Here is a 57,671-nt window from a genome sequence, read left to right as displayed (position 1 = left end):
GGCGCAAAAGAAGCTCCCACTACCCACGCCACCGGAAACATCATCACAATTATCACTGCCCATATGATGAGGCGGCTTATCCACAGAGAAACTTTCTCATGGGGTTTTAATCTTTCTCTATACTGAATTTTCCTTGCCGGCTTTTGAGCTTGGGTCCTCACACTTGCATATTCCACTTTAATCCACCTCCTTAAAAGCACCTGTAAGCCTCATGTTGAGAAGGCTTAAAGTACCTATGATAAGGAATATGATTATAGAAAGAGCCGCTGCCAAATCATAGCGGTTTGCCTGCATTGTCAATTTATAAGCAGCACTCACTAGTATATCCGTATGTCCTGCAAAAGAAGTGTCAGTTCTAGGTGGTCCTCCTCCTGTGATGAGGAAAGCTGTTCCAAAGTTATTGAAATTATACGCAAAGGAAGATATTATCAAGGGCAATGTAGAAGAAGTGAGCATCGGAAGAGTTATCTTAGTAAGCTTCTGAAACCACGAAGCCCCGTCAATATCCGCCACTTCATAAAGTTCTGGCGGAATAGCCTGTAATGCCCCAAGGGAGGCATTCATCATAAAAGGATAACCCATCCATACGCTCACCATTATAATAGCAACTTTTGCCCAAAAAGGCTCTAAAAGCCAAGGTATCATGGGTAAGTGCAGTTTTTGAAGTATTAAATTTATACCGCCGTACTGCTGGTTTAAAAGTCCTGTCCAGGTAAGAACTGCAATAGTACCAGGCAGCCCCCACGGTATAATCAAAATAGCTCTGTAAAAATTCGTCTCCCACATATGTTTGTTATTTAAAATTACTGCTAATAAAAGTCCAACAATATAGCTTAGCAATGTCGCTGATAAGGCGTAAATTACAGTCCACACAAAAACAGGTGCAAAAACATTTTTAAAAGGTCCTGTCAGTATGTCGACAAAATTTTTAAAACCTACAAATTGATAATTCTTAAAGTGATACAGATTAAAATTAGTAAAAGCGATGTAGATAGTGTATGCCATTGGAGCAAAGCTTAAAACAGTCATAGAAAGTATTGCTGGAGACAAATAGGCATAAGGTCTTAGCTTATCTTTCAACGATTTATGCTGGTTCATCCTGTACCTCCTTTCCCTTAAAAAAAGGGGCATAAAGCCCCTTTTTACTGCATTGTAGCAATTCCCTGTTTAATTTGTTTTACCATATCGTCAGCTGCTTTGTCAACAGGCACTTTTCCTGAGGTTATAAGCTGCAGCGCATTACCAGCAGGTGTCCATACCTGGCTCATCTGAGGAATATTTGGCATTGGAATAGCATGCTGTGCCTGTTCAGCAAATGCACTTAGTATCTCGTTGCCCTTAACTTCTGGATTGTCCAGCAAGGACTTAATCACAGGAATTCTGTTTCCTGTCTCAAACAATGGAAGCCCTGTATTTTCAACCAAGTACTTCATCAAATCCCAAGCTTCTTTCTGATGCTTTGAATTTGCGCTCACAAATGCAGCCTGCACACCTGCAAAAGAAGGAGTTGGCTTGCCATCAATTTCTGGAAGTGGAGCAACTTTAAATGGAACATTGGCTTTCTTGAATCCGTCCACATCCCATGGACCGCTTATATAAAGTCCAATTTTACCACTCTGGAAGTTACCTTTTGCCATGTCATAGTTTATGTCTGGGGGCATGAATTTATATTTCTGAACAAAATCTTTTATAAGCTCTAACCCTTTCTTTGCGCCTTCGTTGTTGAGCCCTATGTCGTTTGGATCAAGTCCGCCTCCTGTGTCTTTAAAAACATATCCGCCATACGCTGCGATAAAAGCAAAGCTGAAATAGAAGTTATTGACATCATACTGGAACCCTACTTCTTTCCCCAATTTAATCAAGTCATCTAATGTAGCTGGAGGAGTTTTGACTTTATCCGTATTGTAGAAAAGGGCATAAGTTTCCATAGCAATTGGCACTGCATACATCTTTCCATCATAGGAAACAGCGCTTATGCTCATTGGCACATAGTCATCTTTGTTTATAACTCCCTCTGGAACCTCAGCTAAAAGTCCTGCCTTTTGGAAAGTTCCCAAGTTGTCATGGGGCAATCCAAACATTATGTCTGGCCCTTTACCGCTTTGAGCAGCTGTAGCAAAAGCTTGGAAATCGCTCTGGTCTGCTAGAACTTTGACCTTGTTTCCTGTCTGTTCAGCCCATTTGTTAGCAATTTCTTGAACTTTTGCTATTTCAGGGTCTGTCAAGTGGGACCATACTATCAATTCTACAGGTTCCTTTTTCTGCTCTGCTGTCTGAGTCTGTGATGACTGACTTTCACTTGTCTTGCTGCCGCCGCCACAGCCAGTCAGAGCAATTGACAGCACAAACACCATTGCTGTCAACAACGCAAGTATTTTTGAATACTTCTTCATACAAATCCTCCTCTTAAATTGGTTTTATAATAATTTGGGGTGCACCCCAAAATTTTACTTCGCTTTCACATTTGTCCAAACACTTACGCTGTCCCCAGGTAAAGTCAAACCTTGCACTAGGTTTTCTCCATTACCTTTTGTGACTTTTAACTCAACACCCTCCAACAGACCTTTAAGGTAGTCTTTATAAATTCCCTTCCTCAAAGATGTTTTTACTGCCTTAACAGTAGTTTTCTCTCCTTTATTTATCGCAACCAGCACCACATCTTTTCCATACTGCCTTTCATAAATATACACATCGTCAGAAATATACCTTGCCGTAGTAGTTCCATACTGTAGGGCTGGAGTGAGCTGCCTTAACCTTGACAGCTCTTTTATCAATGTATAAGCCTTTGTGCTCTCATCGAACTTTTCCATCATTGGTCTATTATACGGGTCATTCCCGCCATTTGTGTCGTTATGAAGGTACTGCTCAGTGCCATAGTATATTACAGGTATCCCTCGAGTCGTCATTATAAAAGCAATAGCTTCGTGTAATTTATCCTTGTCATTGTTCAAGGACAGAAATCTAGGCATGTCATGGTTGTCTATAAAAGTAACCAGCTTATAAGGATTTTCGTAATCTTTATTGGTATCCTCTAACGTGTCATTTAACCTCTCAAATCCGTACCCCTTGCCAAATACATCTCTTATAGCACCGTTTAACATAAAATCCAGGACAGAAAAGCCGGTAGTATTAGCAAACTGTATATTATACCCATACAACGGGTCAGTAGGACCGCTTAACATCCATTCACCAAAAAGAAGCACATCCTTTTTAATACTGTAAATAGTGTTAGCAAAGCTTTTCACCCACTCCATAGGCATATGCTTTGCAGCATCCAGCCTTACTCCATCAATTTCATGATTAAACCATAACTTAATAGAGTCTTTTAAGTATTTATCAACAATAGGGTTGCTCTGGTCCAAATCTGCCAAATCAAACAAATTTTTATCCTGAAGTTCCTTTAAATTATTCCAGTTGCTTATGCTGCCATTGTGGTGAAAAAGCTTAAGTGAATCATTACTGTAAGTACCTAATAGCTTCCCATCGTCATATAATGCGCCATTTTCTGCAAAATCAGGATTTTCTTCATCGGCAGGGCTCGTGTGATTTGTCGCAAAATCTAAAATCACTTTTATTCCATTCTCATGCGCAACCTTTACAAAATTGTCAAAGTCCTCCCATGTACCAAAGTGTTCTTCTACTCTTTTGAAATCTCTTGCCCAGTATCCGTGATAGGGGGTATTAATCTCGCCATTATATACGGCTGGTTTATTTATATTATCCACTACTGGAGAAATCCAGATAGCAGTGACCCCCATCCCCTTTATATAAGGGATTTTTTCTGTCAGTCCTTTCAAATCCCCTCCCCAGTACATCCTCCAGTTGGTATGGGTGGGGTCAAACATTCCTTTGCTCACTTCTGGGTCGTCATTTGAAGGGTCTCCGTTGTAAAACCTATCCACCATAACCTGATATATGACTTCTGACTTTGGGGCTTTTGCCTCTTGCTTGCTACTGCACCCACTAAAGAACAGCAAAATTGCTGCAAAAAGCGCCACAAATGCTTTTAAATTTTTTCTCATCTCTTTCCCCCTTACACTTTTAATACCATAATATTACAGCAATCGCTTTCCTGAAATGCAATTAAAAAAGAGCAAAGTAGAAAATTTCATTGCAATCGCTTGCGCTATCGTTTCAATAATATTGTATATCTTATTTAGACGAATGTCAATAGATTTTTTTGTACAAGATGGACTAAAAATTAAACTTAACTTATCAAATCTACAATAATCTCTGCAAGCTTTTGCTCATCATGCCTTATATATTCCTGCTTTACAGTTACCAAGTCTTCTTCAACAACTTTTATACCCATTTTTTCTATCTCCTCTTTGTCATATTTCACGGGCTCAGATAAATCTCTTATATAGCGCTGCCTGTACTCCTCAGGGATTTCACCTTTGTTCACAATCACATAGTCCAAAGACTTAAGCCCATGGTCAAAAAGAGCCTTTATATGGTCAGTAGCAGTATACCCCAAAGTCTCACCCGGCTGTGTCATTATATTACATACATATATTTTTATGGCTTTAGATGTTTCAATAGCATCACAAATTCCATCTACCAAAAGGTTCGGAATAACACTTGTATACAAACTCCCCGGCCCTAACACTATCGCCTCGGCATTCAATATATCCACTAAAACTTCTTCAAAAGGAGCAGCAGGAGAAGGTTCCAAATATATTCTCTTTATTCTGCTGTTTTCTTTTTGCTGTATCTCAGGTATTTTGGACTCTCCTCTTATGATAGTGCCATTTTCCAGTTCTGCTATAAGCCTTACATCTTCTACTGTAACAGGAAGGACTTTCCCTGACACAGCCAATACTTCACTCATCCTCTTGACAGCCTCTTCAAAACTGTTAGAAATTCCTATCATTGCAGCCAAAAACAAATTTCCAAAACTCTGCCCCTTTAACATCCCCTCTGTAAATCTGTACTGGAGAAGCTGTTCCATTGTAGGCTCTGTGTTTGCCAAAGCCAATATGCAATTTCGTATATCTCCAGGAGGAAGTATACCTAAGTCTTCTCTCAAAATTCCCGACCCTCCTCCATCATCTGCCACTGTCACCACCGCAGTTATATTTGTTGTGAAAAGCTTGAGCCCTCTTAACATAGTAGAGAGCCCTGTACCTCCACCAATCGCCACAATGCGAGGCTGTTTTCGCATAAATATCTACTCCTCTCCAATGTCTCTGTGATTCACCACAACAGAATAATCCTCTTTTTTTAAAAGGTCATAAAGGGCATTGGCAATCGCAACAGACCTGTGCTTTCCTCCTGTACAGCCAATTGCTATTACAAGCTGTGATTTCCCTTCTCTAATATAATATGGAATCAAAAATTTGATCATGTCCCCCAATTTTTTCAAAAATTCCTTCGCTTCTTCCCACTTCATCACATATTCTTTTACTTTCTCGTCATTTCCAGTTAAAGGTCTCAGCTCGTCAATATAAAAAGGATTAGGTAAGAACCTCACATCAAACACAAGGTCAGCCTCAAGAGGTATTCCGTACTTATAGCCAAAAGACATAACATCAATTATAATTCCCTTAAATTTTTTCCCTTTTAGGAAGATATTAGATAACTCCTCTTTTAATTGAGAAGAAGTCAAATTAGAAGTGTCTATAATATAATTAGCAATTTTCCTTATATCTGAAAGCCTTTTTCTTTCTTCGTTTATACCGTCAACTATTCTCCCCTCTTCAGATAAAGGATGTCTCCTTCTGGTCTCTTTAAACCTTTTTATCAAGACCTCATCAGAAGCCTCTAAAAACACTATCTCGTAATCGTAGTTATTTTTTTTCAAAAAGTCCAAACTGAAATAAATATCTTCAAAAAACTGCCCTCCTCTCAAATCCATCCCCAAAGCTACCTTGTCAATATTTTTTGATTGATAAAACAAATCAGCAAGTTTTGGTATTAAGGCGGGAGGAAAATTATCTATGCAAAAAAATCCCATATCCTCCATCGCCTTTAAAGCCTGCGTCTTTCCTGCACCGGAAAGCCCTGTTATTATCACAAACCTCATAATTTATCACCTCTCGGCGTTTATCACGTCTTCCTCAGTGAGTCCAGCCTCTTTCGCAATTTGTATTCCCTTTTTAAAATCCCCCACCCTAGAAGGAGTATGGGCATCGCTGTTTATGACGAATTTACATCCTTCTTCCTTTGCTATCTTTACATACTCCACTGTCAGGTATCCGTGACTCGAGTTAATCTCCAGTGCTGTTCTACTTTCTTTTGCTGCTCTGGCCAATTTTCGCGTATCAATATCCACCTTTGCTCCAGGATGAGTTATTATATCAATTCTATATTTTTTTATTGCTTTTACCATCGCTTCTGTATTTTTCTCTCTCACCTCTTCTTTAAGATAACCTGTATACTTTGACACCATATTTTTACCAAAAAGGTCAATGGCGTCTTTAAAACTTTTCGGCACTATTCCAGTGTGGTACCCCACAAGCAAAATATCTAGATACTTCAGAAGTTCATCGGGAACATCAATATCCCCTTCTATACTTATCAAATTCGCTTCCACTCCCATCAGTATTTTTATCTGAGAGTATTTTTCCCTAAGCCTGTCTATTTCATCTCTCATTTTCTTAAAGTCTTTTTTTCTCATGCCATAAAACACATGAGCAGGGCCATGGTCAGTAATAGCAATAGCCTTAAGCCCAAGCTCTACCGCTTTTTTCACATTTTCTTCTATTGTCCCTTTGCCGTGGCTGTATATCGTATGGGTGTGATAATCTGCAAAAATCCTCATTTGTTCTCTCTCCTATTTTTCCCCCACAATTTTTATCTCAGGCATAAGCTCAACTCCAAATTTCTCTTTTACTACTTTCTGGATATACTCAATCAAGTTGAGCACATCGTAAAAAGTCGCATTCCCAGTGTTTATAATAAATCCCGAATGTTTTTCTGAAACTTTAGCACCCCCGATCGAGTACCCTTTGAGCCCCGCATCTTCAATAAGCTTTCCTGCATAGCACCCTGGAGGCCTTTTAAAAGTGCTCCCTGCACTGGGATAATCTAAAGGCTGTTTTTCTTTTCTCCTCTGATTTAGTTCCTCCATCTTCTTTTTTATCTCTTCATAATTCCCTCTTTCAAGAGAAATCCAGGCTCTCAAAACTATCCATTCTTTTTCTTGCAAAATGCTATATCTATAAGAGAACTTCATTTCCTGATTGGAAAGAATCAATATATTGTTATTTTCATCTAAGACTTCTACCTTTTCTACCACGTCCTTCATCTCAGGCCCATAGGCACCGGCATTCATCACTATGGCCCCACCCAAAGTGCCAGGTATGCCACTTGCAAATTCAAAACCGGTAAGCTCATGTACCAATGCTACATTTGCAATATAGGACAGGGAAGCTCCTGCTTCTGCTATTATCTTAGTTCCTTCTACAATGACATTCCTCAAAGAACTAAGTTTTACAACCACGCCTCTTATACCTTTTTCACTTACCAGCAAATTAGTGCCATTCCCTAGAATAAAAAAAGGTATTTTTTCCTGTCTTAAATATGCGATGAGATTAATAAGTTCGTCTCTGCTTCCCGGAACAGCTAGTACATCAGCTGGCCCTCCTATTTTAAAAGAGGTATGCCTTTTCATTGGCTCATTTAAATATAATTTCCCCTCTTTTAAAATTTCTTTCAATTTATCAACAAGTATCTCAGCCACTGTACCACTCCTCAAAATTAAAAATCAAAAAATTATTCCATCTATAGTCTATCAATTACATGTTAATTTCATTCCATGTGCAATTTTATAATACCACTTTTTATTTACAAAATAAATAGGAGGGATAGCCCCTCCTTTCATGCGTTGTAACATACCTTAAACCTTTTTGTAACACACCCTTCTGCATCGTACATGCTGACAACCGCCGTGCATTTTTTTATTTTTATCTCGCAATTGCAGTCCCTGCAAAAATAGAGGTTATTTCCTATCTTGCCCACATTAGTACTCTTGCAATTTGGGCATTCCATAAAGTAATCACCTCTTCATTACCAACAATCTTCTCAAAATTTTGAATATTTTATGTACACACCCTACTTTTGTCCATTAAATATTATACCACATAATGCAAATAGGAAATAGTCTAATATTTTGGACTTTTTCCTGCATTTTCTTAATATTTCTCCTCTTTTTATGCTTTTTCTCCTAGAATAAATAAACACAAGTCGTTTGCCCTACATTTCTAATTCCCTCTTTATTCTCGCAACAATAGAATCGGCAGCTTCAAATCCCATATTTATACATTTTTCTGCCTGGTCAAATCTATACCAGCGTATATTATCGACATTAGGTTTTATTGTATAAACCCGTTTATTTCCCTCCATTTTTTCAAGATTCTTATTAGAATTGTCTTTTAACAATTTAATAGCGGTTGTTGTAATAGATATGATTTCAGGTAAAGGCCTTTTTATATTAAAATACTTTTTTATTGGCAGCACTTTCTCACTATTAGCTAAAGAATAAAAAAAACCTTTCGAAAAAGCCCATATCAATGCTTGAGCTTACATCGCAATTTATAATTATGTCTGCTCCCAAGCTAGCTGCTAATTCTATTGCCTCAGAATCAACAATTGATCCATCAACTAACTTGGTTCCATTGTACTCCACAGGTTCAAAAAAGGCAGGGATAGAAATGCTTGCCCTTATAGCTTTTATCAAGTCTCCCTCTTTAAATACTACTCCCTTTCCTGTTTGAATATCAGTAGCCACAATATATAGAGGAATATTAAGTTCCTCAAAACTTTCTTTCACATAACCCCGCAAATATTTCTCTATTTTTTCACCCTTTACTAAGCCGGTTCGTGAGGCTTTAAAATCCAATAAACTTATAAATTTTAACATATTAATCTTTTTTGCATCACTTATAAGTTTGTCTACATTATGTCCTGAAGCATAGATTGCTCCTATTATCGCTCCCATACTTATGCCTATTATAAAATCAATAGGAATATTTTCTTCTTCAAATCTTTTTAGTATACCTAAGTGCGCATATCCTCTTGCTGCTCCACCGCCCAGTATAAGTCCTACTCTTGGTCTCATTTCCCATCACCATTTTTACTCAAAGATAATTTGTATGGCATTTAACGCATCCAAAATTTCATTTTCATTAGAATCTAAAATCACTTGAATTCCCGTACCAAACATTGCACCAAGTATCATCCTCGCCACTGCTCGTGGAGAATAATTTCTAAAATTCTCTCCTAAAGCACTGTTACTTAGAATTTTTTCCTCAATCATTTTAGATAAGTCATTAAATAAATCTTTTAATAAACTGTTAAAAGAAGAGGACCACATAGCTAAACCTGTAAAATCGTACAACAGTTTAAAAAGTCCTGGATTATTTTTTAAAAGGTCTTTAAAAAAATTCACTAAGGATAGCATCTTATCTTTTGCAGTTTCTCCCATACTCAAAGCTTCATTTATTTCTTTTAAATATTTATTTATCATCATCTTTATTACCTCTGTAAAAAGCCCTTCCTTACTGCCAAAATAATAATGCAATTGGCTTAATACAACACCAGCTTCCTCTGCAATGTCTCTTAAGGAAACATTAGCATATCCTTTAGTTGAAATACACTTATATGCAGCATTTAATATTCTTTGCGATTGGTTTCTTCCATCTTGGATTTCCCCTTTTGAAGTTTATTTATTAAAGCCGCCCAGATCGGAAAATAGAAATTGCTAAACCTAAAACTATGACAAAAGCTATCGCTAAACCAATCTTTAAAATTATCCCATTAAGCTTATACATTTCTGCACCAGCATTAGCACTCATTCCTGACCCTATTAAAATCCCTGCAATGACAATACTTAAAGCCAAAAGTATAATACTGGTGGAAAGCCGATTAAATACCTTATCAACCCGTTTCTCTAAATTTTCAAGGTCTCTTATTTTCAATTCTATAGCATAATTTTCTTCTTCTGTTTTCCTTAAAAAATTCAATAAAAATGATGGCAACTCCTTTATCAATCTGCTATAATCCATTGTGGCATTTATTATCTCTTCTTTCATATGTTGAGTAGAAAACATTTTAGGTATCAACTGCTTTGCAATTGGTTTTGCCACTTCTAAAACGCTAATTTTGGGATCTAACTTTTCTACTATTCCCTCTAACGTTATAAGGCTTTTAGCCAGCATATTAAATTCATTGGGAATTACAATATTATACGAAAATACAAGGTCAAATATCCCATTGAGGACTTCCCCAACTTTGAGCTTTTCTAACGGTATTTCAACATATCTATCTCGCAAATTATTTATGTCTTTTTCTAGCTTTTTCATATTGACATTTAGAGTCACAGCATTTAAATCTATAATGCTTTCAATAATCATCCTGCTATTTTTGTAAACAATCCCCAACAACATTTTAGAAAACTGTCTTTTCCTTTCTGGACTTAAGCTACCTACCATTCCAAAATCTAAAAATGCTATTGTCCCATCCTCTAGCACCATAATATTTCCCGGATGAGGGTCTCCATGAAAAAAACCATCCCTTAAAATCTGATTCAATACAGATTTTGCAAGGTTTCTTGCAATTGCACCGCAGTCTAATCCAGCCTCATCAATTGCATTAAAATCATTTAACGGAATGCCACCAATGTATTCCATCGTCAATACACGTCTTGTCGTATGGGTCCAGATTATAGAAGGAATTTTGACTTTTTTGTCTTTTAAAAAATTCTTTTTGAACTTTTCTGCGTTTTCCCCCTCTATTCTAAAATCTAATTCCTCTTCCAATCTCTTTTTGAAGTCTTCTACCATTTTTGTAAAATTGTATATTTTTCCATATTTTGTATGATTATCAACAAATTTGGCAATATCTTCTAATATCCTCATATCTTGGGCTATGATTTTTTCTATCCCTGGCCTTTGAACCTTGACAACAACAGTTTTGCCTGACCACAACAAAGCCTTGTGAACTTGTGCTATAGAAGCCGCCGCTAGAGGAGTAGGTTCAAATTCAGCATAGGCTTCCTCCAAACTTTCGCCAAATTCATTTTGTATAACTGATTTCACCTCATCAAAAGAAAAAGCAGGAGCTTTGTCCTGTAATTTTTCCAATTCTTTTATGACATCTTTTGGCAAAATGTCAGACCTTGTGCTTAAAATCTGCCCCATTTTTATAAAAGTAGGTCCTAATTCTTCAAGAGCAAGTCTTAATCTTTCTCCACGGGAAAGTTTCGCAATATTTTCATCATTTGTTTGCTTCAAGATTTTTCTTCTTACATTTATATGTTTTAAAATTCCAATATTGTCAATTATAGCACCAAACCCGTATTTGATGAATACAAAAATTATTTCTCTATATCTTCTTAAATGTTGCATTATTTCACACCTGTCATCAAAATTTTATAGTTACTTATTTTTCTGTGTTTTGCATTTCCTCCAGCACTTTTCTGACTTCCTCACGAACAATACTTTTTATCTCTTCCCTAGTAACAATATCTTCCTTTTTGGCAACATTCATGTAGCCTAACGTTTCAGCAACTGCGTCTTTAATCATTTTTCTCAATTCTTCCTTCTGTTCTTCACCTTTTTTTACCAAGTCTTTTACCATTTTTTGTGCATCTTCTCTTGCAACTTCTCCTCTATCTACAAGTTCTTCTACTATTTTTTCTATTTTCTCTCGTGATAATGCAAATAATCCCAAACCAAAATTGATAGATTTTTCAAGCAAACTTGTCATATATATAACCCCTTTCAAAATTAATTCGGACATCCGTCCTAATATCTCTATTAATATTATATACTAAAATTTCCTAAAGTCAATATGGAATTTTATTACTCCTCAAGAAGCTCTTTTACAACTTCTATACCGTTTAATTTCATGTGATACAAAAACATGGTATGTATCAAATTGCCATCATGAGGCATTATTTTGAGGGATTGAGCAGTTTTTACAGATGTATCATAGGTTTCAACGCAATTTTCCGGTACAATTACATTTACTTTAAGATTATTGGCATTTGCAATCATTTTTATAGACATAGCTGTCTGGTAAACGCATAAATCAGTACAATCTCCTACAACAATAAAAGTAGATTTTCCTTCCTTTATCATTTCAACAACTTTCTTTAAAAACTCATTCCCGCCTTCTAATTCCCCTCCAAAAAATACATTCAACGAATTTTTCTCTACAATCACAGGTTCTCCTTCAATTATTTCTTTTAATTCGTCCACAATTTCACTTTCAAAAGTACCTTTTACACAATGAGGTGGAAATTCTCCAAATTCAACTGCATCTGAAGGATGGGCGTCATTTAAAAAGAACACATTTTTTATCCCCATTCTGTAGCAGGCTTTCAATAAATTCTTTATAGGTTCTATTATGCCTGCCACTCTTGGACTAGCTAATGGACCGCTTTTACAAAAACCGTTTAGCATATCCACAACCAAAACTGAAACCTTATCCTCTCCACCAGCATTGTATATTACACTACTCAAGCTTTTTTCTTCAAGGTTACTGTAAAAGTCAAAAAGGTAATTTAAAAAGGGCCTAGTGTTATACAAAAAGCTATCAAAATTCATAAAAAACACCCCTTTATATGTTTATTCTTACCAAAATTATACCATAAAAACAATTCTTAAACATAATGTATTACATATTGAAAAAAGTTTCTCTAGCTACAGCCAAAAGTCTCCCATCTTCAGCATAGGCTTCACAAACTGCCACAGTAGTTTTACTCCCCGCATGAACTATTTTGCCTTTGGCTTTCACTTTTTCCCCTACTCTTATTGGGGAAAGGTAATTTATATTCATCTCAATAGTTATCACCTGTTTACCTACTGTCCTTGCCGCCATACCCATAGTGATATCCATCACTGAAAAAAGCACGCCTCCATGAGCAATATTAAGAGGATTAAGGTGCTTTTCTTCAATTTCTATTTCTGTCACAGCATAGCCTTGTCCCAGTTCTACCACATGAACTCCTATTAACTGATGAAAATTTGTATTTCTGTTCACCTCTAAAAGCTCTTCAAAAAGTTTCTCATCTATTCCTGCATTTTTTGCCTCCACCTCTTTCCCCTCCTTATAAATTTGTTGCTATTATTATAGCATAAAAAATAGCAGGACATTTTATCCTGCCTCAGAGTGCTGACAAAGTCCTTATCTTTTAAGTGGCATTTTGTGTTAATGCTCCGGAGTTACAAAGCGCCAAAACTAAGGCTCACTTTTCGAGCTCCAGCGGGGTTCCGGCCAATTCGCTTTACGGCTCAACGTGGCCGCTCGCTTTCGCTCGCCCTGCCTCCGCTCTCAAGCTCGCCAAGTTTTGTTACCGCTTTGTAACAAGTCGCATTTACACACAAAATGCCATTTCTCTGAGTTTGTCATCAGTCTGAGATGAGCTAGTGCAAAACCCCAGCTCATTTTCTTTTAAGAAAAGTGGTAATTGCAGGTATCACTGAAATCACAATTATAGCAATAGTAACCAACCCAAAATGGTCCTTGACTATTTTCAAATTTCCAAAAAAGTATCCTCCCAAAGTAAAAAGAGAACCCCAGAGAATTCCGCCAAACGCGTTGTAAAACAAAAACCTAAAATATCTCATCTGGCCAATTCCTGCAACAAAAGGGACAAAGGTTCTGATGATAGGGATAAACCTTCCTACCACAATAGTAATAGCGCCGTACTTCTCATAAAAATCACGAGCTTCCAGTAAATGCTCTTTTTTTATCCATCTCAAATTTTCACTCTCATAAATTTTTTCACCTATAAACTTACCTATATGGTAATTAACCGTATCTCCCAATATTGCAGCAGAAGCTAAAAGCACAATCACATAGTACACGTTCAGACTCCCTATCGCAGCAAAGGTCCCTGCAGCAAATAAAAGCGAATCACCTGGGAGAAAAGGGGTCACTACAAAACCCGTCTCAAGAAAAATGATAAAAAACAAAAGGCTATAGGTCCATGTGCCATAAGTTTGAATTATCGTTCCAAGATATTTATCCAAGTGAAGTACAATATCTACAAAATTTTTTACGATGTCCATTAACTTCATCCTTCCATATATATAGTCCTTTTCAATTATACTATATATACGAAAGGTTGTGTGAAAATACGAGAAATTTTAATCAAAATTTAATCTTCTTCGTTATACCAGCCATGCCTGTGCCTCATTCCACCGTGCCCCCTCATATCCTCCCCGTATACTTTGTAATTTCCTCCTTCTACCCTTATAGCCTTGCCATTTACCAATGCATCAGCTATCTTCTGCCTAGCAGAAGTTATTATTCTAAAAAAAGTTGGCCGAGATACCTTCATCATATCGGCACATTCTTCCTGTTCCAACCCTTCTAAATCCTTCAGCCTGATAGCCTCCAGTTCTTCTACTGTGAGTATCACTTCTTCCAGCATAGAAAGCGGAATCCCTACTGGTTTAAAATAAGTAACATTTGGTTCGCTTCTAACCCATCTCCACTTCGGCGGTCTTGGCATTTTATCACACCCTACTATTTTTATAAATTGCAATTACTTTAATATTTTATACTTTCTGCGAAAAAATATCAATCCCTCATGAAATCCAAAAAACTTTTCAACCAAAATTGGGTCAAATTGTCATCCGCCATCTTTTTAATCTCTTCTAAGGCCTCATATTTATAACAAATCTTCCTAATTCCATTATAAATCCTTTTTAGACGCATGTCCATTACAAATTAAATTGTCACTCTTATTCTCTAATTAACACTTCTTTTATTTTTTGAGATACAATCTCTTTTACTTTTAACAAAAAATCAATATCACAATTACCTGTTCCGCTTAAATTTTTATCAAGTACTCCTTCAGCATATTTATACCTCTGTAAAACATATCTTTTTACAGGAGAAATCCAATCTGCAATAAAAGTGAAGTCCTCAAGAGTAAGCAATTTATCATTTACAGTTGTCCTAAACTCATAATTTATATCCGAGTCTTTTATTAACTCTACACTTTTTTTAATATTTTCTATGTCCTTTTCATTTTTTAAAAACATATCATACTTTTCTATTGGCGCTTTTATATCCATCGCTATATAATCCAGTAATCCTTCTTCAAGCAAACTTTCCAACACTTGAGGTCTTGAACCATTGGTGTCAAGTTTAACTTCAAAATTTAAGTCCTTTATATTTTTTATAAAATCTTTAAGCCCTTTCCAAAGTGTAGGCTCTCCTCCTGTTATGCATACCCCCTCTATCAAATTTGCCCTCTTTTTAAGGTAATCAAAAAACTCTTTTTCACTTTTTATTCCTTCTCTCATTTGTATCAAATAAGAGTTATGGCAGTATGGACATTTAAAATTGCAGCCACTCACAAACACAGTGGCTGCAATTTTCCCAGGAAAATCTACAAAAGAAACCGGCAAAAAATCGTACATCATACCACAAATTCCTTCCTTTGCTCAAATTCTTTTCTCTTCCCTTCATTCCAGTTTTTAATAGGCCTATAGTATCCCACTACGCGGCTGTAAACCTCACATTCTCTACCGCAGTAGGGACATTCAAAATGCTCGCCTGAAATGTACCCGTGGTCTTCGCATATGGAAAAAGTAGGAGTTATTGTGTAGTAGGGAATCCTGTAATTATAGGCGATTTTCCTTACCAATGACTTGCAAGTTTCCACATCGCTAATGGCTTCCCCTATAAAACCGTGAAATACAGTCCCTCCAGTGTACTTAGTCTGCAATTCCTCTTGCAAATCAAGCGCAGTAAATATATCCTCTGTAAAATCCACTGGCAGTTGAGTAGAATTGGTATAGTACGGAACATCATCTCCTGCAGTAATTATATCTGGAAAAAGCTCTTTATCTTTTTTGGCCAATCTGTAAGAGGCTCCTTCTGCAGGAGTTGCCTCCAGGTTGTACATAAAACTGGATTCCAGTTGATACTGTTCTAACTTATGCCTCATAAAGTCTAAGACCTCAAGTGCAAATTTTCTCCCCTCTTCTGTGGCAATGCTCACTCCCATGAAATTGAGCAAGGCTTCATTCATACCAATAAGCCCTATGGTGTTGAAATGGTTCTGCCAGTAATACCCAAACCTCTTTTTCACATCTCTAAGGTAAAACTTGGAATAAGGATAAAGCCCCATTTCTGTCATCTTCTCAAGTACTTCCCTCTTTATCTCAAGGCTGGTCTTTGCAATGTCCATAAGTCTTTCTAACCTCTGGAAAAACTCCTCTTTCGTCCTGGACAGATATCCAATCCTGGGCATATTTATCGTCACAACACCTATTGACCCTGTCAAGGGATTTGCTCCAAAAAGCCCTCCTCCCCTTCTCCTCAACTCCCTGTTGTCCAATCTAAGTCTACAGCACATTGACCTGACATCATTTGGGTCTAGGTCGCTATTTACAAAATTGCTGAAATAAGGAAGGCCGTATTTTGCTGTCATCTCCATCACTTTGTTTACAACAGGGCTGTCCCAGTCAAAATTTTTAGTTATGTTATAAGTGGGTATGGGGAATGTGAATATCCTCCCTTTCGCGTCCCCCTCCATCATCACCTCTGCAAAAGCCATATTTATCATGTCCATCTCTTTTTGAAATTCCTTGTAGGTCCTGTCCATAATCTTTCCACCTATTATTACAGGCTCATCTGCCATAATCTCGGGCACAACCAAATCCATGGTTATATTCGTAAAAGGTGTCTGAAAGCCCACCCTTGTTGGGACATTCAGGTTGAATATAAATTCCTGCATGGCCTGTTTGACTTCCCTGTAAGACAAATTGTCATAGTAAACAAAGGGAGCAAGGTATGTATCAAAATTGGAAAAAGCCTGGGCCCCTGCTGCTTCTCCTTGAAGCGTATAGAAAAAGTTGACAATCTGCCCAAGGGCTGACCTGAAGTGCTTTGGCGGTTTGCTCTGAACCTTTCCTTCCACTCCTGTAAACCCGTTCAAAAGCAAATCCCTTAAATCCCAGCCGCAGCAGTAAACAGATAAAAGTCCCAAATCGTGAATATGTAAATCCCCGCTTATATGCGCATCTCTCACCTCTGGAGGGTATATTTTATTCAGCCAGTAGTGAGCAGTAATGCTGCTCGATATATGGTTATTGAGCCCTTGCAGTGAATAGCTCATATTGCTATTCTCATTTACTCTCCAATCCTGCTTTCCCAGGTACTCATCTACCATTTTCTCAATATCCATGACCATCTTTTTAAACTCTCTTATATCTTGGTGTTGTTTTCTGTAAAGAATATAAGCTTTTGCAGCTTTAGCATATCCCCTTTTTATTAAAAATACTTCCACCACATCCTGAATTTGCTCAACACTGGCTATCCCCTCAAAAACCTGTTCTACGTGCTTTGTCACTTCATCAGCGATTTCTAATGCCTCTTCGTATTCCCCTTCTCCCACAGCTTTAAAAGCCTTATAAATCGCATTTGAGATTTTTGTCTTATCAAATTTCACCTCTCGCCCGTCTCTTTTAATCACCTTCATCTCAATTTCCATACGTAACCCTCCATTTTTTTGTTTAAAAAACTCTCAATATGACACAAAATATAGTAGTATCTTAATTTAATGCCTCAATATTTAGTATATCATGGTCACCTATCCAAGTCAATAAAAAAATAAAGCGCGGAAACCCGCCGCACTTTAAGACTTTTCCTCTGAATTTGCTAAAAGCCTGGCTTTGCAATTGCTGCATATTCCATAAAAATTTAGTTCTCCATAGTAAATATCAAAGTCATACTTTTTTTCTATCTCTTTTACAGTTTTTATAAGCTCTGGGCTATAATACTCGTCAATATTACCGCAGTATTTGCAGATTAAATGCGCGTGTATCCTTTTTTTGCTAAACATCTTGAGCTCATAGTATTTCTTGTTTCCGATAAGATTTTCAGAGATAATATCGCTTTCTACTAAAATTTTTAAGTTCCTGTATAGAGTAGCAATTCCATAGTGAGGCCACCTTTTCCTTACTTCTTCATAAAGTGAATCAATATCAAAATGCTTATCCGGATTTTTTAAAAATACATCCAAAAGGATCTGCCGCTTTTCCGTAACCTTCAAGCCCCTACCTTTTAGAACCTTAACTAAAAGAGGCATAAGGTTTTTTTGATTTTTCACCATACAACTCACCAAATTTCAGACATATGTTCAATTTAAATATACAATTTTTATTGACATATGTCAATAACTTTCGTACATTTTTCTCCATTTCTCCCACAGAAAATCATCTATCTCATCCACCAAGACAGGGTCAAACTGCAAGCCTTTTTATAAAAATAGCTAAATTAAGAAAAACAAAAAAGAAGAGGCTGGGTTTTAAAAAACTTTGCAGCCTTTTTGCTGAATTCTATTTTATAATTCTTCCCCATTAATTCCAGCCTCCTTAAGCACCTCCTCAAAAGGTACATATTCATTTTCGCTGGCAAGAACTTGTTTAGCTTCTTCTATAAGTTGAATATCAAATTCGTCCAATTCCTCTTCTATTAATTCTTTTAAGTTTTCAAGAATGGCTATAACTTTTGCCATTTTGTCTTCCGGGATTTTGTCTATTATCTTGTAAGCTCGTTCCTTTAAAGTCATTATATTCACCACCATATTTATTGGTTTCCTTTTTATATTTTACTATAGAAAGGTTAGAATTAAAAGAAATAACTAAGTTTATGTCCCTCTCTTTTTGCCCATATCATTTTTGAGGTCCTTTCTGCTACCTCTTTTTTTGTAGTTGTAAAAAGCTCTTTGGCAAATTTAAACTCCTTCTCTTCATTATCGTACTCTCCTTTAAATTTCCTTACCTTTATCCAAATGCCTTCGCCTTTTTTGAAAAACTCCAGTATATTGTCAGAAACCTCTTTTAGCCTTTCATTAAATTCCTGAAACATATCAGAATTTACTGCCACAAAAGAGGTTAGATTTTTCTACAACTTTCTAATAGCAGGTATCAGGTTTGTCCTCCCGCCTTCAGCCTCTTTTTTAATTTCCATGATTATATCCGGTGTCAAAGGCAGTATAATCTCTTCATCCTTGTATTTAACCTCGTGCATCTTAATCACTTTTAATGTAAGCTTCATATTCTCACTCATACCGCTTACCATAAGGTTATATGAAGAATCCTCCAGTGCTTTTGCCCAATCCTTGTAAGCATCGCTATTTAAAGTAAGAACGTAAAAGTAATTTTTATCTTCACCTTTAACTAAAAACTTTAACTTCTCATACATCTTTTCTCCATAGGTCTTTGAAAAAAACAGTAAATTAAGAGAGGCACTTGTAACAAGTGTGCCTAAATCGCTTCCCTTTTTGACCTTATCTCCTGCAAAATCCAACGCTTTGTCCCAAACTTCTGGTTTGACATAATTTGCTCTTATTGAATTTTCAGAAACTTCCTCTATATCCTCTATCTGTGGTGCAAGTTCAATGTAGAATACCCTCTCTTCCTCCTCATATTTTTCTAACTCACATCCCAAATGCTTCATCATTCTCTTGTGTGTTTCAATTGATGTGCTAGCAGTCATAAATATCACATTCCCGCCTTTTTTAAGCCACTCATCAGCAAAGAAATTTCCTATTAAAGGCTTCCCTGAGCCTCCAGGTCCGCTTACCAACAGAGGTTTTTCGTACACCCACCCTTCAAAAAGAAGCTCTTTCATCCAATCCCTTTCAAAATATATTCTCATAAATAGTAGCCCTCCTTTTATTTTTATATCAATGCAATTAATCTATAAATAAGACCAGCGATTAACATGCCGTATATAAAAGCAGAAAACGTAACAATCAAAGCCCTTTTAAAGCCAAATTCTTTTATAAACATGCCAAAGGCTATTATACAAGGAATCTGTGCTGAAGATGCAAGCCCAAAAGTAAATATTTGAAATTTTGACAAGACCGTCCCAAAGTCATAAGTCCCCATGGCATTTGCCAGCATTGCAATCACAAGGTCTTTTTGTAAAAAGCCATAAAGAAGCGGTATTACGGTATTTGCAGGAAGTCCAAGCCAGCTTACTGTCAAAAACCTAAAGGGTTTAACTATAAAAGCAGTAAGGTCATAATAGTCTAACATGCCGTACAAAATTCCTCCAGCTACCAAAAGAGGAATAACCACTTTTACAAAGTCTTCCATCCTAACCCATGCTTTAACCAGTAAATTTCTAACAACAGGCATGCGATATGGAGGCATTTCTTCTACAAGAGGCAGTCTTTCCTTTGAAACGACTATTCCTAAAATCTTTGAAGTGATTATAAAAACAACGAGTAACGTAAAATAAGTTAATATAAGATACCCTATTCCTGCGTAATGCCCGACCACTCCAAAGAGTATGGCATTTCGTGAAGAACACGGGACAACTGAATAGAGTATTGCCACCTTAAACCTGTCCTTGAAATTACTGAGAATCCTTGTAGATTTTATGGCAGGCACACTGCAACCAAAACCCAGCATCAAAGGAATGATAGCCTTCGCAGGGAGGTTAAGCCTTGACATCAAGCCATTTAATGCGATTATAAAGCGGGATAAAAGACCAGTATCTTCCATGAATGTAAGAAAAATATAGAATATCCCCACATAAGGTACAGCTATACTTATACCTGCAGCAAGGCCTATGAAAGCATTTGTCACCAAAACGTCAAGAAGAGGATGGTAAGCCGAAAGATATGCGCTTAAGCTTTCAATATATCCTTCAAATAAATTTCCTAAAGCGTCCTGAAACCATCCGCCAATGTAGAAAAGCCCTAAAAATATAAGGGAAAGGACACTTAAGCTAAAAACTGCACTACCTATTGGATTGTTAAGTATAAAGTTATCAAGTAAATTTAATTTATTTGCCCTTTCTTCTTTATAGGTTAAAATCTTTTGAGAAATATAAAAGGCATATCCTGCCCTTGTTATAACTATGTCTTTTGTCACATTTGGATGAACTCCCCTATATCTTTCCTTTAAATTTTCAAACTTATTCAAGTTTAACAGTCTACATACCATGTCCCCTTCTTCTAATATTTTTACAGCAATGCCTCTTTTAGAAAACTTTCCCTCATAATCAATTTCTCTTTCTATTATTTCTATCATCTCTTCTATGTGGTCATCGTACTGAATAGAGTAGTTAGACTTTTTTACTGATTTAAAAGCATTTTTTAATTTTTCAATCTCCTTTTTAAAAGGATTTATCACCACAACAGGAACGCCCAATAATTCCTCCAAAGCCCTTAAGTCAATTTTCATCCCCTTTTTCAGCGCTTCCTCATAAAAATTAACCGCTATCATGAAAGGAACTCCTAATTCTGCCAATTGGAGGGAAATTATGAGATTTCTCTCTAAAGCAAGTGCATCTAAAATGTGTATCACAAAATCATAATTTCCTTCTAATACTATCCTATATGTAACTTTTTCTTCTTCACTGGAAGGGGTAAGGCTGTAAATGCCGGGGGTATCTACAAATTCCCATGATTCATCTCCAACTTTTGTTCTACCTTCTGTAACATCTACAGTTGTACCAGGGTAATTAGACACTATAACCTTTGCTCCTGTTAGAGTGTTCAAAAAGAGCGATTTCCCTACATTAGGCTGTCCTACCAGAAGCATCCTCAAAAGCTTCTACCCCCTCTATATCATCTCCAATTTCTCTTCCTAAAACCACAAGCCTACCATGGGATTCTATCACTAAAAAGTCATCTCTTTTCTTGACAATCTTAAAATAGCTTCCAGGTGCAAAGCCTAACCCTATAATCCTTGACAATACCATGGGGTTATCTATAGAAAGGCGCACAACAAACCCTATTTGTTGCTCTTTAAAATCTTTTAATTTTTTAGGGGAAGAGGCAGACTCAAAAGCTTTTTTCATATCCTTCATGGCGTAATGCTCCAAAGCATGAGCAATTTGATGCCCGTACACACTTTCTACGAGATTGTGTTTTTCATATATACCTTCAGCCTCTTTTTTCCCGTCTTCTGTGAGAGAGACCTCTTGCTTTTCAAAGTTGACAAAATTATCTTTTTCTAAACTTCTCACTGCTTCAATTACGTCTTCTTTAGCTACTTTACTCTCTATTGCTATTTCTTCCAATGAAGACTTATTGCCTTCTTTTTCCTTTAAAAATCTCAAAATATCCTCTTTCAACACTTTAAGCCATTCCATTGCCTCTCCCCCCTGAACTTAATTTTTACAAGTCATTTTACACTCCCTTTTAAAAGGACAACGATGACACTTACCGCCTTTCTCAAACTGTCTCCTCATCCCAATCCAAATCATAGCGGCCGAAAAACTCCTGCTCCCACTAATATAATATATTCCACGGTAAACACCTTTTTCCTTTTATTTTACAAAATTTTTACCCAAGCCCTAGAATTCGCCCTCCCTGATATACCAAAACCGCCATTAGCCATCCGAGAACCAGAGTGTATCCTATTGCAAAGAAAGTCCATTTCCATGAATTTGTCTCTCTTCTTATAGCGGCAATTGTAGCCACACAGGGGATGTATATAAGAGTCATAACCATAAAGGCATAGGCAGACAGAGGCGTAAAATGCTGCCTTATAGCCTCAAACAAAGCATCTCCCTCTGCACCGTACACCACTCCAAGAGTACCAACTACCGTTTCCTTCGCTAAAATGCCGAATATCAAGGCTGAAGCCGCTTCCCAAGTACCAAATCCAGCCGGCTTTAAAATGGGCGCTACAGCGCTTCCCAATCTACCAATATAGCTCTCAGCGCTGGCATATTCCACTCCCGCGGGAAGGCTAGATAAAATCCATACCAGCACAACTACTCCCAAAATTATGGTGCCAGCTTTTCTCACAAATAAACTTCCTCTCTCCCACATGTGAATAAGCAAGCCCTTTAGAGTAGGCACTCTGTAAGGAGGAAGCTCCATCACAAAAGGAGCTGTCTTGCCTTTGAAAAGAAATTTTTTAAATATTTTAGCCATTATAACTGCCAGCACTATCCCCAAAAGGTATATAGAAAACACCACAAGCCCTTGATTCTCTGCAAAGAAAGCTCCTGCGAAAAGCACATAAACTGGAAGCCTGGCAGCACAAGACATTAAAGGATTTACCAGAATAGTAACCAATCTATCCTCCTTGTTTTCCAAAGTTCTAGTAGCCATTATGCCGGGCACATTGCAGCCAAAACCAATCAGCATAGGTATAAAAGATTTGCCATGAAGTCCCAAAGCAGTCATAAATCTATCCATAACATAAGCGGCTCTCGCCATGTAGCCGCTATCTTCTAACACAGAAATTGCAAAGAATAAGAGGAAAATCGGTGGTATAAATACCAGTACAGAACCAACTCCTGCAATTATTCCATCTCTTATAAAGGAAATTAAAATGTCCGGTGCAGCGATTGACAAAAGCCAGGAGGCTGTAACTTCACCCAGCCAGTCAAAAAACATTTCTATCCAGTCTGATAGGGGATTGCCCAAAGCAAAAGTGAATTCAAAAACCGCCCACATAGCTACAAGAAATATTGGAATGCCGAGGTATTTATTCGTCACAATCCTATCTATTCTGTCAGATAAGGTGTACCTCTCTTCAGGAGTACTCCTCTTTTTTACACATTCCTTTACTATACCAGAAATGACCCCATATCTTTTATCAGCGACGACAACCTCTGCATCTTCTCCAAAAATCCCTTCTAACTTCTTTTGGATCAACTTGACTTTCTCCATCAATGCCGTTTTGGATGAAAACTCTTTCATTATGTTCTCATCGTTTTCTATGAATTTAATAGCCAGCCACCTAGGAAAAAACTTCTTTGAAAGCTCTTCATCTTCCTTAATCAAACTTTCAAGCTCAGAAATGCCCTCTTCCAATTCCTTCCCATAATCTATGCGATATCTTTCTCCTTTAAATTCTACCGCTTTTAGTACGTTCTCCAGTAACTCTTTTACACCTTCCCCTTTAGTGGCCACTGTCATTACAACTGGCACTTTCAAAATCTGCGACAGCTTATCTTTATCAATCTCAATGCCCTTAGCCTTTGCCTCATCCGACATGTTTAAAGCTATAACCAGGTTTGCATTCATCTCCAAAAGCTGCATTGTAAGGTACAAGTTTCTCTCCAGATTAGTGGCATCTACCACATTAATCACAACATCTGGCTTATCGTATATTATAAAATTCCTGGCAATCACTTCATCTTCCGTGTAAGCCCCCAAACTGTAAGTGCCAGGAAGGTCTACTACCTTAAAATCTATACCTTCAAATTTAAGCCTTCCTTCTTTTTTCTCAACAGTAACTCCTGGCCAGTTCCCCACGTGCTGTCTTGATCCTGTAAGCTCATTAAACAAGCTTGTTTTACCTGAATTTGGGTTCCCTGCCAATGCAACCACTAATTCCTTTCTACCTTCTAAAACGCCCATCTTTTCCATCTTTGCCCTCCCCTATAATTCCTCCACTAATATTTTTTGAGCCATGCCAAAGCCCAAAGCAAACCTCATCTCCCCAACTCCTACTATAAGAGGTCCTACATCGTTTTTTACAACCAAAATCTCTACTCCCCTTACAATCCCCATGTCAATTAACCTTCTTCTTATACCTTCCCCTCCTATTATGTCCACTACCACAGCCTTTTTCCCCGGTGGAAGCATAGAAAGAGGCAATACAATTCCTCCCTTTTTTAACAAATTATATCACCTCGATTTCTATCTGAGAAGCTTCCCTTTTTCTAAGACTTAACCTGTAGCCCATCACTGTAATTTCAATCGGGTCTCCAAGTGGCGCTACCCCTTCCACTTTGACTTCTGTCCCGTGAATTACTCCCATATCCACAAGTCGCCTTCTCAGTTCCCCCACCGCCTTAATTTTCACTATTTTCCCTTTTGTCCCAACAGGTAGCTTATCAAGCGTACTCACTTTCTCTTCCAAACTAATGCCTCCCTTCTTTTCGACATGAAATTGATATACAGTAATACTTGATATTGAGAATAATTCTCATTATCTAATAAAAGAATAGCACACCCCTCTTTAAAAGTCAAGATAAAAAAATAATCCGCCAATCAGTGGCGGATATCCTGTCTCATAAAAAGTGTAAAGGAAATTGCAAAGAGGAAAACGCTAAGAGCAACAAGCCCAGCAATCTGAGGCCAAATCAAAAGGAGACTCTGGTCAAAAGAAAGAGGCGTAGGTATCGCTCCAACTACCTGAGCAACTGTAAGTGGCCCTAGTGACCTTACATTTGGAGACAAAAGGGTAGTAACAACTTCTTGATACAGAGTAGTTGGTGAAATCCTCAAAAGGTATTGATGAATCTGCATCTGACGAAACACTATCTGTGCAGGTCCCTCTGTATCTATTGGGACCAAGATATTTACTATCATATCGTAAAATAGCGCAAAGAAGAGCCACACAGCTATGCTGGCAAGCAATGAAGTTGCCGGCTGTCTGAAATATATAGAAAATAAAATTCCCAAACTCAGCCATACTCCTACGTACAGGGCTGTAGCCAGCAAAAACACGATTATTCGCATTACCTCTTCAAAGGTAGGAGGAATGCCGAAAAATAATATAGCAAGCCCCATCACAAAAAAGCCAAGTGCCAGGAAGAAAACTGTTATCACCAGAAGAGCTGCAATCCATTTTGATAAAATTACGTCATCTCTGTAAATAGGCTGAGCTATAAGCCTCACCAATGTTCTTCGATTTATCTCCCCATTTATAGCATCAAAAGCCATGCCTATTCCCAAAAGAGGGGCTAAAAATCCCACAAATGTGATAAAAGAAGGCAGTCGCCCATCAGATACAGTAAAAACCTTCAAAAAAAGGTACAAATCGCCCAGCGGAGTATCAGCTTTTGATACTGCATCTCTTATAGCCATTCCAGCAGTGTAGATAGAGGCAAGTGCTGTCAAAAATATCAGAGCCAAAAGTATGTTAAATCTCCAGCTGTGTATATGGTCGGCAATTTCTTTTTTAATAAGGACTCGCAGTGAGTGGCGCATTTTATTGCACCCCCTCAAAATAGCGATGGTAAATATCATCTAATCCATAGCTTTTAGGCATAAGCCTTACAAGATTATAGCCTTCCTTTACCACAGTTTTGGCAACTTCAGCAGAAACGTCTTTTTCAGCATGGACGATGAAGGCTTTACCTTCCTTTTCTACTTTTTTCACGCCTTCCACACTCATAAGTTTGGAAATAAGGTCATCCTCCATAGGATTAACAGCAACTTCAAAGGTGTAAAGTTCTGTAGAAAACAGCTCTTTTGCCAGTTCCGACACAGTACCTTTTGCTATTAGCTTCCCTTTTACAAATATCCCTACTCTATCGCATATCTCCTGAACTTGATGGAGATGGTGAGAAGACAAAAGAACAGTCATACCGCCTTCTCTGCTCAAATTCTTTATGAGTTCCAAAAATTCTTTCATCCCCTCCGGGTCAAGCCCTAAAGTCGGCTCATCGAGAATCACTATCTGAGGTTTTTTTATAAGGGCATCTGCAAGCCCCAGTCTCTGCCTCATGCCTCTGGAATATGCTCCCACTTTTTTGTCTTTAGCTTCCCCAAGCCCCACCTTTTCAAGCAGTTCTTCTGCTGCTTTTACCGCTTCTTTCTCCTCCATACCGTTTAAAGCAGCAGTGAGCTTCAGATTCTCAAGCCCTGTCATGTCTTCATAAAACCCGACATCCTCGGGCAAATAGCCAACCCATTTTTTTACTTTAAGTGGCTCTCGCGTTGAATTAATCCCTAAAACTTTTACTTCCCCCTCGGTTGGTTCCACAAGGCCTAATATCATTAAAATAGTAGTAGTTTTGCCCGCACCATTAGGGCCCAAAAGTCCAAAAACCTCTCCTCTTTTTATCTCTAAATCCAGATGGTCGACGGCTGGCTGAGTACCATAGATTTTAGTGAGACCTTTTAGCTCTATTACAACATCAGCCAATTTTACCGCCTCCCGTATTTCTCAATCAGATAATATAAAACCCCTATTGTAGCAGCAATTATGAGAAGCGCTACAATTCCCCAACCCCAGCTTGTCTTTACAGTAACTCTAAATACAGCCTCGTCACTAGCCTCTGGGGTACTTGCCCTCATTGTGACCACATAGTCTCCTGCTATGGCTTTCTTATCAGCGTGTATCGTAGCTGTAACCTCTTTTGTCTCTCCAGGAGCGAGGGTATCTATAGTATCAGGTTCAAAGGTTACCTGCCAATCCACAGGCGTATCCGCATAAAACTTTATCTTTGCCAGCTGTGCCGAACCTGTATTTTTCACCTGCAAAGTCACCTTTTTATCTCCACCGGCAACTATATCAATTGAAAGCACTCCTGTAGGAGTAGTAAGCTTTAACCCATATGTGCCCCTTATCACCACTTCCAACGTAACAGAAGCGCTTGTATTCTTCGTCTCTGCCTTAATTGGTATCTTGTAAGTACCAGCTTTAATCTGAGATGGAGGTGTTATAGAAACCCTAATTAGCTTCTGACTGTTTGGCTCAACTGATACGGATGTCACCTCTTTGCCTTCCACAGTAAACTGCACGTTCCAGCCAGGTTGCACATCAGCGATAAGAGCATAATTTTGCGTATCTGGGGTACGGTTTTTAAGCTTAAGCTCATAACTAAAGGTAGACTTATTCGTCCCCTCCATATTGGGCTGGTCTGTAGTCAACTCTGTCTGATAAGTACCCTGCTCTGTCACATTTACTGTAAGAGTTAAAACAGGAACTCCAGAGCCTAAAAGCACCACTTTATAGCTTCCTTTATCAACCTTTAAAGGCACTTCCACAGTAAGAGTTATTGTCTGGCTGTCATTAGGCTTTACAGAAATTTCTTCGATCTTCCATCCCCCAGCTGTCAAAGTAGTCTGCCATCCCTCAGGGGCTTTTACACTTAAAGGTATGTTTTTAATTTGACCAGATTTGTTTTGAACATCTATGCTGTAGGAAATAGTCTCTCCAGGTGTAACCGCTATATTTATATAGGGCGTAAAAAAGGTCACTCCTGAAACATCAGCATAAGCGATATTATTCCAGTAAGTAGAAAGCATTAGAAATGTAACAGCCAAAGTTAATACTTTGACAATCTTCATTTCTTAACCCCTCCTACATTATTTTTAATAGTGGTGGTAAACGTTTTATAAGCGTAGATAATCCCTGTTTTTTATTATAAACGCATAAAAAAAGGGCTGTCAACTTTTTATAAAAAAGAAAAAGCACTTTCCCGTGCTTTCAGACTGTTGACAAAGTCCCTCTTATTTAAGTGGCATTTTGTGTTAATGCTCCAGAGTTACAAAGCGACAAAACTAAGGCTCGCTTTTCGGGCTCCGCCGGGGTCCCGGCCAATTCGCCTTTCAGGCTCAACGTGGCCGCTCGCTTTCGCTCGCCCCACCTTCGCTCCTCAAGCTCGCTAAGTTTTGTTACCGCTTTGTAACAAGTCGCATTTACACACAAAATGCCACTTCTCTAATTTTGTCAACAAACTGAAAGCACTTTCCCGTGCTTTTTCATTCCCCAAAACAATCTATACAAACTTTTTTACCATCTTTTAACCTTATTCTGTGCTCTCCAGCGTACTCTCCGCATATTTCGCATTTAATAGAGGGATATATTCGCGCTTTTGGGGGTATTTCATAAGGCGGTGTCTTAAAATCAAAAATTTCCTCCAGCGGAGCATTAAGCAAGTATTCCATCCACTTTTTTCTGTCATCAGCGTGATTAAAAGCCTTTAATACTATTCTAACACCTTCCCGGGTATCTTTTCTAAAAAATGTAAATGCCTGCTTGCCTTTATCCTTAAAAATTAGATTTCCTTTTCCAAAAGTACACCCTGTGATATACTGAATGGCATCGACTCCACAGGCATTGTTCTCTGTGATGCAGACAATTTCTTCGCCCTTAGAAAAGGTGAGATTCAATTTTTTAATTGCCGCTTCACTGGCTCTAAAACCTATTGCAAGTCCTGGGCACTCATGCCCGTGAAAGGAAACACATTCTTCCCAAAGCTTTTTGTCCATAAAAATCCTCCTCTACCTTTACAGCCTATCTTCTGGTTTGACACTGTCTAGCTCGTATACGTAAGGTTTTATGTCCAGAATAGGACTTTTATCAAGAGCATCAACCCCTTTAACATACAGCTTATTGCCCTCCACCTTTATAAGGTCCGCTACACAAAAAGCTATAGGATTAGGCCTATTAGGTGAACGGGTAGCAAAAACACCTTTTATCTCCGGTCCCCACGGAGTAGCCGTTTTTATCACGTCTCTTTTCCCTAAATGGCACCAATAAAGAACTATTATGTGCTTTTTCTTCTCTATCTCTTGAAGCCCTTCCTGAAATTCAGGATATATTTCCAATATTGCCTCCTCATTCCTAGCCCTTCCTTGATGAGGCGCTTCCCCTTTCCTTTTATAAGGGCTGTGTATAACACCTATAGGTACTAGTTCCACAGCAATTCTCCCTTCCTTTCCGTTAAAGTAGAATAAAAATTCAGACGGGAGGGACTCAGACGGGAGGGACGGTTCCTCCTGTCTGAAAACTCAGACGGAAGGAACCGTCCCCCTTGTCTGAGCTGTTAAAGTGGAATGACAACGGGTACTCCTCGGCAGGTTTCTACTGCAACAGGAATCCCATATACAGCCTCTATGTTTTCTTCAGTCATGACTTCCATTCCACCATAGGCAAAAATGGTATTGTCTTTTAAAAGCAAAAATTTATCTGAAAACCTCAAAGCCAAATTCAAATCGTGAATTATTACAATTGCGGCGATATTCTGCTCTTTTACAGTCTCTTTTATAATTTTTAAAACCTCAATCTGATTTTTTAAATCCAAATTATTCGTAGGCTCATCTAATAGCATAACAACTGGTTGCTGCGCCAAAGCCCGCGCTATAACCACTTTTTGCAATTCTCCACCGCTTAACTCATTTAAGTATCTTAAGGCAAGTTTTTCTAAATCAAACTTTTTTAAAACCTCATTTACAATTTTTATGTCCTTTTCAGTAATATCCCACTTTATATAGGGCTTTCTCCCCAAAAGCACAGCATCAAATACTGTAAACCGGCCATTCTCATTTCTTTGAGCGACATACCCAATTTTCTTTGCAATTTCCACCCTACTGAGCTTTGAAATCTCGTCTTTTTCAATGTATATAGTACCTTTGTGGGGCTTCAAAATCCTGTTTATGCATTTTAAAAGAGTAGACTTTCCAGCCCCATTATTTCCTAAAATAGATAAAAATTCTCCTTTTTCAAGATGAAATTTCACATTTCTTAACACAGGAACGCTGGTGTAACTGAATTCTATACCATCTATGTTTAAAATCACCTTCTATACCCCCTAGAAAGCACATACAGGAAAACCGGGGCACCTAAAAAGGAAGTGATAGCTCCAACGGGCAGAACTATCGGAGAAATTATTGTCCTGCCCAGAGTATCTGAAGCAAGAAGTATCAGTGCACCTATTGCAGAAGACGCAGGAATTAAAAACCTGTGGTCTTCTCCAATCAATCTTCTCATAATGTGGGGCCCTACAAGCCCAACAAATCCTATTATGCCAACAAAAGATGTAATCACTGCAGCAACAAGAGAAGACATAAACATGCCATAAAGCCTTATCTTCTCAACTTCTACGCCTAACCCCTTTGCCGTCTCCTCTCCGCTGTCTAAAGCATTGTAATTCCATCGGTTTAACATAAAATATATAAGTGAAATCCCTACCACAACAGACATTATAGTTAAATCTCTCCAGGAAGCCCTTCCCAAATCACCAAAAGTCCAGAAAACTATTGAAGCCACTTTTACATCATCTGCAAAGTACTGCAAAATCATCGTGATGGCAGAAAATAGAGAACCCAAGGCAACCCCTGCAAGCACCATCGCTTCAGGTGTAACTCTAAAATTTTTTGCCAACATAAGCACAACTACAGTAGAACCCATAGACCCCAAAAAAGCAAAGATAACTACCAGATAAGGATTGTTTATTATTACAGAATCAGGATTTGTAGTGCTTCCTGCCCCAAATAAGATAATGGCAACTGCCGCTCCAAAAGCTGCACCCTGTGATATCCCTAAAGTAAAAGGGGACGCCAAGGGATTTCTCAATATGCTTTGCGTAACACACCCAGCTACAGAAAGCCCTACTCCTGCCATCATAGCCGATAAAATTCTCGGCATCCTTATATTCCACACAATTATCCTGAATCTTTCTTCCCCTTGTCCTACCAAAGTTTTTACTACATCCTTCACGCTAAGTCCTGCAGAACCAGCATTTATGGCATACACAGCAAGGAGAAAAGTTGTTAATATAGTAAGAAGTATTATCCATATTTTTCTCCTTATATAACGATTGTAACTTTCAGGTACCGCCTCTAATATCAACTGCCTCAAGACTTCATCCCCTCGTCCTTTATAATTCCCCCACAAAAAGTGGAGGAATTTATCTTTGATTATCCCTTAAAATTTAATTTTTTCAAAACCGCCATAGACCTCTTTCATCTTATCGTAGAGGACTTTACCCTTTTCACCAAAAAACTTCGCATATATTTCTTTCGCTTTCTCTACAGGGTCTACATCATTGAATCTTTCAGGGTATAAAACTTTGCCTACCCAGTATGAATCAACCAGAGCCGTGTCAACATTTGTGTTGTACTGGTTATATGGGAGTATCCCATACACATTGCCATTCTTAACTGCCTTCAAATTATTATAAAAATCGGGATTTTTCTGATAATCTTGCTTGACCAAATCAAGATTCCCCTCATCAATGAAGATTATATCTGGATTCCAAGCCAATAACTTTTCTTTTTCTATCATTACACTACCTTTTTGCCCTAAAGTATCAGCCACATTTTTAGCATTAACCGCCATAAAAGGGGGATAATTTCCTTGAGTGCTTTCTATGCCGTGAGCGCCTTTAAATCCCAACGCCCCTACATAAACTGTCGGTTTTTTATCATCGGGAATATCTTTAGTTCTGTCCTGCAAGTCCTTTTGAATTCCCTTTATATACTCCACCAGTTCTTTTGCTCTATCCTCTTTCCCTAACACTTTTCCTATAATCTCTAAAGAGGTGTATATATCTTCTTCAAAAGTCCCCAATTTACCATAACTCAAAACAATTACAGGAATTCCTGTCTTTGACTGCAAGTCATCAGCTTTTGACTTGTCAAGCAAAGATATGACAAAAATTACATCGGGATTTACTTGCACCAGCTTTTCTGCGTCCGGTGTAGAATCAGGACCTCCCTGCCCAATGGTAGGAAGCTTCGCAAACTCTTCCTGGAAAAGCATGTTGTAGGTTCTGCCATTAGTCAATTTTTTGTCTATGTTTTCAACCCCTGCAATTCTGTCAATACCATCAACATAGGTCACAAGCCTTAAAGCTCCAGGACCAATAGCAACTACTTTATGTACTGGACCTTTTACTTCCACCTGCCTTCCTACCAAATCTGTAACTGTTATAGTTTGAACTGTCTCTTTGGAAGTTTCAGAGATTTGCGCCTGATTCTGCGATTTACTACAGGCTGTTAAAGACATAACAATTATTAGCAGTATAGCTAGCACAACGTTTAACCTCTTAAAACCTTTTAACATTTCCGCACCTCCACTAAAATTTTCTAATTGCACTTGTACACTGTATACTCTAGTTTTAATTTAGTGCTACTTTTATAAAAATTGTAACACGCGCAATATAAAAAAACAATAAGGTCTCAAAAAAATTTTTATCTATTCTATAGAGTAAAATCCCTTTACTAAAACACCATTTTCTTCTAAAAGCTTCCGTATTATCTCTTCATCTTTCTTATCGTACATTATCGATATTCCACAGCTTAAATCAATAGACCTTGGCGTTGGTACCACTTTATACCACAAATTCTTTTTCTTCAAAATATCCTCTGCTCTCATGACATAATTCACGCTTGGAAAAGCTATGTAATTGCCTTTCATCTTTTTTCCTCCTAAAATTTTTGTTGAAAAGCTTTAAAAAATGTTATAAAATAAACTATCGGGAGTAGATAGGCGCTGGTGTGCCTCCTAGACTTCAAATCTACGGTCTCGCTATTTAAGCGAGAGGTGGGTTCGATTCCCACATACTCCCGCCATCTATTGATAAATAAGCCCATGGTGTTCCCATGGGCTTAATTCTTTATTTCCCTTGCTAGAACTCTTACATCTCCTATTCTTTTAGTCAGTTTAATAGAATCAAAGTATTCCAAAATTGCCATAGCGTATTTTCTGCTGGTATTTAACAGATCCCTATAAACTGCCAAAGTGATTTCCTTATTTTCCTTAAGATAATTTATCAGCACATTTTGGGCTTCTTCATAATTATCTTTTGAAAGAAAAATTTCCTCATCAAGTTTTACTAACTCTCCTATATTTACCAAATATTCTACCATAGGAATTATTTCGGGATACCCTTCTAACTCGGAAAGTTTCGGAGGTTCAAATTTTGAGTCTCTATAAATTTTTATTATCCTTTCTTTTAACTTTTCTTGCTCTTCATTAAGTACGACTTTAAAGTCTTTTAAAGCTACTAGCTGATTTTTTATCTTTATTATCTCTTCCTTTTCCATTAATTCAAAGATAAAATCGCAGAGCTTAGATTTAATATCTCCAAACAGCTTATTTTTCAGCTCTTCTTTTGAAATGCCTTCTTTTAAAGGGTTTTTCCTGTGAAAATCCTCGAGGATTTCTTTTGTTCTCAAACACATCTCTTCATACTTTTCCCGGTGATAAAAATAATCTTTTTCTTCTAATTTTAGCTTAATCAAATTTTTAAGAGAAAATTTACCTATATCAACCACATTTGCTTTTCTCTTAATTTCTTCTTCTGACAATGGCAATAGCGACTCATACACTAATTTCTCTATCACAAATTTATCTCCAAGTTTTTCAATGTTACTCAGCGTTTCAATGACCTCTATATCAAATCTTTTGTGTTTTTCCGGATTCGGATCTAATATGATACCTCCTCCTATCGTAAGCATGGGGGAATAAGTTCTAATGACAAATTTATCTTTTCTCAACACAGAGACACAATCCTCCAGGTAAATCTGCGCATAACAGCTTTCTCCACCATGTAGCTCATCCCTATCAAGCAACACTGCTCTTCCTATTACTTCTGAAGCACCTGTATAAAATCTTATTCTTTCTCTATTTTTAAGAGTTTTTGCTTCTTTTAAAAGAGAGAGCTTCACATCTATCATAGTAGAAGGAATAATGGCCTCAGGAGGAGCAATCACATCTCCTCTTTCTATCTCTTCTACCTTGACATTTGCTAAATTTATTGCAGTTCTCTGCCCTGCAAAAGCACACTCAACATTTCTTTCATGCACCTGAAGGTTTCTCACTCTTGACTCGATCATCTTGGGATAGATCATCACTTTATCTCCGACTTTTATCTTTCCAGATATCAAAGTACCAGTGACTACAGTCCCAAAGCCGGCAATAGAAAAAACTCTGTCTACAGGCAGGCGAAATATTCCTTCTGAACTTCTTTCCTTAACTTTTTGCGCTAATTCATCCAGTGTATTTACCAAAATATCTAATCCTTCTCCTGTAACAGACGATACATGAACTATTGGCGCATTTTCTAGAAAAGTACCTTTTAAATTCTCTCTTACATCTTCCTCTACTATTAAAAGCCAATCTTTTTCTACCAAATCACATTTTGTCAGCACAATTATGCCAGCCTTTATATCGAGAAAAGATAGTATATCCACGTGTTCTTTAGTCTGTGGCATTACTCCCTCATCAGCAGCAATTACAAGCATGACTATATCTATACCGTGAGCCCCTGCCAGCATGTTTTTAATAAATTTTTCATGGCCTGGCACATCAATTATACCCGCTCTTATGCCAGAAGGCAAATCAAAATAAGCAAATCCCAAATCCGTGGTAATTCCCCTTAATTTTTCTTCTTTGAGCCTATCTGTATCCTTCCCTGTAAGAGCTTTTATCAAGGTCGTTTTACCGTGGTCAATATGTCCTGCTGTGCCAATTATAATATTTTTCACTGGCACACCCCCGTTATTTCTTCTAGAGCATGAAGAATTACCTCTTCATCACCCTCTAATAAAGTCCTCACATCTATTGTAACAACACCATCAACTATACGGGTTATTATAGGAATATCTCGTATTCTTAGCCTTCTTTCTAAATCTTCAGTATCAAACCCTTCCACCTCTAAAGTAATACCATAGGAAGGCAAACTTTCTTCTGGCAGTGATCCTCCCCCCGACAAGGATGTAATTTCTACAACTTTTGATTTAACTTTAGGAATTGTTAAAACAAGCTTATTTAAGATAGCTGCCTTTTCATATAATTGGGAAGGTTTTGCAGTCAGCATCTTTAAAGTAGGGATGGCTTCTACTGGATTATAATCCCTATAAATTCTTAACACACATTCTAGAGAGACAAGACAAAGCTTATCCACTCTCAATGCCCTTGTAAGAGGATTCTTTTTCATGAGGTCAATGTATTTTTTCTTCCCGACGATTATCCCGGCCTGTGGTCCGCCCAAAAGCTTATCTCCACTGAAAGTGACAATATCCACACCTGCTTTTACAACTTCCTGGACAGTTGGTTCATGGGGCAAACCGTATTCTCTTAAATCTACCATAACTCCGCTGCCCAAATCCTCCATTGTAGGAATGTCGTACTTCCTGCCAATCTGAACCAATTCCTCAGTTGCTATGTCATGGGTGAAACCTACAATTCTGTAGTTGCTGGTGTGAACTTTTAAGAGAAGAGCGGTATTCTCAGTAATAGCATTTATATAGTCAAAGTCGTAAGTCTTGTTCGTAGTACCCACTTCTTTTAAAATGGCTCCGCTTTGAAGCATTACATCGGGAATTCTAAAAGATCCTCCTATTTCAATAAGCTGTCCCCTTGAAACTATAACCTCTTTCCCTTTAGCGAGAGTGTTAAGAGCAAGGAGCACAGCAGCTGCATTATTATTTACAACCAAAGCTGCCTCCACATCCAAAAGTTCGCACAAAAGCTTTTCTACATGAGAATACCTAGAACCCCTCTCTCCTTTTTCCACATCATACTCTAAAGTGGAATAGCAAAAGGCTATATCTAACAGATGTTCTTTCACTTGAGGAGGGAATAGAGCTCTTCCAAGATTTGTGTGTAGAATAATTCCTGTTCCATTCACTACCCTCCTCAAGCTCATTTTCTTTTTCTCTTCAATCTGGCTTACCACATCTTCCAAAATTTTTTCTATGTCAATCTTTTTTACTTCTCCCCTTCTAATTTTTTCTCTGTATCTTTCAAGAACTTCCCTTATACAGTTTTTTACTACTTCCCTCTTATTAAATTTCAAAACCTCATTTATTTTTTCTTCCCTAAGTATCTCATCTACTGACGGAAGTTTTCTGTACAAGTCCTCCATAGCACAGCTCCTCTCGCCGGAGTTATCTGACATAAATATCATATTCTTGTTTTTCTTTCACCCTTCCTACAATAAAAGCTCCAAATTTTAACTTTTTATTAAGCCTTCGATAAAGTTCTTCTGCTTTCTCTTCTGACACTGATATTAACAATCCTCCTGAAGTTTGGGGATCAAACATAAGGTCAATGACCTCGTCCTCTTCCACCTTTATGCAAACTTTTCCTTTTAAATACTTTTTATTCCTGTAACATCCCCCAGGGATTAACCCCATTTGAGCCAATTCTCTCGCCCCTTCAATCAAAGGAATAGAATCTTTATCAAATTCAATAGTAACACCGCTGGAAAAAGCCATCTCATAGGCATGTCCCAAAAGTCCAAATCCTGTTATATCAGTACAGGCATTAACTCCAACTTCCTTCATTATTTCAGAAGCCTCTTTATTTAAATACTTCATAACTTCCACTGCCAATAAATATGTTTCAGATGGGCACATCTCTCCTTTTATGGCAGTATTTATAACACCAATTCCCAAGGGCTTCGTGAGAATCAGCACATCTCCCGGCTTAGCAGTAGAATTTTTTATCACCTTCTCAGGATGCACAATTCCTGTGACGCTCAAACCGTATTTAGGTTCTTCGTCCTCAATAGTATGACCTCCTGCTATTAAAGCTCCAGCTTCTTTCACTTTGTCATTTCCACCTCTTAACACTTCCTTCAGCACGTCAATGTAAGCAGCTGGAAAACACACCACGTTTAGCGCAAACAAAGGAACTGCTCCCATGGCATATACATCACTTAGGGCATTTGCTGCCGCAATCTGTCCAAAGTCATAAGGGTCATCCACCACAGGAGTAAAATAGTCAACTGTGTGGACTATCGCAATGTCTTCATTTAATCTGTACACAGCAGCATCATCATTGGTATTCAAACCAACTAGCAAATTTTCATTCCAGGTTATCTCTAACTGGCACAGAACCTGTGCCAAGGCCTCAGGGCCAATCTTGGCTGCTCAACCAGCGCTTTTTGTAAATTGTGTAAGTTTTATTTTTTCTATCACAACTGATACCTCCTTTCTGTTATTATAAATCGGCCCAGGGCCTTGTCACTATGAAAATTACCGCCTGTTGAGAACTTCTAATGCTTTTTCATAATCCTCTTTACTTACAAGGATCACAGGCCCTGTGCAGCCCATTCCACTCTCTGCATAAATCCCATTTTCCCATAAGAGTTTCACCATATCTTCAAGCTCCAGAACATCAATCCCAGAAATTTCTTCCGTAACTGGCTTTTTCTCGGGTATTTTAACAGAAATTTGCTTCTCTTCTATCTCTTTACCCTTCAACCCCTTTATTACATCATCAAATCCTGTTCTTCTAACCAGCTCAAACTCTTTTGATGCAATTTCAAAGATATTCCCCTTTACTAAATCTGCTGCAAACCTTATGGCATTGGCAGCTACAGGAGCTCCAGAAGCTCGCGATAAAATCAGTATAAGTCTTCCATAATTTTCTCCTATCCCCGGTCCATAGCCATATCCCAACGCTTCATAGTCTCCTCCCGTAGTATAAGCAGAGAGAATCTTTACAATGATATTTCCTGTAAGTGTGTCCGTCACCATCACGTCGCAGGAAGCGGACAAAAGGTCATTTCCCCTCATTATCAAGCCGCCATCCTGCCTTATAGAAGTCGCAAAATCTATGTCATAACCTCTTTCCCGAAGCTCAAGCAAAATCCGCTCAACCTGTCTTGCACCATCTACATTTAAGATTCCTATTCTAGGCTTTTTGATCCCCAGCGCTTTTGCCACAATATTGCCGTACACAGCATTTCTCACCATAGCTTCTATTCTATCAAAAGCAGCAGTACCTGTTGTGGTAGCTATCAAAAGTTCCTTCCCTTTTGCAGGTGTTACAACTCTTCCTACTGTAGCAACACCCAGAGGGAAATTGTAATGCATTGTGACACAGGCATCCAATTCTTTTCTATCTAATAAATCCTCCATTATTTTGTGGCATTCTTCAAGTGTTTTTGCTTCATAACATTTTAAGTCACTATCTCCCCTATCCCCAATGAGTACAACTTCGACATCGCTAAACCTCTCTTGTGCCATCCTAGCTCCCAGGATTATTTCAGAACTTCCATGTTCACTGCCTAAGGTAGTTATTCCTACTCTTATTTTCTTGCTGTATTCCCCCTTCTCAACAAAATCCGCCATTTGATTAAAAATCTCTGCAATCACCTTCTTGTTCATTTTTTACACCTCACTACCAATGAGATGCTCTGCAAGGTCCCTCAGGGCTTTAGCTATCATTTTCCTTATCTCTTTTTCTTCAACTCCCTTTTCTTCTTTTACCCCCGGATTTGCCTCTATAATCATTGAAATCCCATCAAACAGATTTGTCATGCGCGCCAGAAAGAGGCTACCTTTCCCTATTATCATAGCTCTTTTAATTTCTCCCTTTAGTATTTTTTCTCTTATATGCCCCAATACAGGAACACCTGAAGGAATGTGCCCTTGAGTGGGAGCAAAACCAGGCATGCCGTGTTTTAGTATGAATTCATCTATTTGACTCTTTTCTATATCCCCTCGCTTCACACCTAGTGCTGCAATCATCTTGTAGTTAGCTTTAGGGACATCTCCTGCACCTGCTGGCTCTGTTATCTCTGGGTTTTGCATCTCAACTGAATATTTGTCAACATCTGTCACTTTAAGTCCCAACTTCTCAAGAGGTTCCACTGCTACTGCATGCATAACAGCCTGAGGCGAAGCGCCTGCTCCTATTGTATGTCTTCCAATGCTATCCAATCTAATAATTGGATTTATTCCATCATCTTGTGAAACTAGTACAGCAAAACCGCCCAACACATCCTCAAGGAGAGGCAATCCTTTTTTAACATGGTCTCTCCCATTCATTCCTAATTTAGCAGTAGCCCCACCAGCTACCACTACTATATTTTTAAAAACACCTGCTTTTACCAACGACGCAGCATTCAAAAGAGCATGGGCAGGTCCGGCACAAAATCCCCTTACATCGGCACCTGTGGCATTACTGCAACCTACAATTTCACCGATGGCTTTTGCAAAGTTTCCGCCACCTCTCTGATTCATGTCCCCACAAGCTTCTTCCGAACATTCTATTATGTAGTCTATTTCTTCCGGACTCATCCCTGTATTTTTTAACAAATGCTTAAAGGCCAATACTGCAGAAGCCTTTGTGGCCAGATTTTCCAACATTACATGGGAGGAAAGAGTTATATCTTTGTCATGAGCTTTCTTTACACATCCAACTATTTTGCCGTTAAATCTAAGAGGTACCGCCTTATTTTCTATCTGCCTCTCTATCTCCTCTAAAGAGACTCCTTCTTTTAATCTTGACAAATCTTTCTCACTGATCAATGGATGTCCTTCTAATTTTCTTCTAACTTCTTTTACAAAGTCTTTTTCCAAAAACACTAAATCAAAAACGTCAGATATCTGCATCAAAGCGTAAAACTCATCCTCAGGCATTATCTCTCCAAATGACCCAAATCTTTTAGGAGGCAATGGATTTTGATACCATGGCCGTGGAATATCATTCAGTTTGTCAGGATATATATTCCCTATATAAGCTTGATTTGGAGGGTAAGAAATACAGTCTTCATAAGACCTTATGTAGTCATTTATTTTTAAGAGATAATCGGAATTTTTGTTTTCTCTTTCTAATATTTGGGTTGTACCTGCTTCCAGCATTACGTTAGGCACATGAACCAAAATATGACTACATCCTTTTATCACTGGATTCATCAGCGCCACTCCTTTCACATGAAATTGCAGCTCTTTTAAAAAGAGCTGCATAAAATTTTATTCAAAAACAGTTTGCCCTTCTATATCTGTTTCTAAAGCTTTTAGAGCTTTTTCTACTAATTTTTTCCTTAAAGCATATTCTTCTTTAGGCCCAAGTGAAGGATTGCCCAAAGGATGTGGTATAGCCACTGCTGGCACAATTCTATTCGCACCTACTGTCTTGGAGATTGGAACTATGGTGCAAACGTGAACTGTTGGTATACCGGCCCTTTCCAACTCTTTTACCATCGTTGCACCGCAACGAGTACAGGTTCCTCAGGTAGAGGTTAGAATAACAGCCTGCACTTTGGCTTCAAGCAATTCCTTAGCAATATTTTGAGCAAATCTTTTCGCATTAGCTACTGAAGTGCCATTTCCCACAGTAGCATAGTAGTAGTTATAAAGCTTGCCAATCTTGCCCTCCCTTTCTAACTCCCTTAAAGCGTCAACCGGAAGCACCCTGTCAGGGTCTTCATTGGCGTATACAGGGTCATATCCTCCATGAGCCGTTTCATGAGTTTCGCTAGTTAAATTATCTATTCCTTCTATACTGTATTTGCCGTACTTAGAAGCACTGGAAGATTCTATGTGGTCTGGATTGCCTTTTGGAACAATTCCGCCTGAAGTGACGAGTGCGATCAGGGCCTCTTTGACATTTACAGCTTTAGCGGGAGGAACTCTGTCAAAATCAGGCATAGGACATTCCGTGGTAAAAGGCTCTCCTTTTAACTTTTTGATGAGCATTTCTACAGCCCTTTTAGAAGCCCTTTCTTCAACAAAGATGTTTTTTCTTATTCCTCTTGGAATATATCCCTCTTCTTCAGGCGCACCTATGGGCTCCTTAAAACCTAACTTCAAAGCTAAACTTGCCATTTTAGAAACTGCATTTTTCATTCCTGCTGCCGAATCAGTAGTTTTTATGATGTACACATGCTTCTTATATAGGTCAACTCCTGGGTTTTCAGGATACATTCCAGTAACCGCAGGAATTCCAAACTTATCCTGAACAGCTTTGCAGATGGTGCCACAAGCTGTTCCATACCTTCCCGCATTAAAAGCAGGACCAGCTATGAAAACATCAGGCTTATATCTTTCAATCATCTGTAGAATCTCTTGTGTAGCCTTTTCAATGTTTTCATTAAAATAGCTGTCTCCACAAATTACTGTTGCTACAATCTCTGCTTTATCACCAAAAGAACCTTTAAAAGCCATTCCCGGACCTACCGGTCCTTCTTTCACCATGGGCGGAATTGAAGCTTTGTCCTCTCCTCCAATTTGACCAAAAAACTGATTTAAATAATGGACAACCCTTAACAAATTATCTCCTCCTTTCGAGGAAAACTTAATATTTTGAATACTGTTCTCTTATAGACCTGACTTCTTTAGAAATTGCCTCAACATCTAGCACCATCTCCATCATGCCGACCTGTTCTTCATACACATTAGGGTCTATCTCCTTCTTTATTTCCTCTTCTAATATGTGGTAAACTCTGAGTCCCAACGGGACCCCTGCCAGTGGACCTGCATAGGTAGGATCTCCATTTGTAACCGTTTCTGCAGCCAAACTTGCAGCTTCTGCCTCATTGCTTCCCAAAATCACTACTACATTTTCCGGACCGTATTTTTCTGCTAACTCTTTAATCCTACCTTGGATCTCCAGGTCCATTGCTCCTGCAGCAGTTCAGACAAAGCATTCAGTAGCAGTAAACACCACTTCTGCTCCAGTTGTCTTTATACACTCTTCAATGGCAGGACCTGGTATTCCATCCCTATCGCCTACTATTATCACTTTCTTACCTTCTAACATTCTTTCTACCTCCCTTTAATATTCTCTTGCAGTCAGATTATTAAATCCCACTTCAGAAGTAGAACCAATAATAGCCTGTAATTCTACCTCTATGCTGCCATCTTCTTTAACGCTTCCCTCAAAACCACCCGCTATTACATTTGCTGCTTCTATATGCCCTATAATCTTTTTCATTTTTGGGAGCCTTATTATCTCATTTGCATTTCCTGTACTTACAACAGCATTTGCTCTCGGGTCTGCATCTGCTAAAGACTGAGACAAACCGTCTCTTCCTGCAAATTCATCTGTAACAAGAACCGTTTTTATTCCTTTCTCTTCCAGCTTACGACAATTCATTATCAAGTCTGTGTCTGGATTCCCGAAACCTTCTTCTGAAATAATGACTCCCTCAAGCCCAAGGTATTCTGCCAATTTGGCTGTATAATCAGAAGACCTTTCTTTGTCCGCTAGTGTGACATTTTCATTTGTTATGATTATTCCCACAAAATTTATTTCTTTGCCATGCTTTTCATATAAATCTTCTATGATGGGATTATTCATGTGAACATAGGTGGTATTTTTATCGCAGGCTGAAACGCAATTGCCGCTGACTATAGCCCCGTCCATCACTTCTGTAGGATAAATGAAAGTTGGAACAATTTTCTTAGCATCAACTCCATACACATAAGTATCGTGAAGCAACCCCTGGCTCAGTAACATGTAAATATATCCTACTCTAGGCAAATCGGGATACTTTTTCACACTTTCAAGGAGTGGCAAAGTTTCATATTCCTTTATCTCATCAGGTTCTACATCTCTTCCAGCTTCCCCTATCAAAGCTGCTGCTTTTAAACCAGCTATTCTTACAACTTCCTCATGTTCATGTTTTGGAAGCCCTTCTACGGGTTCACACACCACTACGATATTTATAAGCTTCGAAAAAGGAGTATATTTTGCACCTTCCCCTGACATGTCAATTATGCCTTCCTGGAATCCCACAATCCTACCGGTTGTCACCACAGCTGTCCCTTTTAAGACATGAGTTCTACCCTCTCCTACTGTCTCTACTTTGCTTATAAATCCTGGAAATATTCCTCCTTTTCCTCTAACTTTGACACGCGGTTCAATTACGTCCTTTACTGGTATTATTCTCACTTCTTCTCCCGGCTTTGCAATTTCTATATCTACTCTTTCTAGTCTGCTGTCTTGCTTTAAAGCTTTAATTATTTCTTCTTTATTTAAGTAAAGCACTCCATCTTTTACTTTTGTTACATCAGAAAACACCACATCTTTTATATAAATATTCCCTATTTCCAGCCTCATAAAATCACCTCCTCTAAATATGCCTTTTTATCATCTCCTCAATCTTCTCTATTGTCACATCTTTTGATATTTCATCCACTTTTTCGCCATTTTTGTAAAGCTGAAAAGTTGGAAGTCCTAATACCTTCAAAGAAATGCACAATCTCCTGTTTTGTGAAGCATCTAATTTGCAAAATTTAACTTTATCAGCATATTTTTGCTCTAACTTTTCTACTTCAGGCATTAAAGCAAGGCACTGTTCGCACTTTGGTCCCCAAAAGTCAATCAAGACCAACTTTTCTTCCTTTTTTACTACTTCATCAAAATTGTCTTTATTCACTTCAATCACCAATTCTCACCTCCTTTCAACACTCCAATTCTTCAATATACCTCTCAGCAGCTACTGCTGCTATCGCCCCATCTGCCGCTGCTGTCACTATTTGTCTTAACAGTTTTGCCCTGCAATCCCCTGCGGCAAACACTCCTTCAATATTTGTCCTCATATTTTCATCTGTCAGAATATATCCCCTTTCATCCATCTCAATTAATCCCTTGAAAATTTCTGTACTGGGCTTCATCCCGATGAAAATAAACACCCCATCCGTTTTTACTTCCTTCAACTCTCCTGTTTTGACGTTTCTCACTATAACTTTCTCTACTATCCCATCCCCTTCTATCCTTTCCACTACGCTGTCCCACAGAAATTTTATTTTGGGATTTTTAAAAGCCTTATCTTGCAAGCATTTGTTTGCTCTTAACTTATCTCTTCTGTGGATAATTGTAACGTTTTTAGCAAATTTAGTGAGGTATAACGCCTCCTGAACAGCAGAGTCCCCTCCTCCTACCACTACCACATCCAAATCAGTAAAGAAATCTGCATCACAGGTTGCGCAATAAGAAACTCCTTTGCCTATAAATTCTTCTTCTCCTGGCACATTTAATTTCATATGTTCCGCTCCTGTAGCAATTATAACCGTCTTCCCTTCATAACAGCCTTTTGTAGTTATAACCTTTTTTATCTTTTCGCTCAATTCTACTTTTTTGACTTCTTCCATGACAAAACAAGTTCCAAAAGATTCTGCCTGTTCTCTCATCCTCTTTACAATTTTAGGTCCTGTCGCCTCTTCCACAGAACCGGGATAATTTTCTATATCATCCGTTATAGCAGCTTGACCTCCAATCTTACTTCTTTCAAAAACTACAGTATTCAATTTTCCTCTTGAAGCGTAAATCGCTGCAGATAGTCCAGCAGGCCCTCCACCAATTATGAGACAATCATATAAAGTAGGCACAATTTCACCTCGCTATTCTCTAAAAGTTTCTATAGCTTCTTTTATCAATTCTTTATCAAGGTAGGCAAAGTCATTTAAAACCTTTTCATCGTTTATATAATTTATTCCTTCCTTCTCTATTATCTCTTTTACTCTATTAAGGCATTCCTCAATTATCATCACACTATTAAAATCAACAGGGCCTTTATTTTCCTTAAGCAAAACAGATTTAAAAGGAGAACAATCTGGTTTTACGTTTCCCGCAAGAGGATGGGACATTAAGACATATCCTTTATGGATGAGGTCTCTACACCTTGTCAATACATTAACAATTGTTCCCACAACAAACTCACAGTTTTGAGGATATTTATCTCTTACTAAAGGGTTATTTGTGATGATAACGTATTTCATAATATCACCAAAATAGGGGAATAAAAGGACCTTACGCCTTTTATTCCCCCGTCTGTTTACCTGAGAGATTCTTCTTTATAGAAGAATTGCTCCTTCGGTGCCTCTTTAGAGGCTTTCCGGGATATGGTCCGAATGCGGTCCTTTTGCCTGAGAGTTTCACGAGTATACAGGCCATATACCCGCTTGCCCCTTCGGCGCCCGGTTAGGGTCTCTCCCGCATTCTTCATCCCATTTCAATATTAAATTGTTTGTTAAATACTTTACAATTATATTATATTCCATAAAATCACCAATGTCAATACATTTTCTCTTAAAGGTTATACCCTGATTGCCCTCAAAGTAGTCATTTTTTCTGCTATTGAATACATATTTGAAATACTGCCCACTAAAAGCTTTTCTTTTATGCCATAAAAATCAAGACAAGTTCCACAAGAGATAATCTCCACTCCCATTTCCATTAACTCTTTCAAATCTTCGATGACTTCTGAACCTTCTGTGGTAAGCTTTACACCATTATTTATAAAAATTATACTTTCAGGCTTTTTACTCTGCTCCTTTAGAGAAACAATAAAGCTCTTCATTAGAATTTTACCAAGTCTCTCATCTCCCTCACCAAATTTGTCAGAAGTAACGACAACTACATAATTATCGCTCTTTTCATTGATTACAGTCTTTTTCCTGTAAATATTTATGTAAAATTCTTTTTCCTTTTCTTCTACTGCCACTTCACAACCTGCACTTTTCGCATATTTTGAAACATTCTCTTTAGCCGTTTCATTGTCCACAATTACTAAAATTTTTCCTTCCTGAATGTTTTCCAACGCTTTTTTAGTCATAATGACAGGAATAGGGCAGTTTTTACCCCTTGCATCAACTATATTATCCATAAAAATTCTCCCTCCCCTTTTAACTCATGAAAAAAGGCAGGTTTGTTAAAATCCTGCCTTTTTTCATTTTAATTTAATTATAACACTTAATCATATTTTTGACAAAGCATCTAAAGCAGCAGAACTTATTGGGTAAGAAACTGGCGATGAAGTAAGAAGTGGATGGGTCGCCACTTGGAAAGTAGTCAATTCTGAAGCTGTTGTCCCTTTTTGTATTGCTAGGCTTAAAATGTTTATCATTTCACCCACATTATCTCCACCTGCTAGTTGAGCTCCCAGTATAACTCCTGAATACCTTGAAAAAATCAATTTTATCTTAACATTCATGGTATTTGGCAGTGTTCCAGGGTGTTTGTCTATAGTGTTAAATTCACCAATGACTATATCAAATCCCTCAGCTCTAGCTTGTGTTTCTGTGAGGCCTGCTGCAGCAAAAGCAGTATTGTATATCTTTGTTGAGAAAGCACTTATAGTGCCTTTATTTTCTCTTACTAATCTTAACTCAAATGCATTTACACCAGCAATTTTAGCTTCATTAGCTGCAATAGAAGCCAAAAGTATTGGTACGTTTTTCCTTGTGAAGAAACATTTCTTTTCCGCGCAGTCACCTACTGCGAAAATATCTGGGTCATTTGTCCTCATATATTCATCAACAGTTATTGCGCCTTTTTCATTTAGTTTAATACCCGCTTCTTCAGCTAACTTTGTATTAGGCTTTACTCCCATAGCTACTATAACAACGTCTGCCTTTATCCTCTCTCCAGTATGGATTTCTACCTCTTTGACTTCTTTTTCTCCAATAAACTTTGTAACTTTTGTACCTGTAAGCACTTTTATACCATGCTCTTTTAATTTAGTTTCCGCCATATCACTAAATTCTGGGTCAAAAGCCTGCCACAGAAGTTTGTCTGCCACCTCAATGATTGTTACATTCTTACCTAATAATTGTACCTACTCTGCCATTTCAACTCCAATGAAGCCCCCACCTACTACTACAACATCCTCTGCTTCGTTAATCTTTTGTTGAACAAATTTCAAATACTCCTCATCCTTCTTTATTGTGAACACATTGTCCAAGTCATAGCCAGGTATAAATGTCGGAACTATCGGTAGGGAACCTGTCGCTAAAATTAATTTTTTATAAGAAATATCTCCATTTTTTCTTGTAGAAACTTTTTTATTTGGCCTATCAATAGAGACAACTTCGTCTATTACCAACTCTACTCCTGCATTTGTAAGCATAGAATCAGGGATCACATTTTTTGAAGTATCTTTTAAAGTACCAAAAATATAAGGGATTCCACAAGGAACCATCACTCTTTCTGCCATTCTTATAACTGTTACTTTTTTGTCTTTGTACGTCTTTTTAACAGATAAAGCCGCTAAAATTCCACCTGCACTTCCTCCAATTACTAAAACATCCGTCTCCATACTGTAAATTACCTCCTAATTATATTTTTCTTTTACCCCCCTACCCTGAGGGGCCCCTATCTCAATTATAGGCTTCTAATGAAATTATGTCAATAAAATATCAAAAATTTTGTTAAGAAAATAGTTTAACAATTCAATTGATTTTTTGTTGACAAATGTTTTATACTTATTATGAGAAGAAAGTGAGTGTGATATGCCATGATAAAAGAATTGACAGCAGAAAAAAATATATCTAGTTTAATTGAAAAATTAGAAAAACAGCATGCTCTTGACAAAGAAGACCTTGTAATGCTTCTCTCTACCCGGACAGACTTTAGAAATGTTAGCAAGATATGTTAGGTATTGGTCCTTTTATACCCTGTGAAAACACTCCTTTAGAAAAAGAAAAAGGTGGAGATGTTAATTTAGTGCTCAAAAGATGATAGCTCTTTCAAGGCTTCTTCTTCCTGATATAAATATACCTGCCACTACCGCTTTAGCAGTCAAAGACAAGGATGGCTACGCAAAAGGGCTTCAGTGCGTAGCCAATGTAATAATGCCAAATATAGGAATAGAAGAGTATAAAAGGCTTTACAAGCTCTATCCGGGCAAAGTGCCGGATGACCCCAATGAAGCTGTAAACAGTATTGAAAATATCAAAAAAGTAATCCTATCACAAAATAGAAGTATTGGCAAAGATAAAGGCTATCGCAAAAAGGTCTTTCACTGATGCGATAGCCTTTGTCTTAGGATATTGCTCCTACTGGACATACATCGATGCATCTTCCACAGTCTCTACATTTATTTGGATCTATGTGAGCAACACCATCTTTTAGTTCAATAGCTTTAAAAGGACAAAATCTCAAACATTCACCGCAACCTATACACTTTTCTTCATCAACTTTTGGCTTTGGCGGTTTGGTGTATTTATAGTTTTCTTTCTTTTCACCTGCTGGCGTATAAGCTTCAGGTGGAGCAGGTGGAGCAAAATATCCGCCCATAGACATTACATCTTTTCTGGCCATAGGCCCTCCGCACTTGGGACATTTTAAGGTGTAGCAAGGAACTCCCCTTTGATGGGGAATTTCGTAACCGCAATTCTGACACATACAAGTGCCATCAGGTCCAAACCCTGCTCCCCTTCCAAATCCTCTACCCCTTCCATATCCTCCTCCGAATCCACCGCCTCTTCCCATTTCTCTACCAAAACCCGGCATATGATCGTCCCCTTCTTACAAATATTTTTCGCAATAAAACTTCATAGCTTCTTCAACCATCTCCACTTCTTTAGCCACAATAGGAGTTTTATTCCACTCTTCTTTTATCCTCCTTTGGCTTTCCTTGCCCATAGACTTGCCTATTAAGACATCGCAGTCCTTTAAAACTTCCATTATCTCCTCTGTCTCTGCATGCCTGTGCTTGCCATCCCCATAGGGGTTTTCCCTTTCTTCCACTTTTTTGAAATTACTATTTTCATCTACCTCAAAAATTATAAAAAATTTACTCATGCCGAAGTGTTTGTCAGAAAGGTGAACTTTATCGTTGGAACCAACAGCTACTTTCACCAATTAAAATCCCCCCTGTTTTCTTTGGTTTAAACAACAATGGAAGAGCTTGTGGTTAAATACGAAATTTTGTCCTTTAAAACAGACTTCAAAAATCCGTATTCATCTATGCCGGTACAGTGGCCGGTAAGAACCTTTTTCACGCCGTATTCCTCAATTTTCCTGGCAATATCCTTTACTTTCTCTTCCTCCATCCCTCTTAGGTGAAAACCACCTATTAGAGACTTTATGTAAGACACACCGAAGCGATTTCTGGCGGTTTCCAGTATATTTAAAATGCCAGCATGAGAACATCCGGTAACTACATTTATCCCATCTTCTTCTTTAACAACTACAAAAACCTCGTCTAAAAATTTATCCGGTATTCTTTTCCCTTCTTTTTCTACAAAGAAGTTTTTGGTAGTAAATTCATTGTCATAGGTTATGTCCGTATTTGTTATTACATAAAAACCCTCTTCAATTTCTGCATCTTTATCAATTAGCACAAAATTATTTTTGTACTTTTCATAAAAAGACAAATCAAATCCTATCTCTTCAAACTGCCCCCCTTTTCTCATAGCGTATTTCTTATTTAAAATTTCCTTATGGGTGTATATCTTTACCTCTGGATTTCTCTCAAGAAGGCCCTTTAGCCCTCCTATGTGGTCATAGTGGCCGTGGGTTAAAACCACTTTCTTTATCCTTCCTACATCTATCCCCATAAGCCCGCAATTTTTTATGAAATTCTCACTCTGACCTGTATCCACCACTATTTCCTTATTCCCTTTTTTAAGGAGGAGAGAAAGCCCGTGCTCTGCCACAAAATTTCTAGCAAAAACCACATTTTCTATTAAAACTTGTACCTCCACTCCTTCTCATCCCCTTCCCTCAGTGATAATGTCCATGAGATTTATGCTCTTCACAAGGACTGTTAGAAGCCATCAAAGTCCCTTCTAAATATTTTTTTACCACTTTATCAACTTCACCTTCTGCACCTGTTATAACGTCTATTCCGTAGTTATTGAAAAGCTCAATAGCGCTCATGCCCATACCTCCAGAAATTACACAGTCTACACCGTGGTTTTTTAAAAATTCGGGCAAAAAGCCAGGTCTGTGCCCTGGATTAGGCAAAAAAGAAGAGTTTTTTATTTCTTTCCCTTCCACATCAAAAATCCAAAACCCTTCGCAATGCCCGAAATGCATAGAAACCTCTTTCCCCTCTGATGCCACTGCAATCCTCATTGAGTCACCGCCCTTTCCTCTAAAATTCTCTTTATATTTTCCCACATGTCTAGAATCTGCCTGTAAGCTACGCTCTCAGGATAATCTTTTAAACTCTTCAGATTCTTTAAGGCTTTTACTACAGTTTCATCAAAATTTATTCTCCCAACAACAGGAATGCCATTTTGTTCGCAATAATTTTCTATCTCCTCTGACACTTCTTTGTTTAAATCCCATTTGTTTATACAGACGGTCACAGGTACCTTAAAAGTCTCAATTGCGGACATCACTCTTTTCATATCGGCAAAGCCCGATAAAGTTGGTTCAGTCACAATTAAAACAAGGTCAACCCCTGTAGCAGAAGCAAGAACAGGACACCCTATCCCAGGGGCACCGTCAATTATTAAATATTCCTCCTCTTCCGCCACCTCTTTAGCCTTTTTTCTCACTTCAGTTACCAGTTTACCTGACCCATCAGCACCGGGGAAAAGCTCTGCATAAACTACTTTTTCCCCTTCTTTTGTCTTTGCATATATGACATGACCTGTTTTTTCCTCTACCATTTTAATAGCCTCAACAGGGCACTTATACATGCAAAGGCCACAGCCTTCACAGTAGTAAGGATTTACTTCAAAATTAGAAATCGCATTAAAGCGGCATAGCTCTTCACACAGCCCACATTCTATGCACTTGTCTTTGTCAATCACAGCCGTTTCTTTGCCGTAAAAATCGTATTTTTCTACTATTTCACCCTGCAGAATTATATTCAAATTAGGAGCCTCTACATCGCAATCTGCCATAATTTTGTTTTTAACAATTGTGCTTAAAGTTGCAGCAACAGTAGTCTTACCCGTTCCACCCTTGCCACTTAAAATCGCAATCTGTTTCATTTTTTTATCAACCCCAATACATCACTTGCTAATCTTCCAAAAATGCTTTTTATCTCTTCATCCACTTCAATTAACAACTTTCCTGTTGAATAAGCCTGCGCCAGTTTCCTTTTAAAGGGAATTTTGGCAAGCACTCTTATACCCTCTTTTTGGGCATACTCTTCTATTAATTCGTCCCTTTCTCCGGCTTTGTTTATCACAATTCCCATAGGTATATTCATCTCTTTTACCAATTGGACTGCTAAATCAAGGTCATGTAAGCCATATGGGGTAGGCTCTGTAACTAATATACAAAAATCGCTACCCTCAATAGAATGTATGACAGAACAGGAAGTGCCGGGAGGACTATCAACTATTACAGGTTTGGCTACATCCTTTATCATTTTGTTTATCTCCCTTAAAATCGGAACTCCTGTCGCCTCTCCGTAATTTAACCTGCCATCTATAAAATCCAGAGTATCCACTTTCCCTTTTCTTATCGTTCCAATCTTTTTAGGGACTTCTCTTATAGCATTGTAAGGGCAGATTTCATAACAGGCACCGCAAGAATGGCACAAATGGTCAAACACCAGTATCTTTTTAATTAACTTAGTCAAAGCGCCAAAGCGGCACGCCTTCACGCATTCACCACACAAAGTGCATTTGTCGTAATCTATTTCCGGAATCAACACATTTACATCTTTTTCATATTCGATTTCAGGGTTTAAAAATAGATACCCATTTGGTTCTTCTACATCACAGTCAACATAGAAACTTTCCTTTAAAGTCTTAGCGAGATTTACAGAGACAGTAGTCTTTCCTGTTCCACCTTTCCCGCTTAAAACTGAAATCTTAATTCTTTCCATTTCTACTGCTCCTTTACCAGTGATGATGGTGTCCGTGATTTGTAGCTTCTGTTATTTTTTCTAACTCACCTTTTTTAAGCAGTTCTATATTTGTCTTTACATCTTTGTCTACCGCTTTATATACAGGAATTTCTGCTGCTTTAAATACCTCCATAGCATTAGGTCCTACATTGCTTGAAATTAAAGCCTCAATACCCTCATCCAAAAGAGTTTGTGCAGCCCTAGTTCCAGCACCACTACTTTGCGCCACTGCCAAATTGTCAACTACTTTGTAATCCATGGTTTCAGTATCCACTATGATAAAAAACTGTGCTCTCCCAAATCTGGTATCTACATGGGATTCTAAAGTTTTACCTTGTGAAGATACAGCTACTTTCATGTTCCATCTCCTCCATCCATTATTGACATATGTTAATTTACACTTACTAATATATTATTATTTTTGGCATATGTCAATAAAATTATTAAACAAGTGTGTGTTACAAATTAAAGTAAATCATAGCTAAAAAAATAAGCAGCCACATTTATGTGACTGCACCTTTAAACCGTTAATCCTCTTTTTTATCTTCTTTCCTCTCTAGTTGGTCCAATCTCTCTCTTATATATTTGAGTTGGTCCTCTAAATACTTTGCTTCTACGCTTAGAATGTCTTTTTCATTTACATTGTAAGGATTGTATGCAGGATATGGGGGAACATAACCATACCATCCTCTTGCCCAGCCAGGAAGTCCTGTCAAGTAGTACATCCATCTAAATCCTCTTCCTCTTCCCCAGCCTGGACCTCTTCCCCACCAACCCCAATATGCTCCAATAGGGTTTAAATAACCAGGTACATTATATCCTGCACAATACCCTAATCCTCTCCCTGTTCTTGGACCTAATCCGAGAGGACCAGTTCCATCTCCTCTTGGCATTTTAATCCCTCCTTTTATATTGGTCATATGACCATTACCTAGTTATATAATATCACCATTTTGAACTTATGTCAATAATATTTTATGCAAAAAATCCTTTTTATTTGCTCAGAAAATTGCTACTTTATCAAAATTTTAGTGAGAATATATTGTATAATAGTACAAAAGGAGGTTTTGGCGATGCCTTTGCCAAAAGAAAACAAAGTTTATACTTATGAAGACTACATAAAATGGTCTGGAAATGAAAAAATAGAGAGTATATGTCGCTCCTTTTGCTGTAAGATTTCCAACTGGAAATAAAAAAATGACAAGGAAATAAAAACAGTGGTGGAACCTGATATTGTAGTTGTATGCGATAAATCAAAACTTGATGATGAAGGATGTAAGGGAGCACCTGATTTAATTGTTGAAATTATATCACCTTTTGATAGACTTAAGTAGTGTGTTTGACCTTTAAAAATATAAAAATCTTAGAAAGGAAGGAAAATTATGCCTAAGATATCCCCTTTTGAAAAGCACTTTGACAGGTATGAAGAATGGTTTATAGAAAATGAATATGCTTATCAGTCGGAATTAGACGCAGTAAAACTTCTCATGCCAAAATTTGAAAAGGGTTTAGAAGTAGGAATCGGAACAGGAAGATTTGCAGTACCTCTTGGTATAAAAAACGGAGTAGAACCTTCTTATCAAATGAGAAAAATAGCAATAGAGCGGGGACTTAATGTAGTAGAAGGAGTAGCAGAAAATCTTCCCTTTGAAGACAATTCTTTTGACCTTGTTTTGATGGTGACTACAATATGTTTTGTAGATGACGCACCTAAAGCTTTAAAAGAGTGCTTTAGAGTACTTAAAAACAATGGCACAATCTTAATAGGTTTTGTGGACAGAGATAGCACAATTGGGAAGATATATCAAGCAAATAAAGAAAAAAGTTTGTTTTACAAAGAAGCAACATTTTTTACTACAAGTGAAATAGTAGAACTACTCTATGAAGCGGGTTTTAGAGACTTTAATTTCTCTCAAACTATATTCAAAAAACTTGATGAAATAAAAGAAAAAGAGCCTGTAAAATACGGCTTTGGGAAGGGTTCTTTTGTAGTTATAAGTGCAAAAAAATAAAAACTATTCTTTTGAAAGTAATGCCTTTATTGCATTATCTAAAAAATTGTCCTCCTGCGGTGGATCCTTTTCCGGTGGAATAGGTACTACCTCTGGAACAGATATTATCTCTCGCAAAGTACCAGACAAAACCACCTGTACATTTTGATTTCTATCCACTATTATTGAAATAGGCTCTAACGCTCCGCTAAGTATAGCTAAAATAACCATTATTTGGGAGGGAGTTAATACCCCTTTTTTCTTTTTATCCCCTCCTGAAGGGCCTTTTTCTCCTTCATTCCCATTGTCACTTCCACCACCAGAATTTTCACTATCACTTCCATTATTTTCTTTCAATCCTAATTTTAATAATAAATCTTTTAATTGAGATTCAAAATTATCAGATGAAAACATTTCTTCTCCTCCTGACTCTATATTATCTTATAGGCAATGGGAAAATTATTATTGCTGGCTCTTCAGTTCGCGCGTATCCTAAAGCAAAGTAAAGAATTAAAGAGAAAATTATTACAAATAAATATGCATTAAACCCCTCTTTTTTCTTTTCCATCTATATCACCTTTTCCAAAAATTTATGTGCCCATTTTTATATATGATTTCATCACTTTTATTGTGCTTGTGCACTTTTACTAAAAATAGGCTTCCACAGTTAGCGGAAGCCTATTTGTCTTCTCCTTTATAAATTATTGCCTCTTCATCTACATATAGTTCACAAGGCTTATATTCATTTTCAATTCCTTTTGAATCCTTCAAAGTTTCTATGCGGTACATAGAAGACCTATACCAATTGAGCTTTGGCTCTACTTGTATAAAATCATATGGCTTGCCAACAGTTTTTAAAAGATAATCCCAGTTGACATAATGATTAAAGTCATAGATTATGTCAGTGATAGCTACTTTAAACTTACTAGTTAAAATTTGTTGGAATATATTCCACTTTTCTAAAGATGCTTCTATCAAAGTCACACCAAAATATCCCGCACATCCTTCTTTTCTGAGAGTAGAAATTCCTCTCCCTACAGAAAGTTCTAAAGCTTCTACAGTCTCTGGTGGGTCAGTGATGAAGGTATCAAAATATCCCAAATACTTTTCTGGCAATTTATCTCTAAAGTCATATTTCATTGCTTCTATAGGTAGATTATACTTCTTAGCAGTGTCATTAATATAATTTACTAACCTATCATCTATCTCCAAAACCACAATTTCTTTTGGCATGCCAGAAAGCCCTGCTGCAATGCTGACAAGGTCATCATCACCTAAAACAAATAGTTTTTTCCCTTCTAAATCTCCCCTTTCAGCCATCAGAGCTATTCTGCTTATTACTGTTTGAGTAGTGACAAACCCCTGGTCATAATTGCTAATAGCTTTTGGACGATCCACTGTAATTTCATCAAATCTTCTCACTAAATATTCTAATTGAGAAAGATTTATTCCCCTTCCTTCACAGTGAGGGCAAGTATATACTTTCTTAGGCGCTATGTTTAGGCTCTTTAAATACTCCATCCCTTTGGAATTAAACTTTATTTCTCTATTTTGGTCAACTTCTACTAGCCCTTCCTGGCGCAACAACTCAATCACTTCTGCAACTACAGGGAAAGGCCTTTGAGATAAAGTAATAATCTCCCAAAAATGTGAAGTAGCTGCAGAAGCAGATAAAATCTTCTCCACATCTTTTGTTGATGTCACGACCCCTGTTTTTTGGTATATTTGTTGTGCTATGTCTTGTAGATTCTTCATTTTCTCACCCCCTATAATAGTATTTTTACAAGCTTTTACACCTTCAAAATACCATACAGGGGTATACCACTATTTTAACACTTTTTAAGCCGACATATAAAATTATACATTTAGTACAACAAAAAAGTCAAGTGAACTAAAGTAGCAGTAGGTATTTTTATTATGAGTTATGTAGGTAGTCAAAGTACCAGTAATAAAATTGAGAAGCTTACACCGAAAAGAAATAACAGGATACTTCCCAAAAAAAGCACTAATAAAAATATTTGTATCAACAACTAATTTTTTTCATATCTTTTCCTTCTAATATACTTTACTTCTTCAGTTATTCCTTCTAATGATATGGGGTATTTTTCGGCTCTTTCATTAGTTTTTTCTAATATATCGAGCAATTTGCTGTTTATCTCACTATTGTATTCTTTTATAAATGATTTTTTTAGCTTTCCCTTCAACTAACTCTCTTAAACAAAGATATTTATACCTTTACAACTTAAAAAGTATCAATCACACCACAAAACTTATAAGAAGCATAACATTTAAAATTGTCACTATAATTCCTATAGTCCATAACAATATCTTATAAAGCAATGTATTTGCAAACTTTCCCATTATCTTCTTTGAAGAAGTCAAATAAATGAGCAAAAAGATCGTAATTGGAAGCTGTACACTTAAAAACATCTGCGAATAAACCAGTCCTTGGAAGGGGCTTTTTACAAAGAATATTATTAGCACTGCAAAAATATATGTAATTCCTACGCCAACTTTTGTATGAATATCATTTATATCATAAGGCTCTTTATATATCCCTGCAAAAACACTTCCACCTGCCATTCCTGCTGTTATAGATGAAGAAATTCCTGCAAAAAGAAGAGCCAAAGCAAAAACAACTGCTGATGCATTTCCTAAAAGAGGTTTTAACATCTGCTGTGCCTGGTCTAATTCTATGACATTTATGCGATTAGCAAAAAAGGCTGATGCAGCAACAATAATCATAGCACTGTTTATCGCCCAACCTATTACCATGGAAAAAATAGTATCAAAATACTCATAATTAAGCTGCTTTACAATTATTTCTTCATCTTCTAAATTCCACTGCCTGCTCTGGATTATCTCTGAATGTAAAAACAAATTGTGGGGCATAACAACAGCACCAAGCACACTCATGATTATAGGCATTGAACCAAGCGGAAATTCTGGTTTCACCCAGCTTGTAGCTGCTTCTGTCCACTTTACATCAACTAATGAAAGCTCAAATATAAAAGAAATACCGATAAGTGATACAAAACCTATAATCCATTTTTCCAACTTTTTGTAGGAATTTGTATAAAGCATCCATGACACAAAAACAACAGTAATCAAACTTCCTATCTTTATAGGAATTTTAAAAAGCATTTGAAGAGCTATTGCAGCTCCTAAAATTTCCGCCATCGCCGTAAGTATAGAAGCTAAAACTGCTGAAATAAGCACAAATTTGGACACAGAAGGTTGCAAAAATTTACTTGCAGCTTCAGACATGCAATAACCTGTAACTATACCCAAATGCGCAGCGTTGTGCTGGAGTATAATAAGCATAACAGTAGATAAAGTCACCATCCATAAAAGCTTGTAACCATATGAAGACCCTGCAGCAACGTTAGAAGCCCAATTCCCCGGGTCAATAAAGCCAACAGTAACTAATAACCCTGGACCTATGTATCTAATAAAATCTAAAGCCATAAACTTAGGAGGGTGTTTACCTTTAAACAAATTCTTTATATCTTTAAACATTTGTTCACCTCTTTTTAAATAATTAATCTGCGCTCTTTACAACTACAAGAGGTATAAGGCGTGCAACAGATATTGTAATTCCTCTTTAAAAATTTTTTTGCCTTTGTTGCAAGAAAACCTTCGTCTTGCAATAAAAAACATATTACCAATGTTGCAATTTTTCTCAATTATCCATTCTTTCACCATTTCCTTTTTCAATTTTATTATATCACCCTTTTAAATATTCCTCTTCTGTTGGGAGTCTTCGTCGTAGTTCGCACTCCTCGTCCTTCATTCTCAGCCGGAGCGTAAGTCGATGCTCACCACCCCAACGCCCACGTTATTTTAAGCTTTGACGGAATTTAAGCTACAGCCCCCAAAAGCAAAAAAAAGGGGCTGTCCAAAAAGATAAGTGGGTAGCCCCTTTAATTTTACTCTTTTGACATAGTGATATATTTTTGATACAATATATCAAAAATGATAATACAA

The 57,671-nt window shown here is 37.6% G+C and carries 62 protein-coding genes, 1 tRNA gene, 4 pseudogenes and 1 riboswitch (1 of these 68 running past the window's edge); of the genes and pseudogenes, 4 read left to right on the top strand and 63 right to left on the bottom strand.

What is annotated here, in order from left to right; genetic code table 11:
• The 37 genes and pseudogenes from EV203_RS07830 to EV203_RS07650 form a co-directional block, all read right to left on the bottom strand.
• Positions 1 to 176, bottom strand: partial view of a sugar ABC transporter permease gene (locus tag EV203_RS07830; RefSeq protein WP_009611027.1) — the 5' end (the start) only. It extends 718 nt beyond the left edge of the window; only the first 176 of its 894 coding nucleotides appear in the window; the start codon lies at positions 174 to 176; its stop codon lies off the left edge, out of view.
• Position 177: 1 nt separating this feature from the next.
• On the bottom strand, positions 178 to 1,098 hold the full coding sequence (locus EV203_RS07825) for a carbohydrate ABC transporter permease (RefSeq protein WP_041587183.1): 921 nt from the start codon (positions 1,096 to 1,098) through the stop codon (positions 178 to 180).
• A 44-nt stretch (positions 1,099 to 1,142) separates the two neighbouring features.
• Positions 1,143 to 2,393 (bottom strand): sugar ABC transporter substrate-binding protein, encoded by a 1,251-nt coding sequence (locus EV203_RS07820; RefSeq protein WP_132039912.1) that lies wholly within the window; start codon positions 2,391 to 2,393, stop codon positions 1,143 to 1,145.
• Positions 2,394 to 2,447: 54 nt separating this feature from the next.
• Complete coding sequence (locus tag EV203_RS07815) at positions 2,448 to 4,022, bottom strand: alpha-amylase family glycosyl hydrolase (protein WP_132039910.1); 1,575 nt, start codon at positions 4,020 to 4,022, stop codon at positions 2,448 to 2,450.
• 185 nt (positions 4,023 to 4,207) lie between these two features.
• Entirely contained in the window at positions 4,208 to 5,164 is a 957-nt protein-coding gene (locus tag EV203_RS07810; RefSeq protein WP_132039908.1) for a gluconeogenesis factor YvcK family protein, read from the bottom strand.
• Between the two features lie 6 nt (positions 5,165 to 5,170).
• Positions 5,171 to 6,025, bottom strand: a complete 855-nt coding sequence (gene rapZ, locus EV203_RS07805; protein WP_132039906.1) for an RNase adapter RapZ — start codon at positions 6,023 to 6,025, stop codon at positions 5,171 to 5,173.
• Between the two features lie 6 nt (positions 6,026 to 6,031).
• Positions 6,032 to 6,763: a PHP domain-containing protein gene (locus EV203_RS07800; RefSeq protein WP_009611014.1), complete on the bottom strand. Its 732-nt coding sequence runs from the start codon at positions 6,761 to 6,763 to the stop codon at positions 6,032 to 6,034.
• A gap of 12 nt (positions 6,764 to 6,775) precedes the next feature.
• On the bottom strand, positions 6,776 to 7,684 hold the full coding sequence (gene murB / locus EV203_RS07795) for a UDP-N-acetylmuramate dehydrogenase (protein WP_132039904.1): 909 nt from the start codon (positions 7,682 to 7,684) through the stop codon (positions 6,776 to 6,778).
• Between the two features lie 137 nt (positions 7,685 to 7,821).
• The gene (locus EV203_RS13415) at positions 7,822 to 7,992 is read right to left on the bottom strand and encodes a hypothetical protein (protein ID WP_011026017.1); all 171 of its coding nucleotides are present in this window, start codon (positions 7,990 to 7,992) and stop codon (positions 7,822 to 7,824) included.
• 204 nt (positions 7,993 to 8,196) lie between these two features.
• Positions 8,197 to 9,061 (bottom strand): annotated as a pseudogene (locus tag EV203_RS07790) (patatin family protein).
• 15 nt (positions 9,062 to 9,076) lie between these two features.
• The gene (locus EV203_RS07785) at positions 9,077 to 9,649 is read right to left on the bottom strand and encodes a TetR family transcriptional regulator (protein WP_132039902.1); all 573 of its coding nucleotides are present in this window, start codon (positions 9,647 to 9,649) and stop codon (positions 9,077 to 9,079) included.
• Positions 9,650 to 9,671: 22 nt separating this feature from the next.
• The gene (gene ubiB / locus EV203_RS07780) at positions 9,672 to 11,348 is read right to left on the bottom strand and encodes a 2-polyprenylphenol 6-hydroxylase (RefSeq protein ID WP_132039900.1); all 1,677 of its coding nucleotides are present in this window, start codon (positions 11,346 to 11,348) and stop codon (positions 9,672 to 9,674) included.
• Between the two features lie 34 nt (positions 11,349 to 11,382).
• Positions 11,383 to 11,742, bottom strand: a complete 360-nt coding sequence (locus EV203_RS07775) for a phasin family protein (RefSeq protein ID WP_028986124.1) — start codon at positions 11,740 to 11,742, stop codon at positions 11,383 to 11,385.
• Positions 11,743 to 11,804: 62 nt separating this feature from the next.
• A complete protein-coding gene (locus tag EV203_RS07770; protein WP_009052954.1) occupies positions 11,805 to 12,551 on the bottom strand; it encodes a cysteine hydrolase family protein in 747 nt (248 codons plus the stop codon).
• A gap of 70 nt (positions 12,552 to 12,621) precedes the next feature.
• Positions 12,622 to 13,041, bottom strand: coding sequence for a PaaI family thioesterase (locus EV203_RS07765; RefSeq protein WP_132039898.1), 420 nt, complete (start codon positions 13,039 to 13,041; stop codon positions 12,622 to 12,624).
• A gap of 347 nt (positions 13,042 to 13,388) precedes the next feature.
• Complete coding sequence (locus EV203_RS07760; RefSeq protein ID WP_132039932.1) at positions 13,389 to 14,018, bottom strand: VTT domain-containing protein; 630 nt, start codon at positions 14,016 to 14,018, stop codon at positions 13,389 to 13,391.
• Between the two features lie 89 nt (positions 14,019 to 14,107).
• The gene (locus EV203_RS07755; RefSeq protein ID WP_011026022.1) at positions 14,108 to 14,464 is read right to left on the bottom strand and encodes a DUF134 domain-containing protein; all 357 of its coding nucleotides are present in this window, start codon (positions 14,462 to 14,464) and stop codon (positions 14,108 to 14,110) included.
• A 232-nt stretch (positions 14,465 to 14,696) separates the two neighbouring features.
• Positions 14,697 to 15,383 carry an anaerobic ribonucleoside-triphosphate reductase activating protein gene (locus tag EV203_RS07750; RefSeq protein ID WP_009611017.1) on the bottom strand — a complete coding sequence of 229 codons (687 nt, stop codon included), beginning with the start codon at positions 15,381 to 15,383 and terminating at the stop codon, positions 14,697 to 14,699.
• Entirely contained in the window at positions 15,380 to 17,458 is a 2,079-nt protein-coding gene (locus EV203_RS07745) for a ribonucleoside triphosphate reductase (protein ID WP_132039896.1), read from the bottom strand. Before EV203_RS07745 ends, EV203_RS07750 begins: the two co-directional genes overlap by 4 nt.
• A gap of 144 nt (positions 17,459 to 17,602) precedes the next feature.
• Complete coding sequence (locus EV203_RS07740; RefSeq protein WP_041587184.1) at positions 17,603 to 18,079, bottom strand: Fur family transcriptional regulator; 477 nt, start codon at positions 18,077 to 18,079, stop codon at positions 17,603 to 17,605.
• A gap of 231 nt (positions 18,080 to 18,310) precedes the next feature.
• Entirely contained in the window at positions 18,311 to 18,538 is a 228-nt protein-coding gene (locus EV203_RS07730) for a hypothetical protein (RefSeq protein WP_226990129.1), read from the bottom strand.
• 59 nt (positions 18,539 to 18,597) lie between these two features.
• Positions 18,598 to 18,855 carry a hypothetical protein gene (locus tag EV203_RS07725; protein WP_011026027.1) on the bottom strand — a complete coding sequence of 86 codons (258 nt, stop codon included), beginning with the start codon at positions 18,853 to 18,855 and terminating at the stop codon, positions 18,598 to 18,600.
• Positions 18,856 to 18,873: 18 nt separating this feature from the next.
• The gene (locus tag EV203_RS07720; protein ID WP_132039894.1) at positions 18,874 to 19,629 is read right to left on the bottom strand and encodes an ATPase domain-containing protein; all 756 of its coding nucleotides are present in this window, start codon (positions 19,627 to 19,629) and stop codon (positions 18,874 to 18,876) included.
• Between the two features lie 23 nt (positions 19,630 to 19,652).
• Positions 19,653 to 21,527 (bottom strand): ferrous iron transport protein B, encoded by a 1,875-nt coding sequence (feoB, locus tag EV203_RS07715; RefSeq protein ID WP_132039930.1) that lies wholly within the window; start codon positions 21,525 to 21,527, stop codon positions 19,653 to 19,655.
• On the bottom strand, positions 21,505 to 22,080 hold the full coding sequence (locus tag EV203_RS07710; protein ID WP_011026030.1) for a FeoA domain-containing protein: 576 nt from the start codon (positions 22,078 to 22,080) through the stop codon (positions 21,505 to 21,507). Before EV203_RS07710 ends, feoB (EV203_RS07715) begins: the two co-directional genes overlap by 23 nt.
• 193 nt (positions 22,081 to 22,273) lie before the next feature.
• Positions 22,274 to 24,316 carry a ferrous iron transport protein B gene (feoB, locus tag EV203_RS07705; RefSeq protein ID WP_011026031.1) on the bottom strand — a complete coding sequence of 681 codons (2,043 nt, stop codon included), beginning with the start codon at positions 24,314 to 24,316 and terminating at the stop codon, positions 22,274 to 22,276.
• Positions 24,317 to 24,328: 12 nt separating this feature from the next.
• Entirely contained in the window at positions 24,329 to 24,571 is a 243-nt protein-coding gene (locus EV203_RS07700; protein ID WP_043884299.1) for a FeoA family protein, read from the bottom strand.
• Between the two features lies 1 nt (position 24,572).
• Positions 24,573 to 24,812, bottom strand: a complete 240-nt coding sequence (locus EV203_RS07695; protein WP_132039892.1) for a FeoA family protein — start codon at positions 24,810 to 24,812, stop codon at positions 24,573 to 24,575.
• Positions 24,813 to 24,943: 131 nt separating this feature from the next.
• The gene (locus EV203_RS07690; protein WP_011026034.1) at positions 24,944 to 25,885 is read right to left on the bottom strand and encodes an ABC transporter permease; all 942 of its coding nucleotides are present in this window, start codon (positions 25,883 to 25,885) and stop codon (positions 24,944 to 24,946) included.
• Position 25,886: 1 nt separating this feature from the next.
• Positions 25,887 to 26,825 carry an ABC transporter ATP-binding protein gene (locus EV203_RS07685; protein WP_011026035.1) on the bottom strand — a complete coding sequence of 313 codons (939 nt, stop codon included), beginning with the start codon at positions 26,823 to 26,825 and terminating at the stop codon, positions 25,887 to 25,889.
• Between the two features lie 2 nt (positions 26,826 to 26,827).
• Entirely contained in the window at positions 26,828 to 27,973 is a 1,146-nt protein-coding gene (locus tag EV203_RS07680; protein WP_132039890.1) for an NEW3 domain-containing protein, read from the bottom strand.
• A gap of 414 nt (positions 27,974 to 28,387) precedes the next feature.
• Entirely contained in the window at positions 28,388 to 28,897 is a 510-nt protein-coding gene (locus EV203_RS07675) for an FmdE family protein (protein WP_011026036.1), read from the bottom strand.
• Between the two features lie 18 nt (positions 28,898 to 28,915).
• On the bottom strand, positions 28,916 to 29,329 hold the full coding sequence (tsaA, locus tag EV203_RS07670; protein ID WP_009611283.1) for a tRNA (N6-threonylcarbamoyladenosine(37)-N6)-methyltransferase TrmO: 414 nt from the start codon (positions 29,327 to 29,329) through the stop codon (positions 28,916 to 28,918).
• Positions 29,330 to 29,454: 125 nt separating this feature from the next.
• On the bottom strand, positions 29,455 to 30,207 hold the full coding sequence (locus EV203_RS07665) for an ABC transporter ATP-binding protein (RefSeq protein WP_132039888.1): 753 nt from the start codon (positions 30,205 to 30,207) through the stop codon (positions 29,455 to 29,457).
• Positions 30,204 to 31,268 carry a FecCD family ABC transporter permease gene (locus EV203_RS07660; protein ID WP_132039886.1) on the bottom strand — a complete coding sequence of 355 codons (1,065 nt, stop codon included), beginning with the start codon at positions 31,266 to 31,268 and terminating at the stop codon, positions 30,204 to 30,206. Before EV203_RS07660 ends, EV203_RS07665 begins: the two co-directional genes overlap by 4 nt.
• Positions 31,269 to 31,334: 66 nt before the next feature.
• Entirely contained in the window at positions 31,335 to 32,474 is a 1,140-nt protein-coding gene (locus EV203_RS07655) for an iron ABC transporter substrate-binding protein (RefSeq protein WP_011026037.1), read from the bottom strand.
• Between the two features lie 132 nt (positions 32,475 to 32,606).
• The gene (locus EV203_RS07650) at positions 32,607 to 32,828 is read right to left on the bottom strand and encodes a putative Se/S carrier protein (RefSeq protein WP_011026038.1); all 222 of its coding nucleotides are present in this window, start codon (positions 32,826 to 32,828) and stop codon (positions 32,607 to 32,609) included.
• A gap of 60 nt (positions 32,829 to 32,888) precedes the next feature.
• Between EV203_RS07650 and EV203_RS07645 the strand changes: the two genes are divergently transcribed.
• Positions 32,889 to 32,983: transfer RNA gene (locus tag EV203_RS07645), tRNA-Sec, on the top strand.
• A 36-nt stretch (positions 32,984 to 33,019) separates the two neighbouring features.
• Here the strand turns inward: EV203_RS07645 and selB are convergent.
• The 13 genes and pseudogenes from selB to EV203_RS14225 all read right to left on the bottom strand — a co-directional run bounded on the left by selB (position 33,020) and on the right by EV203_RS14225 (position 47,193).
• On the bottom strand, positions 33,020 to 34,900 hold the full coding sequence (gene selB, locus EV203_RS07640) for a selenocysteine-specific translation elongation factor (protein WP_009610734.1): 1,881 nt from the start codon (positions 34,898 to 34,900) through the stop codon (positions 33,020 to 33,022).
• Positions 34,897 to 36,282 (bottom strand): L-seryl-tRNA(Sec) selenium transferase, encoded by a 1,386-nt coding sequence (gene selA / locus EV203_RS07635; RefSeq protein WP_132039884.1) that lies wholly within the window; start codon positions 36,280 to 36,282, stop codon positions 34,897 to 34,899. The genes selB and selA overlap by 4 nt, the downstream gene beginning before the upstream one ends.
• Before the next feature lie 22 nt (positions 36,283 to 36,304).
• On the bottom strand, positions 36,305 to 37,339 hold the full coding sequence (selD, locus tag EV203_RS07630) for a selenide, water dikinase SelD (protein ID WP_081427416.1): 1,035 nt from the start codon (positions 37,337 to 37,339) through the stop codon (positions 36,305 to 36,307).
• Positions 37,340 to 37,396: 57 nt separating this feature from the next.
• The gene (grdD, locus tag EV203_RS07625; RefSeq protein WP_011026041.1) at positions 37,397 to 38,533 is read right to left on the bottom strand and encodes a glycine/sarcosine/betaine reductase complex component C subunit alpha; all 1,137 of its coding nucleotides are present in this window, start codon (positions 38,531 to 38,533) and stop codon (positions 37,397 to 37,399) included.
• Positions 38,534 to 38,536: 3 nt separating this feature from the next.
• Positions 38,537 to 40,066 carry a glycine/sarcosine/betaine reductase complex component C subunit beta gene (gene grdC / locus EV203_RS07620; protein WP_132039882.1) on the bottom strand — a complete coding sequence of 510 codons (1,530 nt, stop codon included), beginning with the start codon at positions 40,064 to 40,066 and terminating at the stop codon, positions 38,537 to 38,539.
• Positions 40,067 to 40,123: 57 nt separating this feature from the next.
• A complete protein-coding gene (grdB, locus tag EV203_RS07615) occupies positions 40,124 to 41,422 on the bottom strand; it encodes a glycine reductase complex selenoprotein B (protein ID WP_165911591.1) in 1,299 nt (432 codons plus the stop codon).
• A gap of 25 nt (positions 41,423 to 41,447) precedes the next feature.
• The gene (gene grdA, locus EV203_RS07610) at positions 41,448 to 41,912 is read right to left on the bottom strand and encodes a glycine/sarcosine/betaine reductase complex selenoprotein A (RefSeq protein WP_081427418.1); all 465 of its coding nucleotides are present in this window, start codon (positions 41,910 to 41,912) and stop codon (positions 41,448 to 41,450) included.
• A gap of 15 nt (positions 41,913 to 41,927) precedes the next feature.
• The gene (locus tag EV203_RS07605) at positions 41,928 to 43,214 is read right to left on the bottom strand and encodes a glycine/sarcosine/betaine reductase component B subunit (RefSeq protein WP_132039880.1); all 1,287 of its coding nucleotides are present in this window, start codon (positions 43,212 to 43,214) and stop codon (positions 41,928 to 41,930) included.
• Positions 43,215 to 43,227: 13 nt separating this feature from the next.
• On the bottom strand, positions 43,228 to 43,542 hold the full coding sequence (trxA, locus tag EV203_RS07600; protein ID WP_041587335.1) for a thioredoxin TrxA: 315 nt from the start codon (positions 43,540 to 43,542) through the stop codon (positions 43,228 to 43,230).
• A 16-nt stretch (positions 43,543 to 43,558) separates the two neighbouring features.
• Entirely contained in the window at positions 43,559 to 44,485 is a 927-nt protein-coding gene (gene trxB, locus EV203_RS07595) for a thioredoxin-disulfide reductase (protein ID WP_132039878.1), read from the bottom strand.
• Positions 44,486 to 44,497: 12 nt separating this feature from the next.
• Positions 44,498 to 44,875 (bottom strand): GrdX family protein, encoded by a 378-nt coding sequence (locus EV203_RS07590; RefSeq protein WP_132039876.1) that lies wholly within the window; start codon positions 44,873 to 44,875, stop codon positions 44,498 to 44,500.
• Positions 44,876 to 45,000: 125 nt separating this feature from the next.
• A riboswitch (glycine riboswitch) is annotated at positions 45,001 to 45,102 on the bottom strand.
• A gap of 90 nt (positions 45,103 to 45,192) precedes the next feature.
• Entirely contained in the window at positions 45,193 to 45,762 is a 570-nt protein-coding gene (gene yedF, locus EV203_RS07585; protein WP_009610731.1) for a sulfurtransferase-like selenium metabolism protein YedF, read from the bottom strand.
• A gap of 90 nt (positions 45,763 to 45,852) precedes the next feature.
• A pseudogene (locus EV203_RS14225) lies at positions 45,853 to 47,193 on the bottom strand (FAD-dependent oxidoreductase).
• Between the two features lie 298 nt (positions 47,194 to 47,491).
• Between EV203_RS14225 and EV203_RS07575 the strand changes: the two are divergent.
• A pseudogene (locus EV203_RS07575) lies at positions 47,492 to 47,902 on the top strand ([FeFe] hydrogenase H-cluster radical SAM maturase HydE); the annotation flags it as partial.
• 16 nt (positions 47,903 to 47,918) lie between these two features.
• Here EV203_RS07575 and EV203_RS07570 read toward each other — a convergent pair.
• From EV203_RS07570 to EV203_RS07535, 8 genes are all read right to left on the bottom strand, one after another.
• Positions 47,919 to 48,389 carry a 4Fe-4S binding protein gene (locus EV203_RS07570; RefSeq protein ID WP_011026046.1) on the bottom strand — a complete coding sequence of 157 codons (471 nt, stop codon included), beginning with the start codon at positions 48,387 to 48,389 and terminating at the stop codon, positions 47,919 to 47,921.
• Between the two features lie 15 nt (positions 48,390 to 48,404).
• Positions 48,405 to 48,737 (bottom strand): NifB/NifX family molybdenum-iron cluster-binding protein, encoded by a 333-nt coding sequence (locus tag EV203_RS07565; RefSeq protein WP_226990199.1) that lies wholly within the window; start codon positions 48,735 to 48,737, stop codon positions 48,405 to 48,407.
• A gap of 29 nt (positions 48,738 to 48,766) precedes the next feature.
• Positions 48,767 to 49,585 (bottom strand): MBL fold metallo-hydrolase, encoded by an 819-nt coding sequence (locus EV203_RS07560; protein ID WP_009610747.1) that lies wholly within the window; start codon positions 49,583 to 49,585, stop codon positions 48,767 to 48,769.
• 19 nt (positions 49,586 to 49,604) lie between these two features.
• On the bottom strand, positions 49,605 to 49,958 hold the full coding sequence (locus tag EV203_RS07555; protein WP_132039874.1) for a NifB/NifX family molybdenum-iron cluster-binding protein: 354 nt from the start codon (positions 49,956 to 49,958) through the stop codon (positions 49,605 to 49,607).
• Entirely contained in the window at positions 49,955 to 50,827 is an 873-nt protein-coding gene (locus EV203_RS07550) for an ATP-binding protein (protein WP_011026049.1), read from the bottom strand. The genes EV203_RS07555 and EV203_RS07550 overlap by 4 nt, the downstream gene beginning before the upstream one ends.
• Positions 50,824 to 51,672 (bottom strand): ATP-binding protein, encoded by an 849-nt coding sequence (locus tag EV203_RS07545; protein ID WP_009610736.1) that lies wholly within the window; start codon positions 51,670 to 51,672, stop codon positions 50,824 to 50,826. Before EV203_RS07545 ends, EV203_RS07550 begins: the two co-directional genes overlap by 4 nt.
• A 13-nt stretch (positions 51,673 to 51,685) precedes the next feature.
• Complete coding sequence (locus EV203_RS07540) at positions 51,686 to 52,051, bottom strand: NifB/NifX family molybdenum-iron cluster-binding protein (RefSeq protein ID WP_011026050.1); 366 nt, start codon at positions 52,049 to 52,051, stop codon at positions 51,686 to 51,688.
• Positions 52,052 to 52,220: 169 nt separating this feature from the next.
• The gene (locus EV203_RS07535; RefSeq protein WP_132039872.1) at positions 52,221 to 52,586 is read right to left on the bottom strand and encodes a DUF5320 domain-containing protein; all 366 of its coding nucleotides are present in this window, start codon (positions 52,584 to 52,586) and stop codon (positions 52,221 to 52,223) included.
• 180 nt (positions 52,587 to 52,766) lie between these two features.
• On the opposite strand from EV203_RS07535, the pseudogene EV203_RS13795 reads away from it, so the two are divergent.
• Together EV203_RS13795 and EV203_RS07525 are read left to right on the top strand one after the other, a co-directional pair.
• Positions 52,767 to 53,009, top strand: a pseudogene (locus tag EV203_RS13795) (Uma2 family endonuclease); the annotation flags it as partial.
• Between the two features lie 66 nt (positions 53,010 to 53,075).
• Positions 53,076 to 53,705, top strand: coding sequence for a class I SAM-dependent methyltransferase (locus tag EV203_RS07525; RefSeq protein ID WP_132039870.1), 630 nt, complete (start codon positions 53,076 to 53,078; stop codon positions 53,703 to 53,705).
• 3 nt (positions 53,706 to 53,708) lie between these two features.
• On the opposite strand, the gene EV203_RS07520 is transcribed toward EV203_RS07525, so the two are convergent.
• The 5 genes from EV203_RS07520 to EV203_RS07510 all read right to left on the bottom strand — a co-directional run bounded on the left by EV203_RS07520 (position 53,709) and on the right by EV203_RS07510 (position 57,203).
• Positions 53,709 to 54,098, bottom strand: a complete 390-nt coding sequence (locus EV203_RS07520; RefSeq protein WP_132039868.1) for a hypothetical protein — start codon at positions 54,096 to 54,098, stop codon at positions 53,709 to 53,711.
• A gap of 22 nt (positions 54,099 to 54,120) precedes the next feature.
• Positions 54,121 to 54,252: a hypothetical protein gene (locus EV203_RS14095; protein WP_279432257.1), complete on the bottom strand. Its 132-nt coding sequence runs from the start codon at positions 54,250 to 54,252 to the stop codon at positions 54,121 to 54,123.
• Between the two features lie 110 nt (positions 54,253 to 54,362).
• Positions 54,363 to 55,439 carry a bis-aminopropyl spermidine synthase family protein gene (locus tag EV203_RS07515; protein ID WP_132039866.1) on the bottom strand — a complete coding sequence of 359 codons (1,077 nt, stop codon included), beginning with the start codon at positions 55,437 to 55,439 and terminating at the stop codon, positions 54,363 to 54,365.
• A 275-nt stretch (positions 55,440 to 55,714) separates the two neighbouring features.
• Positions 55,715 to 55,888 (bottom strand): hypothetical protein, encoded by a 174-nt coding sequence (locus EV203_RS13405; RefSeq protein WP_165911589.1) that lies wholly within the window; start codon positions 55,886 to 55,888, stop codon positions 55,715 to 55,717.
• A gap of 52 nt (positions 55,889 to 55,940) precedes the next feature.
• Complete coding sequence (locus EV203_RS07510; protein WP_132039864.1) at positions 55,941 to 57,203, bottom strand: Nramp family divalent metal transporter; 1,263 nt, start codon at positions 57,201 to 57,203, stop codon at positions 55,941 to 55,943.
• Positions 57,204 to 57,671: the final 468 nt, after the last annotated feature.

Source organism: Caldanaerobacter subterraneus (assembly GCF_004345675.1).
Classification (GTDB): Bacteria; Bacillota; Thermoanaerobacteria; order Thermoanaerobacterales; family Thermoanaerobacteraceae; genus Thermoanaerobacter; species Thermoanaerobacter subterraneus.
This window is presented reverse-complemented; position numbering and strand designations above follow the sequence as displayed.

Bases quoted from the DNA above. Each gene is read 5' to 3' on its own strand.
- EV203_RS07825 (WP_041587183.1), bottom strand. From the start codon at position 1,098: ATGAACCAGCATAAATCGTTGAAAGATAAGCTAAGACCTTATGCCTAT.
- EV203_RS07820 (WP_132039912.1), bottom strand. From the start codon at position 2,393: ATGAAGAAGTATTCAAAAATACTTGCGTTGTTGACAGCAATGGTGTTT.
- EV203_RS07815 (WP_132039910.1), bottom strand. From the start codon at position 4,022: ATGAGAAAAAATTTAAAAGCATTTGTGGCGCTTTTTGCAGCAATTTTG.
- EV203_RS07810 (WP_132039908.1), bottom strand. From the start codon at position 5,164: ATGCGAAAACAGCCTCGCATTGTGGCGATTGGTGGAGGTACAGGGCTC.
- rapZ (WP_132039906.1), bottom strand. From the start codon at position 6,025: ATGAGGTTTGTGATAATAACAGGGCTTTCCGGTGCAGGAAAGACGCAG.
- EV203_RS07800 (WP_009611014.1), bottom strand. From the start codon at position 6,763: ATGAGGATTTTTGCAGATTATCACACCCATACGATATACAGCCACGGC.
- EV203_RS13415 (WP_011026017.1), bottom strand. From the start codon at position 7,992: ATGGAATGCCCAAATTGCAAGAGTACTAATGTGGGCAAGATAGGAAAT.
- ubiB (WP_132039900.1), bottom strand. From the start codon at position 11,348: ATGCAACATTTAAGAAGATATAGAGAAATAATTTTTGTATTCATCAAA.
- EV203_RS07775 (WP_028986124.1), bottom strand. From the start codon at position 11,742: ATGTCCGAATTAATTTTGAAAGGGGTTATATATATGACAAGTTTGCTT.
- EV203_RS07770 (WP_009052954.1), bottom strand. From the start codon at position 12,551: ATGAATTTTGATAGCTTTTTGTATAACACTAGGCCCTTTTTAAATTAC.
- EV203_RS07760 (WP_132039932.1), bottom strand. From the start codon at position 14,018: ATGGACATCGTAAAAAATTTTGTAGATATTGTACTTCACTTGGATAAA.
- EV203_RS07755 (WP_011026022.1), bottom strand. From the start codon at position 14,464: ATGCCAAGACCGCCGAAGTGGAGATGGGTTAGAAGCGAACCAAATGTT.
- EV203_RS07750 (WP_009611017.1), bottom strand. From the start codon at position 15,383: ATGATGTACGATTTTTTGCCGGTTTCTTTTGTAGATTTTCCTGGGAAA.
- EV203_RS07745 (WP_132039896.1), bottom strand. From the start codon at position 17,458: ATGGAAATTGAGATGAAGGTGATTAAAAGAGACGGGCGAGAGGTGAAA.
- EV203_RS07740 (WP_041587184.1), bottom strand. From the start codon at position 18,079: ATGGTGAAAAATCAAAAAAACCTTATGCCTCTTTTAGTTAAGGTTCTA.
- EV203_RS07730 (WP_226990129.1), bottom strand. From the start codon at position 18,538: ATGACTTTAAAGGAACGAGCTTACAAGATAATAGACAAAATCCCGGAA.
- EV203_RS07720 (WP_132039894.1), bottom strand. From the start codon at position 19,629: ATGAGAATATATTTTGAAAGGGATTGGATGAAAGAGCTTCTTTTTGAA.
- feoB (WP_132039930.1), bottom strand. From the start codon at position 21,527: ATGCTTCTGGTAGGACAGCCTAATGTAGGGAAATCGCTCTTTTTGAAC.
- EV203_RS07710 (WP_011026030.1), bottom strand. From the start codon at position 22,080: ATGGAATGGCTTAAAGTGTTGAAAGAGGATATTTTGAGATTTTTAAAG.
- feoB (WP_011026031.1), bottom strand. From the start codon at position 24,316: ATGGAAAAGATGGGCGTTTTAGAAGGTAGAAAGGAATTAGTGGTTGCA.
- EV203_RS07690 (WP_011026034.1), bottom strand. From the start codon at position 25,885: ATGCGCCACTCACTGCGAGTCCTTATTAAAAAAGAAATTGCCGACCAT.
- EV203_RS07680 (WP_132039890.1), bottom strand. From the start codon at position 27,973: ATGAAGATTGTCAAAGTATTAACTTTGGCTGTTACATTTCTAATGCTT.
- EV203_RS07675 (WP_011026036.1), bottom strand. From the start codon at position 28,897: ATGGACAAAAAGCTTTGGGAAGAATGTGTTTCCTTTCACGGGCATGAG.
- EV203_RS07655 (WP_011026037.1), bottom strand. From the start codon at position 32,474: ATGTTAAAAGGTTTTAAGAGGTTAAACGTTGTGCTAGCTATACTGCTA.
- EV203_RS07650 (WP_011026038.1), bottom strand. From the start codon at position 32,828: ATGAAAGGCAATTACATAGCTTTTCCAAGCGTGAATTATGTCATGAGA.
- selA (WP_132039884.1), bottom strand. From the start codon at position 36,282: ATGGAGGACTTGTACAGAAAACTTCCGTCAGTAGATGAGATACTTAGG.
- grdD (WP_011026041.1), bottom strand. From the start codon at position 38,533: ATGAACAAGAAGGTGATTGCAGAGATTTTTAATCAAATGGCGGATTTT.
- grdC (WP_132039882.1), bottom strand. From the start codon at position 40,066: ATGAATCCAGTGATAAAAGGATGTAGTCATATTTTGGTTCATGTGCCT.
- EV203_RS07605 (WP_132039880.1), bottom strand. From the start codon at position 43,214: ATGAGGCTGGAAATAGGGAATATTTATATAAAAGATGTGGTGTTTTCT.
- EV203_RS07590 (WP_132039876.1), bottom strand. From the start codon at position 44,875: ATGAAATACGTTATCATCACAAATAACCCTTTAGTAAGAGATAAATAT.
- yedF (WP_009610731.1), bottom strand. From the start codon at position 45,762: ATGGATAATATAGTTGATGCAAGGGGTAAAAACTGCCCTATTCCTGTC.
- EV203_RS07570 (WP_011026046.1), bottom strand. From the start codon at position 48,389: ATGCCGGGTTTTGGTAGAGAAATGGGAAGAGGCGGTGGATTCGGAGGA.
- EV203_RS07555 (WP_132039874.1), bottom strand. From the start codon at position 49,958: ATGAGGATTGCAGTGGCATCAGAGGGGAAAGAGGTTTCTATGCATTTC.
- EV203_RS07550 (WP_011026049.1), bottom strand. From the start codon at position 50,827: ATGAAACAGATTGCGATTTTAAGTGGCAAGGGTGGAACGGGTAAGACT.
- EV203_RS07545 (WP_009610736.1), bottom strand. From the start codon at position 51,672: ATGGAAAGAATTAAGATTTCAGTTTTAAGCGGGAAAGGTGGAACAGGA.
- EV203_RS07540 (WP_011026050.1), bottom strand. From the start codon at position 52,051: ATGAAAGTAGCTGTATCTTCACAAGGTAAAACTTTAGAATCCCATGTA.
- EV203_RS07535 (WP_132039872.1), bottom strand. From the start codon at position 52,586: ATGCCAAGAGGAGATGGAACTGGTCCTCTCGGATTAGGTCCAAGAACA.
- EV203_RS07525 (WP_132039870.1), top strand. From the start codon at position 53,076: ATGCCTAAGATATCCCCTTTTGAAAAGCACTTTGACAGGTATGAAGAA.
- EV203_RS07520 (WP_132039868.1), bottom strand. From the start codon at position 54,098: ATGTTTTCATCTGATAATTTTGAATCTCAATTAAAAGATTTATTATTA.
- EV203_RS14095 (WP_279432257.1), bottom strand. From the start codon at position 54,252: ATGGAAAAGAAAAAAGAGGGGTTTAATGCATATTTATTTGTAATAATT.
- EV203_RS07515 (WP_132039866.1), bottom strand. From the start codon at position 55,439: ATGAAGAATCTACAAGACATAGCACAACAAATATACCAAAAAACAGGG.
- EV203_RS07510 (WP_132039864.1), bottom strand. From the start codon at position 57,203: ATGTTTAAAGATATAAAGAATTTGTTTAAAGGTAAACACCCTCCTAAG.